The sequence below is a fragment of the Clostridium sp. ZBS15 genome (assembly GCF_023845705.1).
GTDB lineage: Bacteria > Bacillota > Clostridia > Clostridiales > Clostridiaceae > Clostridium > Clostridium aquiflavi.
The window spans coordinates 50,850-108,520 of the sequence record NZ_JAMQHY010000007.1; the positions used below are offsets into that span (position 1 = coordinate 50,850).

At 25.3% G+C, this 57,671-nt stretch carries 38 protein-coding genes, 1 pseudogene, 2 riboswitches and 1 other annotated feature (1 of these 42 only partly in view); of the genes and pseudogenes, 1 reads left to right on the top strand and 38 read right to left on the bottom strand.

Annotated features, from left to right (window positions below; genetic code table 11):
• Positions 1–38: 38 nt before the first annotated feature.
• From NG904_RS03095 to NG904_RS03270, 36 genes and pseudogenes are all read right to left on the bottom strand, one after another.
• A complete protein-coding gene (locus NG904_RS03095; protein WP_252229710.1) occupies positions 39–518 on the bottom strand; it encodes a methylated-DNA--[protein]-cysteine S-methyltransferase in 480 nt (159 codons plus the stop codon).
• A 35-nt stretch (positions 519–553) separates the two neighbouring features.
• Positions 554–1,366 (bottom strand): purine-nucleoside phosphorylase, encoded by an 813-nt coding sequence (locus tag NG904_RS03100; protein WP_252212362.1) that lies wholly within the window; start codon positions 1,364–1,366, stop codon positions 554–556.
• 70 nt (positions 1,367–1,436) lie between these two features.
• On the bottom strand, positions 1,437–2,651 hold the full coding sequence (gene tyrS, locus NG904_RS03105; RefSeq protein ID WP_252229712.1) for a tyrosine--tRNA ligase: 1,215 nt from the start codon (positions 2,649–2,651) through the stop codon (positions 1,437–1,439).
• 173 nt (positions 2,652–2,824) lie between these two features.
• Positions 2,825–3,087, bottom strand: a binding site (T-box leader).
• Positions 3,088–3,324: 237 nt separating this feature from the next.
• A riboswitch (purine riboswitch) is annotated at positions 3,325–3,420 on the bottom strand.
• 231 nt (positions 3,421–3,651) lie between these two features.
• Positions 3,652–4,947, bottom strand: a complete 1,296-nt coding sequence (locus tag NG904_RS03110; protein ID WP_252229714.1) for an amidohydrolase — start codon at positions 4,945–4,947, stop codon at positions 3,652–3,654.
• A 383-nt stretch (positions 4,948–5,330) separates the two neighbouring features.
• On the bottom strand, positions 5,331–8,771 hold the full coding sequence (locus tag NG904_RS03115) for a pyruvate carboxylase (protein ID WP_252229716.1): 3,441 nt from the start codon (positions 8,769–8,771) through the stop codon (positions 5,331–5,333).
• 506 nt (positions 8,772–9,277) lie between these two features.
• Positions 9,278–10,120, bottom strand: a complete 843-nt coding sequence (locus NG904_RS03120) for an Rpn family recombination-promoting nuclease/putative transposase (RefSeq protein ID WP_252229718.1) — start codon at positions 10,118–10,120, stop codon at positions 9,278–9,280.
• A gap of 309 nt (positions 10,121–10,429) precedes the next feature.
• Complete coding sequence (locus NG904_RS03125; RefSeq protein WP_252212366.1) at positions 10,430–11,803, bottom strand: MATE family efflux transporter; 1,374 nt, start codon at positions 11,801–11,803, stop codon at positions 10,430–10,432.
• Between the two features lie 255 nt (positions 11,804–12,058).
• Positions 12,059–12,631, bottom strand: coding sequence for a xanthine phosphoribosyltransferase (locus NG904_RS03130; RefSeq protein ID WP_252225352.1), 573 nt, complete (start codon positions 12,629–12,631; stop codon positions 12,059–12,061).
• A gap of 2 nt (positions 12,632–12,633) precedes the next feature.
• Positions 12,634–13,998: a uracil-xanthine permease family protein gene (locus tag NG904_RS03135; RefSeq protein WP_252229720.1), complete on the bottom strand. Its 1,365-nt coding sequence runs from the start codon at positions 13,996–13,998 to the stop codon at positions 12,634–12,636.
• Between the two features lie 138 nt (positions 13,999–14,136).
• Positions 14,137–14,238, bottom strand: a riboswitch (purine riboswitch).
• Between the two features lie 99 nt (positions 14,239–14,337).
• On the bottom strand, positions 14,338–15,525 hold the full coding sequence (locus NG904_RS03140) for an MFS transporter (protein ID WP_252229722.1): 1,188 nt from the start codon (positions 15,523–15,525) through the stop codon (positions 14,338–14,340).
• 200 nt (positions 15,526–15,725) lie between these two features.
• Positions 15,726–15,896, bottom strand: a pseudogene (locus NG904_RS03145) (MATE family efflux transporter); the annotation flags it as partial.
• 24 nt (positions 15,897–15,920) lie between these two features.
• Positions 15,921–18,845, bottom strand: coding sequence for a helicase C-terminal domain-containing protein (locus NG904_RS03150; protein ID WP_252229726.1), 2,925 nt, complete (start codon positions 18,843–18,845; stop codon positions 15,921–15,923).
• 368 nt (positions 18,846–19,213) lie between these two features.
• Entirely contained in the window at positions 19,214–19,453 is a 240-nt protein-coding gene (locus NG904_RS03155) for a hypothetical protein (RefSeq protein ID WP_252212371.1), read from the bottom strand.
• Positions 19,454–19,546: 93 nt separating this feature from the next.
• A complete protein-coding gene (locus NG904_RS03160; RefSeq protein ID WP_252229728.1) occupies positions 19,547–19,738 on the bottom strand; it encodes a hypothetical protein in 192 nt (63 codons plus the stop codon).
• A gap of 48 nt (positions 19,739–19,786) precedes the next feature.
• Positions 19,787–20,284, bottom strand: a complete 498-nt coding sequence (locus NG904_RS03165) for a hypothetical protein (protein ID WP_252212373.1) — start codon at positions 20,282–20,284, stop codon at positions 19,787–19,789.
• 213 nt (positions 20,285–20,497) lie between these two features.
• Positions 20,498–24,886 (bottom strand): coiled-coil domain-containing protein, encoded by a 4,389-nt coding sequence (locus tag NG904_RS03170; RefSeq protein ID WP_252229730.1) that lies wholly within the window; start codon positions 24,884–24,886, stop codon positions 20,498–20,500.
• A complete protein-coding gene (locus NG904_RS03175; protein ID WP_252229732.1) occupies positions 24,879–25,583 on the bottom strand; it encodes a DUF6063 family protein in 705 nt (234 codons plus the stop codon). Before NG904_RS03175 ends, NG904_RS03170 begins: the two co-directional genes overlap by 8 nt.
• Positions 25,583–27,205: a transcriptional regulator gene (locus tag NG904_RS03180; protein ID WP_252229734.1), complete on the bottom strand. Its 1,623-nt coding sequence runs from the start codon at positions 27,203–27,205 to the stop codon at positions 25,583–25,585. The genes NG904_RS03175 and NG904_RS03180 overlap by 1 nt, the downstream gene beginning before the upstream one ends.
• A gap of 58 nt (positions 27,206–27,263) precedes the next feature.
• The gene (locus tag NG904_RS03185) at positions 27,264–28,271 is read right to left on the bottom strand and encodes a Wadjet anti-phage system protein JetD domain-containing protein (protein WP_252229736.1); all 1,008 of its coding nucleotides are present in this window, start codon (positions 28,269–28,271) and stop codon (positions 27,264–27,266) included.
• A 298-nt stretch (positions 28,272–28,569) separates the two neighbouring features.
• A complete protein-coding gene (locus NG904_RS03190; protein ID WP_252229738.1) occupies positions 28,570–29,679 on the bottom strand; it encodes a HipA domain-containing protein in 1,110 nt (369 codons plus the stop codon).
• A 215-nt stretch (positions 29,680–29,894) separates the two neighbouring features.
• The gene (locus NG904_RS03195; protein ID WP_252229740.1) at positions 29,895–30,275 is read right to left on the bottom strand and encodes a hypothetical protein; all 381 of its coding nucleotides are present in this window, start codon (positions 30,273–30,275) and stop codon (positions 29,895–29,897) included.
• A 55-nt stretch (positions 30,276–30,330) separates the two neighbouring features.
• On the bottom strand, positions 30,331–32,316 hold the full coding sequence (locus NG904_RS03200; RefSeq protein ID WP_085322571.1) for a hypothetical protein: 1,986 nt from the start codon (positions 32,314–32,316) through the stop codon (positions 30,331–30,333).
• A 318-nt stretch (positions 32,317–32,634) separates the two neighbouring features.
• On the bottom strand, positions 32,635–33,138 hold the full coding sequence (locus tag NG904_RS03205; RefSeq protein ID WP_085322570.1) for a mediator of RNA polymerase II transcription subunit 4: 504 nt from the start codon (positions 33,136–33,138) through the stop codon (positions 32,635–32,637).
• An 18-nt stretch (positions 33,139–33,156) separates the two neighbouring features.
• Entirely contained in the window at positions 33,157–33,846 is a 690-nt protein-coding gene (locus NG904_RS03210; protein ID WP_085322569.1) for a hypothetical protein, read from the bottom strand.
• A gap of 5 nt (positions 33,847–33,851) precedes the next feature.
• The gene (locus NG904_RS03215) at positions 33,852–36,905 is read right to left on the bottom strand and encodes an ATP-binding protein (protein ID WP_085322568.1); all 3,054 of its coding nucleotides are present in this window, start codon (positions 36,903–36,905) and stop codon (positions 33,852–33,854) included.
• Between the two features lie 6 nt (positions 36,906–36,911).
• Positions 36,912–39,803 (bottom strand): acetate and sugar kinases/Hsc70/actin family protein, encoded by a 2,892-nt coding sequence (locus NG904_RS03220; RefSeq protein ID WP_085322567.1) that lies wholly within the window; start codon positions 39,801–39,803, stop codon positions 36,912–36,914.
• A 6-nt stretch (positions 39,804–39,809) separates the two neighbouring features.
• Complete coding sequence (locus NG904_RS03225) at positions 39,810–40,685, bottom strand: hypothetical protein (protein ID WP_085322566.1); 876 nt, start codon at positions 40,683–40,685, stop codon at positions 39,810–39,812.
• Between the two features lie 477 nt (positions 40,686–41,162).
• Positions 41,163–45,347: a protein kinase domain-containing protein gene (locus NG904_RS03230; protein ID WP_252229742.1), complete on the bottom strand. Its 4,185-nt coding sequence runs from the start codon at positions 45,345–45,347 to the stop codon at positions 41,163–41,165.
• A gap of 10 nt (positions 45,348–45,357) precedes the next feature.
• Positions 45,358–46,716 (bottom strand): hypothetical protein, encoded by a 1,359-nt coding sequence (locus NG904_RS03235; protein ID WP_252229744.1) that lies wholly within the window; start codon positions 46,714–46,716, stop codon positions 45,358–45,360.
• A 75-nt stretch (positions 46,717–46,791) separates the two neighbouring features.
• Positions 46,792–47,511: a protein phosphatase 2C domain-containing protein gene (locus NG904_RS03240; protein WP_252229746.1), complete on the bottom strand. Its 720-nt coding sequence runs from the start codon at positions 47,509–47,511 to the stop codon at positions 46,792–46,794.
• A gap of 118 nt (positions 47,512–47,629) precedes the next feature.
• Positions 47,630–48,043 (bottom strand): hypothetical protein, encoded by a 414-nt coding sequence (locus NG904_RS03245; RefSeq protein ID WP_252229748.1) that lies wholly within the window; start codon positions 48,041–48,043, stop codon positions 47,630–47,632.
• Positions 48,044–48,306: 263 nt separating this feature from the next.
• Positions 48,307–50,496: a DNA topoisomerase III gene (locus tag NG904_RS03250; protein ID WP_252229750.1), complete on the bottom strand. Its 2,190-nt coding sequence runs from the start codon at positions 50,494–50,496 to the stop codon at positions 48,307–48,309.
• A 273-nt stretch (positions 50,497–50,769) separates the two neighbouring features.
• On the bottom strand, positions 50,770–50,961 hold the full coding sequence (locus NG904_RS03255; protein ID WP_252212375.1) for a YwbE family protein: 192 nt from the start codon (positions 50,959–50,961) through the stop codon (positions 50,770–50,772).
• Positions 50,962–51,161: 200 nt separating this feature from the next.
• Positions 51,162–51,683, bottom strand: a complete 522-nt coding sequence (locus NG904_RS03260) for a metal-dependent hydrolase (RefSeq protein ID WP_252212376.1) — start codon at positions 51,681–51,683, stop codon at positions 51,162–51,164.
• Positions 51,684–51,948: 265 nt separating this feature from the next.
• Positions 51,949–52,179 (bottom strand): hypothetical protein, encoded by a 231-nt coding sequence (locus NG904_RS03265; protein ID WP_012424825.1) that lies wholly within the window; start codon positions 52,177–52,179, stop codon positions 51,949–51,951.
• Between the two features lie 72 nt (positions 52,180–52,251).
• On the bottom strand, positions 52,252–53,139 hold the full coding sequence (locus tag NG904_RS03270) for a radical SAM protein (RefSeq protein ID WP_252212377.1): 888 nt from the start codon (positions 53,137–53,139) through the stop codon (positions 52,252–52,254).
• Positions 53,140–53,518: 379 nt separating this feature from the next.
• On the opposite strand from NG904_RS03270, the gene NG904_RS03275 reads away from it, so the two are divergent.
• A complete protein-coding gene (locus NG904_RS03275; RefSeq protein ID WP_252229752.1) occupies positions 53,519–55,234 on the top strand; it encodes a methyl-accepting chemotaxis protein in 1,716 nt (571 codons plus the stop codon).
• Between the two features lie 91 nt (positions 55,235–55,325).
• Here NG904_RS03275 and NG904_RS03280 read toward each other — a convergent pair whose 3' ends face one another.
• Complete coding sequence (locus NG904_RS03280) at positions 55,326–56,297, bottom strand: alpha/beta hydrolase (RefSeq protein ID WP_252229754.1); 972 nt, start codon at positions 56,295–56,297, stop codon at positions 55,326–55,328.
• A 315-nt stretch (positions 56,298–56,612) separates the two neighbouring features.
• Positions 56,613–57,671, bottom strand: the 3' end of a protein-coding gene (locus NG904_RS03285) for a sensor histidine kinase (RefSeq protein WP_252229756.1). 1,197 nt of this gene lie beyond the right edge of the window; the window shows 1,059 of its 2,256 coding nt (coding positions 1,198–2,256); its start codon lies beyond the right edge, outside the window; it ends in the stop codon at positions 56,613–56,615.

Here is a 57,671-nt window from a genome sequence, read left to right on the forward strand (position 1 = left end):
CTCAGTCCATTTTACTTATGCATATATCAAACATTTTACTAAGACACAGTCTTATTATTTGAACATTCCAAATATAAAAGCTTTTCTTTTATATCTAAACCACCTGAATACCCAACTAGCTTACCATTTTTCCCAATAACTCTATGACATGGTATAAAGATAGGAATTGGATTCTTATTATTAGCAAGACCAACAGCCCTTGATGCCTTAGGATTTTCTATTTTTTCAGCTATATCTCCATAAGTACAAGTTTTTCCGTATGGAATATCTTGCAATTCACTCCATACAGATTTCATAAAATCAGTACCATATGGCTCTAATGGAATTTCAAAATACTTTCTATTTTTGCAAAAATATTCTTCTAGCTCAGTGAAAGCTTTTTTTATAAGATCAGTTTCAATTAAAATCATATCTTCAGCAACACTATCTCTATTAAAATATAAATTTGTGATAGCGCTTCCATTGTCCGCTATTCCTATATTCCCAATAACTGTTTCATAGAAAAATATATTTTTCACTAAATACAAATCCCCTATCTTTTTTTATATTTAAGTTATATAACTTCTATAACTTTTGATACCCATTTACATAAGTTAGCTGATGCTTTTTGAGCTGTTTCTACTACTCTTTCATGTGAATGTTTAACTTTTTGTATTCCTGTTGCCATATTAGTAATACAAGCTATTCCTAATACATCCATTCCTAAATAGTTAGCAACAATTGTTTCTGGTACCGTTGACATACCTACTGCATCAGCGCCATGTTTTCCTATCATTCTAACTTCAGCAGCTGTTTCATAGTATGGTCCCATAAATCCAGCATAAACGCCTTCATCATATTTTATTCCTAACTCATCAGCAACTTTTTTAGCTTTATTCATAAGTTCTATTTTATATGGCTCTGACATATCTGGGAATCTAGTTCCTAATCTTTCATCATTAACTCCAATTAATGGATTTGTTCCAAATAAGTTTATAAAGTCATTTATTATCATTAATGTTCCTGGTTCAAAGTTTGTATTTATTCCACCACAAGCATTTGTTACTATTATTTTTTCTATTCCTAATTGTTTCATTACATATATTGGGTATGTAACTTCTTTCATATTATATCCTTCATAATAGTGAAATCTTCCTTGCATTAATAATACTTCAACACCATTTATTTTTCCAAAAGCTAATTTTCCTTCATGGCCTTTAACTGTAGAAACTGGGAAATTAGGTATTTTTTCATAAGATATACTTTCTATATCTTCTACAACATTAACTAAATCTCCTAATCCAGATCCAAGTATTACTGCAATTTTAGGGTTTCTTTTTACGTTTTCATTAATGTAATTTACTGATTCCATTATTTTATTGTACATAGCATTTCCTCCATTGTTAAATTTATTATATACTACTATATTAACCGCAAATCTTAATATTGTAAAATACTTATAGCTTTTTTATCTTAATAAATTTCTTTTTACCTATTTTTAGGATATCATTATCATTTATTTTAATATTATCAAAATCTAGTACCTTTTCAGTATTTACTTGCACTCCACCTTGTTCTACTAGTCTTCTAAACTCTTTATTTGAGGGAACAACTCCTTCTCCTACCAAAATCTTACTTATTTCTTTTAACTTAAAAATATCTATAGGTACTTTTATTTCTGGCACTTCACTTGGTAAATTTCCATTTTTAAATACTTGCTCATAATATTCAATAGCAGCCTTTGTTTCTTCTTCTGAATGATATAAACTTGTAATAATTTTAGCAAGTTCTAACTTTATATCTCTAGGATTTTTTCCATTTTCAAGATCACTTTTTATCTCATTAATTCTATCTGGATGTTCATCCGTTGCTAATTCAAAGTATTTTATAATAAGACTATCTGGTACTTCCATAATCTTTTTAAACATTACTTCTGCTTTTTCATCTACTCCTATGTAGTTTCCAAGACTTTTACTCATCTTTTCCACTCCATCTAATCCTTCTAAAATCGGCATAAATATTGCTATTTGTTGTTCCATTTCCATGCCTTTTTGTAAAGTTCTTCCCATAAGAATATTAAAAGTTTGATCTGTTCCTCCAAGCTCTATATCAGCTTTTAATACAATTGAATCGTATCCTTGCATCAAAGGGTAAAAAAATTCATGGATACCAATAGGTGCATTAGTACTATAACGATTTTTAAAATCATCTCTTTCAAGCATCCTTGCAACTGTAGTAGTTGCTGCTAGCTTTAATACTTCCTCAAATGTTAACTTAGATAACCATTCACTATTAAATCTAATTTCTGTCTTTTCCTTATCCAAAACTTTTAAAATTTGTTTTTGATATGTCATTGCATTTTCTAAAACTTGTTCTTGTGTTAATGGCTTTCTTGTTTTTGACTTACCTGTTGGATCTCCAATTTTTCCTGTAAAATCTCCAATTAAAATAACAGCTCTATGTCCTAAATCTTGCAGTTGTTTTATTTTTCTTAAAACAACTGCATGCCCTAGATGTATGTCTGGTGCACTTGGATCTAAACCTAATTTAATTGTTAATGGTTTATTTTCCTTTTCAGATTTGATAAGCTTTTCTTTTAATTCTTCTATGCTTATAATATCTGCTGCTCCCTTTGCTATAATTTTAATTTGTTCATCAATTGTCTTTTTCATATATCATAACTCCTTATATTTAAAATTTTTAATATAAGCAAGTTCTATAAGATTTATAAAAGCTAATAAAAATTATTAAGGCTAGTTTTAGTTGTGTATAACTTCTCTCACATTCGCATTTCTAAATATACACGATAAAATATGATAACAAAAAAACTCTCATCCTTTATTTTATAAAGGACGAGAGTATATCTCGTGTTACCACCTTAATTTATTAATTACTCACATAATTAACCTCTTCAAGTACGCCATATTTTATGGATATACTTTAGCACTATAACGTGTGCAAGGATACGTCTCACCTAATTAGATTTTAAATCTGTTCAGTTTGAAGCTCTAAGATGTATTCAAAATTAGAATTCCAAGTTCCTCTCATCATCCGGCAACTTTCTGTTTGGCTTAACTAATTTCTACTTTTTCTTTTCAAAGCTTTTCTTTAAATCTCATACTCCGAAATATATAAAATATAAATCTTCGTTATGCTATGTATATATTAAATTATTTACAATTATAGATAAATATTTTTTATTTGTCAAGTAATATAAATTCTATTTTTTGTAACCACTTTCAATTTTAAAATAAAGTATTTGTACGAGAATTTACTATATTTTATCAATTTATTCTATTTTTATGTACAAAAAAACAACACTCATAAAAATTTGAATATAGCAATCCCGTAAAAGGATTAACTTATAATCAACTATTATGGTAGTTGGTAGAAACGTTCAACCTATTATGAACTTATATAAGTTAAAATATTATTTAATTAATGATTGTTTATTATTCAATTAAAATGCAAATTATAAATTTCGCTACCGTATTATTTAAATCATATAATATCATAGTAAAAATATAAAGTCAACATTATATTAACTTTTTTTAATATATTTAATGTAAATAATTCTTTTTAAAATACACCTATATATAAAGAAAATAGCGAGAAAAACTTACTTTAAATCTAAAATTTTTCTCGCCAAAACTTTATTAATATATAGAATTTCTATTTTAACTTAGAAATTTTTTCATTCTTAATTCTATTAACATTATAATAAACTTTTTCTATATCAATAGTTGTAAATATTCCGTTTTTATATACAACTTTTCCATCTATCATAGATAAACAAATATCACTTGCTTGTGAAGAATAAAATATATTTGCTAAAACATCATGTACTGGTTGCATATGAGGACTATTGAAATCATAAACAACAATATCCGCTCTATTTCCTACTTTAATACAACCACAATCATCTCTTCCTTGTGACATTGCACCATTCAAACATGATATTTTTAGTATTTCTTTTGAACTTAAGAATAATGGATCATTATTAGCACCCTTATGTAATAAAGCTGCAAGATTAACTTCTTCAAGCATATTAAGATTATTATTACTTGCTGCACCATCAGTTCCAATACTCACATTAATTCCATGTTCTAGCATAGTCTTCACTGGCGCTATTCCACTACCAAGTTTTAAATTACTAGTTGGACAATGTGATACTGTAACATTATTTTCTTTAAGAATATTAAAATCATCACCTTCAAGAAAAACACAATGAGCTGCTGTTGTTTTACTATTAAAAGTTCCACATTTACAAAAATATTCAGCTGGAGTTAATCCCCCATGTCTTTCTTTGCAAGCTTGTTGCTCAAGTATTGTTTCTGAAAGATGTATATGCATATTCATTTCTGTAGAATTGCAATACTCAGAAATTTGTTTTACTAACTCTTCTGATGAAGTATATTCAGCGTGTATAGATACATCACCTTTAATAGCTCCATTTTTAGAACTTTTAGCATAATTTCTTATAAATTCTGTTTCTTTATATGAATTATGTTTAAAATAATCATTATTATCATCATTTTTTAAGTATGAACTTGAAATATTTGCTTTTATTCCTGTTTCATCAATAGCTTGTACTAAAGATTCAAGATGAGAATACATATCAGTAAAAGATACTACCCCACTTTTTATCATTTCAGATATTCCAAGTAAAGTACCCCAATAACAGTCTTCATCTGTAAGTAAAGCCTCAAATGGAAAAATTCTTTCAGTTAACCATCTTTGTAAAGGTAAACCTTCGCCATATCCCCTAAGTAAAGTCATTGGTACATGGCAATGTGTGTTGAAAAATCCTGGCATTGCAACCTTATTTTTACCATCATACACTTCACCAACATAGTTTTCCTGAATATTTTCTCCAATATATACTATTTTATTATCCTCTACTAAAATATTAGTTCCTTCAATAGTATTAAAATTTTCATCAATCATTGTAATATTTTTAAATAACATAATAAGCATCCCCATTTCTTTTATTTACGGTAGCTAGTATTATAAATTTGCTTATTATAATTTATGATATATTACCAAAAATAATTATAATATTCAACAACTATTTTTATTTAAAAACTTATTTTTTATATTTCATTATTAATATTTAATAATTTTTTCTATATTATTTTTCCAAATAGATATATTAAACGTTATACATATTTACTAACCGAAAAAAATATTATAAATTTAAAACTAAATGTATAATATAGAAAAATCATCTTTAAAATGTTTAAAAGAATACACTGCTATCTAATATATAAAACAAAATAAAAAACAACTCGATTATTTAATTTAATAATCAAGTTGTTTTTTCGTTATTCATATATTTTAGTTTTACTAATTTATTTTAGTTTTACTAGCAATTCACCAGTTTTTACTTGTTTTCCTTCTTCTGCAAAAATAGATTCTACAACACCATCACAACTAGCAACTATATTTGTTTCCATTTTCATTGCTTCTATCACGACTAAGCTTTCTCCTTCTTTAACCTCTTGACCTTCTTTTACAAGTATATTTATTATATTTCCTGGAATACTTGCACCAATTTCAAGCTTATTTGATGAATCTACCATTTTAGTTGGATTATCTAAACTTAACATGCTTGTAGCTCTTTCAGTTCTATCTTTTATCTTTATCTTTCTTCTATTACCATTTATTTCAAATTCAATAGTTCTATAACCTTCTTTGTCTAATTTCCCAATTTCAATCAACTGAACTATCATAATCTTACCTTCAGCAACTTCTATTTCGCTTGTTTCACCTTCAGATAAGCCGTGGAAGAATACATCACTTCCCATAAGACTTACATCCCCATATTTTAGCACTGACTTTATAAAATCTTCAAATACATCTGGATATAAAGCATAACTTAGTATATCTCTTTTACATGGTTTAAATTTATATTTTCCTTTTAAATATTTTTCAATTTTATCAAAATCTTCTGGTGGTAATAGTTCTCCAGGTCTAACTGTAATAGGTTTCTCTCCCTTTAAAACAAGTTTTTGTAATTCTTCAGGAAATCCCCCTTCTGGTTGACCCATCATTCCTTTAAAATATGAAACTACAGAATCTGGGAAAGCCATATTCTTTGCTTTTTCATATATGTTTTCAGGAGTTAAATTGTTTTGTACCATAAATATAGCCATATCTCCAACCATTTTTGAAGATGGTGTAACCTTTATTATGTCTCCAAGTAAATCATTTACTTTTTTGTACATCTTCTTCACTTCATTAAATCTATGTCCAAGTCCAAAACTTTCAACTTGTGGCTTTAAATTTGAATATTGTCCTCCTGGAATTTCAAATTTATAAATCTCCGCACTACCTGATTTTAAATCAGATTCAAATTGATCATATACAGGTCTTACTGCATCCCAATAATCAGATAATTTTTGAATTCCACGTATATCAATTCCCGTATCTCTTCCAGTATTATTAAGAGCTGCAACTATTGAATTTAAAGCTGGTTGACTTGTAAGTCCTGACATACTATTAAAAGTTGTATCAATAATATCAACTCCAGCATCTGCTGCCATTAATACAGTTGCAACACCATTACCTGTAGTATCATGTGTATGAAGGTGAATTGGAATTGAAACTTCATTTTTTAATGCAGTTATAAGTTTCTTAGCTGCATAAGGTTTAAGCAATGCAGACATATCTTTTATTGCAAGTATATGTGCACCCATTTTTTCAATTTCTTTAGCTTTATCTACATAGTATTTTAGACTATACTTATCTCTATTCTCATCTAAAATATCACCTGTATAACATAGTGCAACTTCTGCTATTTTATTAGCTTTTAGTACTTCTTCTAAAGATACTTCTATTCCTTTTAACCAATTTAGTGAATCAAATATTCTAAATATATCTATTCCACTGTTTGCTGATTCTTTTATAAATTCTCTTATAACATTATCTGGATAGTTTTTATATCCAACCCCATTAGCACCTCTAATAAGCATTTGGAACATAACATTAGGAATTCTTTTTCTTAATGAGTCAAGTCTTCTCCATGGAGATTCTTTTAAAAATCTATATGCAGTATCAAAAGTAGCTCCACCCCACATTTCAAGTGAGAACAAGTCATTTCCATATACAGCTGTTGCCTTAGCTATATTTTTCATATCCTTACTTCTAACACGAGTAGCCATTAATGATTGTTGAGCATCTCTCATTGTAGTGTCCGTAAGCAATAATTTATTTTGATTTTTTATCCATTTGACTACCCCATCAGGACCTTCTGCATCTAATATTTGCTTAGTTCCTGATAAACCATCTAAAGAATTTACTATAGGAATTACAGGAACATCATATTCTTTCTTAATTCCTTTTGTTTCATTTACTAACTTTTCACCAATAAAATTAAGTAATTTATATTCGCTATCGTTTTGTGGTGATATATCAAACAATTGTGGGTTTTCTGATATAAAGTTAGTATCACACTCACCTTTTTTAAATGTTTCATTATTTAATACATTTATTAAAAAGTCTACATTTGTTTTTATGCCTGTAATTGTTGACTCTTTTATTGCACGTATTGATTTTCTAACAGCATCTTCAAAAGTTCTTGAATACGCTGTTGTTTTCACTAATAAACTATCATAATAAGGACTTATGACTGCACCACCAAAGCCATTTCCTCCATCTAGTCTTATACCAAATCCTGAACTAGTTCTATAAACATCTATCTTTCCTGTGTCAGGTGCAAAATTATTTGATGGATCTTCAGTAGTTATTCTACATTGAATAGCGTAACCTCTTGGTTTTATATCTTCTTGAGAATATATCCCAATTTCTTTAGAATTTAATGGATAACCTTGAGCTACCAAAATTTGACTTTGAACCAAGTCTATTCCTGTAGTCATTTCTGTTATTGTATGTTCTACTTGAATTCTTGGATTCATTTCTATAAAATAATGATTTCCGTGCATATCTACTAAAAATTCTAAAGTCCCTGCATTTCTATAATCAACAGCTTTAGCTATTTTTAATGCATCAGCACATATTTCTTCTCTTTTTTCTTGAGTTAAAGATAAAGCTGGACTAATTTCAATAACTTTTTGATGTCTTCTTTGAATAGAGCAATCTCTTTCATAAAGATGAACTACATTTCCATATTTATCTCCTAAAATTTGAATTTCTATATGCTTTGGTCCTTCTATGTATTTTTCAATAAACATATCATCTATACCAAAGGCCTTTTTAGCTTCATTTTTGGCACTTAAAAATGCATCAACGAGCTCATTTTCATGCCTTACTATTCTCATACCTCTTCCACCGCCACCAGCAGCAGCTTTTATCATAACTGGATAACCGCACATACCAGCAATCTCCATTGCCTCTTTTTCACAATTTATTGGTTTTTCTACTCCTGGTATTACAGGAACTCCAACATTTTTAGCAACTATTTTTGATTTTATCTTGTCGCCTAATTGATCCATCATTTCAGATTTTGGACCTATAAATTCTATCCCTACTTCTTCACATCTTCTTGCAAATTCAGGGTTTTCAGATAAGAATCCATACCCTGGATGTATAGCATCTACATTCTTCTTTAATGCGAGCTTTATAATCTCGTCAATATTTAAGTATGCTTCTACCGGCCCCTTATTTTTGCCTATTTGGTATGCTTCATGCGCTTTAGTTCTGAAAAGAGCACGTTTATCTTCTTCTGAGTATATAGCAACAGTTCTTATTCCAAGTTCATGACATGCCCTAAATATTCTTATTGCAATTTCTCCTCTATTGGCAACTAATACTCTTTTAAATTTCTTCCCCAATTAATACACTCCTTTGTTTCTTCTTATATTATAATTACAGTACATTTGATTGATTTAATTAATTTAATTGATAATATTATAAAAATTATAGCACATTTGACTAAAATTATCACTTAATATTCGTTATTATTTTTCTTTTAATTTCAATACCAATAATTTTATTACGAAAAGTGTTTTAATTCTTAAAATTTAGAATTCACCACACTTTTATCATTAACAACATTATCTTTAAATCATTGTTTTTCAAAGATAATCTTTTAATAAAACATTACTTTATTAAAACTTAAAGTTCGCATTATTATAAAAGAACATATTATAAGCATTTCAAATGTTTTAAAGGTTATATTTCAAAATTATATTTTAACATTACTATTATTTTCTTTATTGATTAAAATATTCTTAGTTTATATATTTAAAATAAAACAATTTAGAAGTATTAAGTATAAAAAAAGCATTACTGAAAGTCAAAATTTCCAGTAATACTTCAAAATTTAAAACATTATAATTTATCTTAACTTTTGTATTTCATCTATTGTTAATCCAGTTTTAATAGCTATAGTTTCATTATCTAATACATCTAATAAATTTTTAGCTATATTTATCTTTTCTTTATACTGCCCTTCTTTGATTCCTTGTTCAATACCTTCTTGTCTGGCTTTATTAAGTGCACTTACCTTATCTTTTAATATTTTAGCTCTCATTTCGTAGATTTCTCTTTGCTTGCTATTATTACTCATTTTTATCAATTCATCTTTTGCTTCTCTAATTTCTTTAATACTCATTTCTAAATTTCTAACCTTTTCACTTTCAGGATCCTTAAGAAATTCTGTCCATGCTACTAGCATATCTTTTTCATCGCTATCATCTTGCAATTTAGGAATCTCTATAAAATGCATTTCTATTATATCCGTTAACTCTTCGTTACTTTCAATTTCTTTTAACCTGTATCCTGTATGAAATTTATCAGTCTTTAAGTACTTAAAATTTAAAATATTTATACAAACTGTTCTTTCAAGCTTTGAGTAATCTTCTCCTTCTGCCAATTGTTCCTCGTACATTTTGCTTAAATAATACATACTTCTTTTTATCATGTTATGTTCATTTTTAAGCTGTATTTCTACATTTATTATTTCATTTTTATCAGTTATAGCTTTAATATCTAGTCTTGAATATTTATCTTCTATGAAATGTTTTTCTATGTCAACGCCTTTTATTTCTACCTTACTTATCTTTTCTACTGGTTTTAATGTGGCATTTAAAAATGATATTAAAATTTGTGGGTTCTTTTCTGAACCAAATATATTCTTAAACACAAAATCTACTTTTGGATCTAATAACCCTTTTCCCATATTAATCTCACCTCATATTATTTTTATATTTTCTATAATTATAACTTAAAGTAACGATATTTCAAACTCAGTAATAATTTTTTTTAATTTTTAAACCTTCTATCCTGCATCGTATAAGCAAATTCTTAAATTCTAAGATTCTTAAATTCTAAGATTCTTAAATTCTAAAAATCCAATATTCTTTTCTTATTCATTCGATACTTCTTGCTTTAGCATATTTATCCCTCAAATCATATTCTGTGAACTTATCATATATTAAACTTATTGTATTATCATCTGATAAGGCTATATATTAATTTAGTTTCTGCATTATATTTCAACAATATTTTTTAACCATTTCTTTTTTTTATATCTTTTAAAGCTTAAAACAAATTTATAAATTTCTTCTGCTAATACTAGTACATAAACCCAATAAATAGGTAATGATAAAAATATTCCGCCTAAATAAGCTAAAGGAATTCCTATAAGCCATACTCCAGTAGAATCTAAAATAAGTCCTGCTTTAGTATCTCCTCCACTTCTAAGAACTCCAGTAATATTAACTAAATTAAACATTTTAAAAGGTAAATATAATACAAATACTATTAGACATTTGCTTATATCTACTGCTACTGATTCTGTCACCGTAAACAAATGTATTAATGGCCATCTTGTTAAAAAGCATATAATTCCTATAAATAAAGTAGCTATAAATTGCAATATAAGAAGATATTTTGCATGTATATCTGCTTTTTTAAGTTTATTTGCGCCTAATTCATTTCCCAAAATAACAGCTGTTGCTGCACTAATACCTTGAAATATTACTACTGCTATTTGTTCAACTGTTTGAGTTATAGTGATAGCTGCAACTGCTCCATCACCCATTCTTCCATATACAAGTGAATATATAGTTACTCCGAGTCCCCACATAAACTCATTTGCAATAACTGGAGATACTGTAATAAAGAACATTTTTATAAACTCTTTATTAAAATCAACTAATTCCTTTAATCTTGCAGCAGCTGGTCCATTTTTTAAGTAAACCACACTTAATACACTAATACATTCAACTATCCTAGCAATTAAAGTTCCAATAGCAGCGCCTTGCACCCCTAATGCTTGAAAACCAAAGTGTCCAAATATTAATGTATAATTTAAAACTGCATTAATTAAAATTGAAAATAAACTTATTACAACTGGTGCTTTTACTTCATTTACAGCTCTTAATAAAGAAATATAAGCATTAGTAATTGCTGTTAATGGATAACTTAATGCAACAATTGATAAGTACGCAACTCCTATACCTATTGTTGATTCATTTGGTGTAAAAATTCTCATAACTAAATTAGGGCATATTAAACTTGGAATAACGAATATTATTGCTCCAAGTAAACCTATAATTAAAGATATTCCCAGTACTTTTCTTATATTTTTAATATCTTTTTTACCCCAATATTGAGCTGTTAATATTGATGATCCACTTACAATTCCAAATAATAATAATGTAAATACAAAAAAGACTTTGTTAGCAAGTCCTACAGCTGCAATGGTGGTTTCCCCTAATTGCCCTATCATCATAGTATCTATAAGATTTAATGTTGTATTAAGTAAAGCTTGTATAGTTACTGGAATAGCAATGGCTATTGTTTTACGAAGAAATACTTTATCTTCTACTATGTTTATTAACTGTTTTGTTATTGTCACTATTTCTCCCCCCTTTTGTCTATATAAATAACTACAAATATCTAAAAAACTCCATGTACAATACTAACATAAAATATATAAATTTACCAAGTGTTCTATAATAAAGTAAATTATGCTATGTGTTTTAGTTATACAAAAATTAATTAGTAATAAAATTTTCAAAAGAATAAAGTAATAACAAAAACTAGAATTCATAATTAATACTAATCTAACTACGATTCTAGTTTTAGTTATGCATATATAATTTTAAAAGAATTATTTTTTAATTTTTATGATTCCTTTTTCAAGCTTTTCTATTCTAGCTAAAGAATATAAATCATATCCTTTTTCTTCTAAAAGTTTTGGACCTGGTTGGAATGATTTTTCTATTACAATCCCAATTCCAGCAACTTTAGCTCCAGCACCTTCTACTAATCTTGCCGCTCCAAGTGCTGCTTCTCCATTAGCTAAAAAATCATCTATAATTAATATATTATCATCTTCATTTATATACTTCTTTTGAAGTGTAAGTTCATAATCTGTACCTTTTGTAAATGAATGTACTGTTGTTTGATAAACATCACCATTTAATATTTTAGATGCTTGTTTTTTTAATATTACCATTGGTAAATTCATTTGCATAGCTGTCATGACAGTTGGTGCAATTCCTGAACTTTCAATTGTAAATATTTTAGTTACATTATGATCTTTAAAGTAATTTTTAAAATATGTGCCCATTTCATACATTAAATCAGCATCTACTTGATGATTTAAAAATGAATCTACTTTTAACACTTCATTTGAAAGTGCCTGTCCTTCTTCTAATATACGCTTATGTAAATTTTCCATTTTTATTTTACCTCACTTTTTTCATCTTTTAATATTAAGTTTAAAACTAAAGCTACAATAGTTCCAGTTGAAATACCAGATGAGAATATCATTTTTAATCCTTCTGGTAATTGACTTATAAAATCTGGACGGAATGTAATTCCAACTCCAAGACCTATTGATGTTGCTATTATTAATAAATTTCTATTATTTAACTTTACTCTACTTAAAGTCTTAATTCCAGATGCTGCAACAGTACCAAACATAACTATTCCTACACCGCCTAAAACTGGTGATGGTATTATATTTATTAAAGCTGCAAACTTAGGAAAAAAGCCTAATATAATCAATATAATTCCAGCCATCATTGCAACATATTTACTAGCTACTTTTGTTAATGGAATTAATCCTACATTTTGACTGAAAGAAGTATTAGGAAATGTTCCAACAACTCCTGCTAACATACTTCCAACTCCGTCAGCCAATACCCCTGCTCCAACTCTTTTATCATCCATATCTATTTTAGAAACCTCGCCTATTGCTTTTAAACATCCAACTGTTTCTATTGTAGTAACAAAATATGCGGGAATAAAAGGTATTACTACTTTCCAATCAAAAGTTACACCATATGAAAATATTCTAGGAAATGATAAAAAGGTTGCCTCTCTTACAGTAGTAAAATCCATCATTCCAAGTGGTATACATATTATATACCCCATTACCATACCAATTAAAATTGAAGCACTGCTCACTAATCCTTTTCCATATCTATTTAAAAGCAGTGTAACGATCATTACTAACATAGCTATTGAAATATTCATTATACTGCCATAACTTGATGAACCTACACCACCAGCTGCCCAATCCATAGATACTGGAAGTAATGTAAGACCTATTAAACATACAACTGTTCCTGTAACTAATGGTGGAAATAATTTCATTAGTGGTCTAATTATAAAACTTAAAATTATTTCTACAAATGAGCCCAAAATTGTTGCACCTATAATACCTGGAATTCCAAAAACACTTCCAACAGCTATAGATGGTGAAACAAAGGTAAAATCTGTTCCCATTATACATGCTACTCTTGATCCTACAGGCCCAACTCCTCTAGATTGAATAACTGTAGCTATTCCAGCAGCTAAAATCGTTGCACTCATAAGAGCAGTTGAAGTTGCAGTGTCAAATCCTAATGCACTTGAAATAACTAATGGGACAACTATAATTCCTCCAAATGCTGCAAATATATTTTGAAATGCTAATAATATTTGAGTAGTTAAATTAGGTTTGTCATCAATACCATAAAGTAATTGTATATCTTCTTGATTTTTTAACAAATTATCTTCTTTCATTTTAGGCATTTTCGTTTGCTCTAATTCTAATTGCATGTTATTTATCCCCCTCTTAGTAAAAATAATCATACCTAAAGACGCGTAAATAACTAATATATGTTTAAATAAATCTAACAAAAAAACACCTCAAATTATAAAATTTGAGGTGTTGCATTTCTAGATAATAATTAATCAAGAATTTTAACAATACCTCGTAGTCTGCTAATTTACGGATAGCAGGTAGAAACTTTTCAACCATTATATCGAAAATATACGAGCCTTTCGTATGAATGTTGAAATTATAACATATAAACTTTATTTATTCAAATAAATTATAGTTTATTGAGACGTTCTCAATATAATACAATAGTTTTTAATAAAACTAATCATTTTTTATCAAAAATTCTTGCAATTTGGAAATTCATCGTCTTTAAATTTTTTTGTATAAATTAATATAAAATATGTAATTATTAATATTAATCCAGCTATTATAAAAGGTAACTTACTTCCAATATTAAATATAAATCCTGAAAATAAAGATCCTGCTACCATTCCTAATGCTTTAGACGAATTTTGCATTCCCATTATCATACCATAATTTTTGTTAGCTTCCTTAGATATTATACTTTGTTGTATAGGTATTATTAAAGAAATAAATGCTAAAAAAATTATCACAAAAATTATTGCAATAATTAAATTTTCTATTAATGATGCTATTATAAGAGATATTCCTGAAAAAACTACAACTGCTTTAAAGAGATTCTTTTCATTAAATTTTTGTGCTAAATAAGGATTTACAAAAAAATTCATTATAAGACCTATCATTCCTGATACAAACATCACTATACCAATTACACTAGGTGACAACTTTAAAACTGCTTCAACATAATAATTTATTGTTGAATTATAGCTTGTTGTTGAAAAAGAAGTTAATGCAACTGCTATTATCATAATTCCTAGTACAGATTTTAGATTTATTTTAATTTTTTCACCTTCATATATTTTAAGTTTTTTGTTTATAGTCAAAGATGGTGTCCTTATGCTCTCTCCTATAAAAAAATTTATTAACAAGGTTATTATCAAACATACAACAAATTGAAATAAAAATGTTAATTTATATTTATTGCTTCCTATTACACCTCCCATAAGTGATCCAAAAGAACTTCCTACGTAACCAAAAGCAGAATAATATGACAAATACTTTATCCGATTCTTGTTATTGGTTATATCTGTTATATATGCCATTGAAACTGTTATATAACTTGCTGCAAAGGCACCTGCTAATAATCTAAAGATTAATATGAATATTGTATTTTTTGAAAAACCAAAACCAATTTGACTTATTCCATATCCACAAACACCATATATTAAATATCTTTTTCTTCCATTTTCATCGGATAGCTTTCCCCAAACTGGAGATGAAATAAATGTTGCAATAGACATAAAAGCAAAAAATATACCAAACATAAAAGAAGGTAATGATAATTCTGTAATTAACCTTGGAGTAACGGGATGTGCCATATTAAATGCAAACATAACAATTAAATTCAACATAAGTATATATCTTTTCGAAACTTTTTTCATATTTATTTACACCTAACTTTCTTTCTTAAACATATTTATTTTATCAAATTTTTCATATAACTATTCCTTTTGTAATGTTTATAATTTAATAAAAAGAGTTGACTTATCTAAATTCAAAAATTATATGCTTTATTTATGCAAAAAAAGAATTGAATCACTTATAAATTAGTTGATTCAATCCTTATAAATATTCTTATTTATTACTTTTTAATATTAAATAATTTCTTTGAAAAAATTATAAAACAAATTATAGTTGATACTGCTGCTAGTATATCTGCAACTGGTTCTGCCATTAGTACCCCTCTTAATTTATCTTCAAAAAACATAGGTAATATAAAAATAAGTGGTATTAATAAAATAATTTTTTCAATATTTATTTTCATCTATCTTATTATCTATAATTTAGCCTTTAAATTAAAATCTATGTTACGAAAATAACATTGCTCATCTTTTATACCCAAAAGTTCCCAAAAAATTTTATGCTTTCTCGCTTCATTATTGAATTCAATTTCAATGTTTTTATTTTTCTTTCTCATATCTCTTAACAAAATATTTAAATTATACTTTTTCCAAAACTTATAGTCATAATCAATTTTATCTAATACTCTATCTGAATTAAGAATTTCAATTTCTGGGCCGCTAAGATCTCTTTCTATATTTCTTATTGTATTAGAATTCTTCCCTGGATCTAATATAACAAAATATCCATAGTCTAAATCACTTCTAATCAATCTTCCATATATCTGTTTCATTTTTATACATAGTTGAGGATAATTAACTTCTTGGTATCTCTTACTTTGATATGTTGTTATAGCTTTTAATATTGGGTAATCTATACTATAATTAGGTAATTTATCTAACATCACACATGTAAGTCCCTCTCCAGCTATGTCTATTCCTTCAAAGAATCCTTTTCCCCCTAATACTATAACACTTCTATTTTTATCATTTAGAGATGAAATAGCTTTTCTATTTACATGAACTTCTATCTTTGTTCCACTAGTTAATAATTGCAATTCATCAAAAACTTCTTGTTTTCTATTGTTACTATTAAATAAAACAAGTATATGTCCATTTAACTTTTTAGCAGTATTAAATATAAAATATGCCATATTCTTAGTGTAATTTGGACTATCATAAGAACCTATATCATTTAAAGCAAATATTTTTGTTTTTTGTTTTAAATTAAATGTGGATGGAATTATAAACTCATCAGAATTTTCTTGACCTAAATGTTTCTTTATCTTTTTAAAAGAATTTTCTATTCTTAAAGTTGCTGATAAGAAAGTTGTACTTTTTACTTCTTTAAGCATATGTTCATTTACTAATTCACCAACGTTTAAAGGTATATTTCTAAATGTAAATCCTTTATATTCCATATCTATTTCTAATTCTTTTGCGTAAAATGTACTTTCTTCTAAAAATTTATCTATTATATTAAAGTTATCTTTTAATTTGCCTACATAATCATTCAAACTTCTAAGCTCTTTATCTCCGTTTGTTTCATCTTCTAATGTGATATTTCTTATATAATCATTTAAAACCTTATATATTCCATATATACTTTCTTTTATATTAGATATTGGTAATCTTAAGTCCTTCATTATATCTTTTAATTCATCTTTAGGTAAAAAGAATTCAGTAGTAAAATTATACTTACCATTCGCTAATTCTATACTTCTAAACTCATTTAACAGTATAATTATATTACTATTAATCTCTTCAACTAAAAATCTCAATTTATTTAAATCTATATTTTCTCTATACCCATATTCTGCATTTAATGTCCTAAGTTGAGTATAAATACTTGGATGTCCTTTTTCTATTTGATTTAATAACTCTATTAATTCATTAGAAATAAACTCTTCACAAAAGAAATCATAGCATTTATCCATTAAATTATGAGCCTCATCAATTATTAAGTGGTTTATCTTTTTCTTTTCAGAATATGGATAACATGATAATAATGAATGATTAATAACAGTTATATTTTCACTAGGAAGTTCATTATACCTATTTTTTAAATAACATGGTTTAATGCATCTATCCAAATCACAAGATTCATTATCACAATTTATTGCTTTTAAATATTTATCAATTTCAAAATGAATATATGCCCAATAGCTTATATTTTCTATATCTCCATGTTTACCACCATCACATAATCTTCTTAAAAACAATTGAGTTAAACTACTTTCTTTGCTTTCATTAAGTGCATCACATTTATTTAATCTATCTATGCAAATATAATTTGCTTTTCCTTTCATAGCTCCATAGTTCAATTTTTTGTCTAATCCAAGTTTTTTAAGTATCATTGGTATATCTTTTTCAATAAGTTGATTTTGAAGTTCTTTGGTATTTGTAGATATAAAATAACTTGCATCTTCTATTTTCTTATTCTTTTTGTTTAAATAAGCTTTAGTTGCTGCTATAAGAAGATATGCAAATGTTTTTCCACTTCCAGTTGGTGCTTCTATAAATATTCTTTTTTCATTTTCTATATTTTCTCTTATCTTATTTGAAAAGTTCTTTTGATCTTCCCTATATTGGTAGCCAAAATCACCGCCATTATTCCATATTTCTTCATTAACTAATAACTCTTCATACTTTTCATAATCTATTGGTAGTCTTTTTAGCTTAACATCTTGCCTTTTATTTTCTTCATAACTTACATAAGGATAATCCTCTATATTAAATAATATTGGCTTCAATAAATATTCTTTCCATTCCCAATGTTTTAAAAATTCATAGTCTTTATCTATAATATTATATAGTGATTTATTTTTCTTTTTACTTTCTTCTCTAATCCACTCTCTACATAAAAGTGAGTTTACCACCTTTAAAGTATCAATTGAATCTTCAAGACCTCTATGAAATTCATCTTTATCTAAAATCGTGATACTCTTTATTAAAGAATCTAAATTATACTCTTTTCTCCAAGGTTCAAGTATTGCTGAAAGTTCCATAGAATCAAATATCTCATTTTTTATCTCAGGAATATGATAAGAAAGAAATTTTCTTTCAAAGTGTCCATTATGACAGATGAGTGGTAAATCTTCTAAAAAAACTAATAACTCATTCTTTATATCTTCTAAGTACTTTGAGTTCATAAGCTCTTCCTCTTTTAACCCCTGACAAAGTTTATAAATGCTTACAGGAACATTTCCCTTAGGTCTTATTAGTACCTCATATGTAGTTACACTTGAATTTTTTATTTTAACTGCACCAATTTCGATTATTTCACAGTTGTTTTCGTCTAATCCTGTTGTTTCAATATCTAGATATATAACATTATCTAAAATGCTTTTTAATTGTTCCATAATATACTATTAACTCCTAGTATTTAAATAATTTAAATATGTGTTTTTTAATAAATCTAATAAAATTATATCATAATACAATTCTTCACTAAATCTATTCCTAATCTTAAATATTATTAGCTTTATAAGCTTTAATAATTCTATAATTTCCTGTACAATAAAAAAGTTCCAGACATAATAAATTTATTATATCTGGAACTCTCCAAATAATTTACCAAATCACTTTTTGCATCAAGTATTATAAATAAATATTTATAATTATTATACTTACATATAACTATATTCTTGATATTTAGTGTGATTTAGCTTCATTATTTTTGAAAGGAATTAAGTTTAAAACTTATGTTTGTAATATAGATGTTTTCTTATTACTTTGAACAAGAACACCATTGATTATTTGTAGCAGTTTTTTCATGTTTTTCAAATGGTTCTTTAATATCATAATTTTTAGGTACTGATGACCAGTTATTACAAGTGGCGCTTTTTCCTGATGTATCATTCACTGTTTCTTTAGTCAATGGTGTTTCCTTTTCATGGCATGAACATCCATTACAAGTCTTAAGGTTACTGTTATCATGATGACCACAACTTCCGTTTTCATTACTCATAACAAACACTTCCTTCCTACACATATAGCTTGTGTAAAAATTAAGTTTTTATGCTTTTTTATTCTGGAAATTCACACCATTTACTACTTAATTTTACTTGGTATGTGTATACTTTTCTCCTGTACTATCATTAAATCCTTTAACATGATAATGTTCAGTTAAAGGATTAGACGCTATATTTGACATTTTATTTTCTGTAACCATTCCAAGGTCGTGATATCCTTCCCCATTATAACGATTAACATTTTTTTCTTCTTCACTACAAGATCTTTTAGGTGTATACATCTTAAACACTTCCCTTCTACACTAATATATTGTGTAGAAAAAAAAATTTTATTCACTGCTTGTTCCTAATTCATTTAGTACTTCTAAAAATAAATTATACATTTCTACTTCATCATCTTCTTTGATTAGTACAATAAGTCCATAGAAAGATATCATTAACATATAGCATAGTATTGATATAGTTCCAAGTTTTTTTATATACAGACTAGTATAAGCAAAAACAGCACTTGCCGTTAAATTAGTTAAAAGAGATGCCTCTATTCCGCAGCCTCCACTTAAATAAGAACCTAGCTTTGTTTTAACATATATCTTTTCCATGCTCATGTTTATATTTTCTGCTTCATACCATTTTTTAACCTTGTCATACATTATATATAAAGTCTTATCTCTATTTTTAGTAAGTTTAAGTAAAATTTTAAAAGTCTTCTTATATTTTTTTGCAATTTTAGGAGTATAAATTTTGTATTCATCAGTATATCTATTTTTCAACTCTTTATTAGTATTAGAATGCAAATATCTTATTTTTATATTGCTCTTATCTTCCAATATACTTTCCTCCAGAATTTTTCAAGAAGATTGTTAAACATTATTTCTAATAATATAAAATATTTTTATATACTTAAAATATTGCAAATGTATTTTTAATTATTATAAGTCTTACTTTATAAATATATTATTTCAGCATGTTTATTATTAAAAATTAAACTACTTAATCATTAATTTTTTTATGTCATCTAATTTTCTTGATATGCCTACCATTTAAAATAGTCTTATTTGTTCTTGCTCAATCTTAAGTCTTGATGATACCATAACTTCTTTTTCATCTTCACCTTTTGAATGATTACTTCTTAAATATTTCACACCACTTTTTATTTTAGATTGTACAAGATTTAAAACATATATATTATCGAATCTATTGTATATAGAATCTCCTCCAAGTCCTGTTAAACATATAAGTTGAGTATTACTTTTCTTTGCAATATCTATAAGTGGTTTTAAAAGATGTGCTGAACTTGTTTGAGCAAATGGATTATCCATTATTAAAACTTTTCCTTCTTCTCTTCTATTAAATATATCACTTTCATCTTTTCGCATATAAGACAATAAACTAGATAAAATTACAAAGGCTGAAAGGAATCCTTCTCCTCCTGAATTTGTTGATACTTCATTCCAACTTATTTGTCTTTGCTTATCTTCTTCTATTTTATAAAGTTTAATATTTATAGAAGTTATAGATACAACTTCGTCATAAAGCTTAGTTATATTTATCTTGTTACCTATTATCTCCTCTATATTTTCATTTTTTTCCAATGTTAATATACACTGATTTCTTAACTGATCAACATAATCTTTTAATCTCATTTTATAAATTTCTTTATTTTCTTCCCATTCTGCCACAGTTATATTAAGCATTTTTACTCTTTTATCATTAATTGTTATAGTTGAATTGTTATCAATCTTGGCTATATTTTCATGAATATCATTTATATACTCTAATAAGCTTTCTAATATATTTTCTTCTTCTTTTTCTATTAACTCTATATCATAACCTATCTTTTTCATTAACTTATTATATGAATCTTGTAACATAACTAACTGTTCTATAAGTTCTTTAGGTTTAGATACAAGTGTTATAAGAGTGTTTATTGGATCTTTAAAGAAACTTTCTTGCTTAAATTCTTCTTTGCCTGCAATAGTAAACATTATTCTACCAAGTGCATTTTCTTTAGTTGCTTCATCCCTTTTTAGGGTATTTAAATCTCTTTTTAATTTTCCTATAAATTCATCTAAATTATTAAATTCTATTTTTATCTCTATTTCTTTTGTAACTTCTAAATTACTATGTTCACTTAAATTACTTAAACTACTACTTATCTTCCTATTTAACTTTACTAATTTCTCTTTTTCCTTTAAATTATCTTGAATCTTTAATGTTAATTTAGCTTCTTCCTCTTTATAATTCTTTTCAAATATTAGATCTTTGTCCTTAGGTAACTCTTTATCGAAAGCTTTTTTCATATCTTTATAATATCTGCTCAAATCATTATTTGCAATTTTCAAATCTGATTTTATTTCACCTAAGAATTCTTTTAATTTATCCATTTTTTCTAATTCTTTTGATAAATTTTCTTCTACTTCAGTTTCTTTGTATCTATCATAAGTTATAGTTGTATACTCACATTCTTCTAATTTATACTGATTTACTTTATGATTAAGATCATCCTCAATTTCATTAAATTTTTCAGTCCAACCTTTTATTTTATTCTTTAATTCCTTTTCTGAACTCTCTATATTTTTTCTTAAAGATTTATATTCTGAAATTAAATCTTCTTTATCTTTTTCTATAAAAGAACCTGATTTATAAACTTCAAATTCTATCAAATCCTCAGAGATATTAATACTTTGACTTGCATAGTATCTAATACTCTCTTCACAATCATTTAATTCAATTTCAATATCTTTATTTCTCTTATCATCTTTTTCAATAGAATTATTAGTTAACTTTATTCTTTCTTCTAATTTTTCAAGAGAGTTTTTATTTTTTTTATATTTATCATACTCAAGTTTTAAACTTAAGAAGTCCTGTTCTTTTTTTATATTTTTCTCTATTTTGTTATATAAAGTTTTTATTATTTTTTCAGTTTTTCCCATATTGTCTTCTATAATAGAAATGTCTTTTTCTAATTTTATCTCAATAACTCTTAAATCTTCACTTTTTTCATTTAAAGTTTCTATTTGATTTTTTAATCCCTCATAACATTCAAATGTTAATGATGAACTTTCAATAAAATTTTTCTTTTTTAGATAAAACCCTGTATCTTCTTCTTTGACTTTGATATCATTTATTATTTTGCTTAATTCTAACTTTTTTTCTTCTATTAACTTCAACAGTTCTTTTTCGTTTAAAAGTTTATTATTAAATGAAATAAGGAATTTTAATTTTTCTAAGTTTAAAATACCTTGATTTATTTCACATAGCTTTTCTCCTAAGTCTTCCCTCTTAATTATAGAAATTGGACTAGATGTAAATACATCTAAAGATTCCTTTTCTAAAATCTCTATTTCTCTAGAATCCATTATTATTGAATATGGTATAAAAGGATTATTTTCTATAAATTTTTCATTTTCTTTTGCTGAATATCCATTCTTCTTAATCCATTCCATTCCATAAACTATGTTAATATCTTTTTTCTTAAGACATTCTTCAACTTCCTTTGGTAATTCTAGTATCTTGCCTGTTTCAAGTTTTTCTAATTCAGAAGTTACCTTGTCACTTTTTCTTCTAAGTTTTATCTCTTCGTCCTTTATCAAGTTTATTTTTCTATTAAAGGCTTCAATAAGCTTATCTGATTCAAATAGTTTGTCTTCTTCAAAATCAATATATTTAATTACTTCTATTCTTTTTTCTATTTCTTGATTAAACTTCTCTAAATCTTTATTTCTGTTTTCTAAATCATATTTTGTGATACTTAATTCTTTAGAATTATTAATTTTTTCTCTTTCTTTACTTTTTAAATCTTCTTTAATCTTTAATAAAAGTTCAACATTATTTTTTCTTTCCTTATTTAAATTAATCCCATCTTCTTTTATATCTTTATCTAATTTAATTAACTTTTCTTCATCTAAAAAGCCTGAAATATTTCTAACTACGTTTTCATCATACTCTTTATTAAATTTAATTTCTTCTTTATGAAAACTTTCAATGCTTGCAAGTAAGCTACCTTCTTCTTTATTTAAACTTATAATACTATTTCTATTGAGTTTTAATGAATCTTCGATATTATATTTTTCATTTTTAAGAGATTTTCTCAAAGTAATTTTAATATTCTCTTCTTGATTTATCACTTTAAGCTCTTCAGTTAAAATTTCCCTTAATGTATAACCTAAATCATTTATTCGTGGAGAAAAATCTTCATTTTTCTTATGTAATATTTCAAGTTCATTTTCAAAACTTTGAAGTTCTTCTGATAAAACCTTATATTCTCTATGAAGCTTTGAACAAGTTAATATGTTTTTTCTTCTATTTAGTTTTTCAATATTATTTTTACTTTCTTCTACTAAATCTTCTTGTTTTTCTTTATTTTCATTTAATTTATCTATCTCATTTTGTTTTATATATATGTTAAGAGATTGCTCTTCATATTGTAATTCTTTTACTTGATTTTTCAAATCATCTATTAACTCATCTAACTTATTTTCTTCTACTTCTCCACTATTTAAAGTTTCTTTTAAATATAAAATAACATTACTTATTTTATTCTCTAAAAATTCTCTATTATTAATTGTATTTATAAAATCATTACTTGCAGAAAATATCTCTTTAGAAAGTTCACTAAATAATTCTATTTTTTCTTTTTTATCTATATTGTTTTTATTTTCTTTATACTGTTTAATATAACTATCTAAAAGCTGCCTATAATTTTTAATCCTATCTTCATCTTTTCTAAGCTTATTTTCTATTGCTGGAAGAAACCATTCTTTAACTAAACCTTCACTATTTTTTGCATTTGCAAAAAGCTCTGAAAGTCCAGATTCTTTAAGATTTATCTTTTTAATTATAGTTTCCCATTCCTTATAATTAATTTTATACTCAGCCAATTTACTAAAATATGCACTAATAGTAGCTGAATTATTCATATCATAATAATTAAACTTAATGTCTCTATCTTTCTTTAATTCTTCAAAAAGTTTTTTAGAATTAGTAAAACTTTTAATAGTTCTTCCATGACCTTTTTCATCAATAATAGAAATATTACTTATATCATTTTCATTCTTATCTTTATATTCATGAACAAAGTTTATAATATCTAATTTATCTTTTGAATCTTCATCTGAAACAACTTCTCTTTTTCTAACCATCATTCCAGTTAAAAGGTAGTCTGCCCCATCTTCTAATTTCCATTCAATTAAAATATATGTTGGAGTTGAAGAGGTAAAATAACTTTCAAATGTTCTATCTTTTAAATTTCTATTTCTTCTATTTACAAAAGGGGCCATAATCATTTGAACAAGTACAGATTTTCCACCACCATTTCTAAGATTAAACATGGTATTTTCACCATCTAAATAGAAACTCTCATCATCAATTTTCATTGTGTTATTATTATAATTTAAATTTACTAACCGAATTTTATTTATTTTACTCATTTACTTCCTCTCCTAGAGCTCTTAAAACTCTATTATAATTATTTTTATTTAATAAATTCCAATCCATAAAGCTATCTAATTTTTTTGTTGTTTTTATCATATCATCACTTTGTATGTAATAAATTAATCCTTGATCATCTAAAAATTTAAGAATCGTATTAACAAATCCTTCTTTTGTTGTCTTAGATATGCTTTTCTTGTCGCTACTTTTTAATGCTTCAAATCTTTCAAGAATGTTTTCAAAAGCTATACCATTTTTGTCATCTCCAGCACTTTCTACTCCCTCATTTAATCTATCACTTATTATATTAAGAAATTCCCCAACCTTTATATAATCTCTAGATTTACTAGAAATACCTTGTGAATTATAAAATGTTACAAGAAGTGTTAAAATTACAAATTGAGATAAATAGTAATCTTTATCATTAGCATTTGATTTACAAAGTGCTTTCTTTAATTCTGCTTTTGAGTATCCTAAAAAATCATTTTCTTCTTTTGGTATAAGATATACTACTCCCCCATACTTTTTAACAAAAGACTCTGAAGCTTCTCCTTGTTCTTTTACTAGCTGAGTTATATTCTCATTTTCAGAATATGCCTTATATAATTCACTTTCTCCTTCTTTCAATTCTCTATACTTTAATAGATAATAAAATATCTTGTTACTCATCTTAATTTCATCTATTGAATAGCTCATTATAATTTAAATCCTCCCTCTGTAACAGTAAAAGAAATATCTGAACATAAAAAATTCTTGATTAATCCATTTTCATCTTTTAATCCTTCTAATTTAACATCAATATTTTCTATGATTCTTTCCACTTTAATTTTGGATATTCTTTTAAGACTTCTATTAGTATCAAGTATCTCTAAAATGCTTTTGTTTAATTGAAATTCTATTTCTCCAGTTTCTACTGTATTTTTTCTTTCTTCTCTTATTTCTTCTATATCAATAATCCTATTTTTAAGCATTTCTATTATAACTTCCCTAAAAATTTGAACACTTGGAACTAAACTATTAATTAAAATATCACTTTCCTTAAGCAAATCATTTATTTCATTTAAAGAAATACTTCCTCTTTCATATGCAAGCTCTAATATTATTTCAATTACCCCTTTATATTTTTCAAGTCTTTCAAGCTTTCTTTTATTTTCTTCTTCTAATAAATCTCCTTCGTCAAATGTAATAAACTCATCATTTTCTAACGATTTTTCCTTTATATTCTTTTGATACTCTAAGGCTTTATTAATATTATAAATCTTCCCTGGTGCCATCTTAAAAAGGGGTCTTAAAAACACCTCAATATTTTCTAACTTCTCTGGATTATCTAAAATTTTATTATAAACTTCTGTTTTAAAATTAAATCTTTCTATCAATGCCATTTTTGATATATTTTCAAGCTCTCTTCCATAGATTTCTTTTAAATCAAAATGCTTTTTTAATATTCTTTGATCCTCATCTATAGTTCTACTTAAATAATTTTCAATTATTTTAAGATTGATTAAGCTTTCTTTTTCTTTTTCATCTAATTCTTTAAGATGTATATCTTTTTCTATAAACTCATTTATTTTTTCTTCAATAAATTCTTTATGTAACATGAATTTTATCTTACTATTTTTTAAAAGTTCTAAGTTCCCTTCCATCATATTTCTATAATCTTCAGTAGAATAACTTAATGGATTTTCTTTAATTTTTCTAATTGCATCCTCCATACTTTGAACTCTTACTCTAAGCATATTGAAAATATTTTTAATATCATCTACCGCCTTATCATAAGAAGCCTTGTCTAAATGCAATTTAAATACTATCTCATGAATAGTCATCTTTAAATTTTCTTCAATTTCCAAGGTAGATAAGAGAAGTGAATATCCATCATCCGTTAATGAATATGATACTCTTCTTACTCCTTCTATATATTCCATCTTATTTTTAATAAAGCTTATATTTAGATTTTCATATTCTCCCACTTTAAAATTAAAAGCTTTAAAATACATTGCTTTACCTTCATCACATAAAACCGTATTCACTATAAATTCCGCTAATTCCTTACAATCCTCGTAAGTAATTTCTTTTTTAAAATGAAGGAAATTTAGTTCATCAATAAAACTTCCAATATAATCAATTGTACATATTTCTTCTTTTAATGATTGTTCCATTATGTAAAGTAATACTGAAAAAATCAAATTATCTTGTTCATATCCTTCTTCAAATCCATACTTTTTCCATGTACCTTTAGCTATACTGTTTCTAAACAATAAGGCATATGCGCCTATTTTTTTCATCCTTATATGTTGCACATCTAAAAAACTAAAATCCATTTTCCCTCCTGCATATATCAGAAATATATTCCAAATTATAAATTTACATATAACATTTTTATAAGTCACTAATATTAAGTATTTCTTGTGGAATATATAAACCATTTTCTAATATTTCATTAATCTTTATTCTATAACTATTATCAAATTTATTTAAGAATTCATCCTTTATATTTCTATTTTGACCTTCTTTAGTCTTAGGTAATATTATTTTTTCTTTAATATATTTATCTATCATTTTTTTATAACCGCTTATAAAAGGTGATATTCTATATTTCTCCTTAAGCAAATTATATAAACTTTCATAAATAACTATTCCCTCATAATCTAAATCACCAAAATATAAAAGTTTATTTTCTTTATTTGAAACATATTCTTCTACTGAAATCTCAAAATCTTTAAAGGCCTTATTTACATTTTTTCCGCCACCATATATCAATGTACTTATATTCTCTTCTAGAATTTCATTTCCTCCATTTATCAAATATTTTCTCATAGTATAATATGTGTCTTTGTTTTCTAAGATAAGTATATTTTGAGGAACTTTTTTGGATTTTGAATAATAAGCTAACGGCTCTGATGTTTCATAATAATTTAAATACCCTAAATCCAATCCTAAATTTTTTAATATTAATTTGCCTTCTTCTTTTTGAATAAACTTCTCTCTTCCCCATATTTGAAATGATCTTTCATTCATAGAAACACTTTGCTTTAATAAAGTTTCCTTATTTATAATAAACTCATTTAATTTTAAAATATATTCTCTATGTTCCTTATATTTTTTTAAATGATTTTTATAATAAGATATTTCAAGTTTAGGAGAAAGTTTAAAACTTAATTCATTTAAAAGTTCACTGTAATCTTCTTCCTCTTCTATAACCCTATATCTCTTGTATAATGTAGGATTTTTTCCATTTCCTCCAGTACTTCTTATTGGATTTATTTCTTTATTATTTATAAGAGTATTAACTAACTTATATAATTCTTTGTATGATTTTATTTTAAAGATCTTTTCTATTTCATCCAATTCTATAGTTTTTTTATTTAAATTTTTTAATTTTAACATCTTAAACTCCATATTTTTTATTTAAAAAGAAATATTGTTTTATAGTATAAATTATATACTTAAAACCATATTTTATAAAATATAAATTCTTGAAATCTTATAATAGTAAATATTTTTTATCACAAATAATAGTTTCAACATTATTCACTAAGTAATTGTAAAAAGATACCCCTAGTTTCAAAGAAAAATAGTGGTATCTTTACGGCTTTTCGATTTATTATAGTAACTACACTCTCAATATGCTATGTTAATTTGATGGCTAATGCAATTAATACTTACTATCAAAATATCTACTTTATTAAAACTCTTTTAAAATATGATTATACATATCCATAATCCATTTTATTATATCTCTATAGTCAGTTCCTTTAACTTCTAATATCTCATTTGCATATGGTTTAAATATATCTTCTAAAAACTCCACTGTTAATTTTCCTGCAAAAGGTTTATCCACTAATTCATTTTTTAATTGTCTTACTATATACTTTAATACATCTTCAGAATTACCATATACTGATGAGTACACTAAATTAGGATTAAATCTAACACTTGAAAATAAGCTGAGTCCATTATCATATAATCTATATAATTTAACATATGAATTAATTTTATAAAATCCAAAATTAGTTAAGTTTCTATCCATTTGCCTAGTTAATATATCAAATAAAAACATTCTTAAAAAATCAATACGTACTCTCTTATCAATATCCTTAAAAACTAATTTTTTGTATAAAACTTCTATATTTCTACTATCAGTATCTAAAAACGCTTCTGCATGAATTAAATCTATATTTTCATCAATAAATGATAAACTTAATCCATTACCAAGATACTTAGCTTCTGCACAATTTATCCCTAATGTACGAGCTATTAAATAACATAACTCCTCTGCTATTCCATCAAAAGTATTATGTTGAAGAGAATGTTTTAATATAGCTAGATTGCCATTTACCCTTACTATAGATTTTTCACATGCTCCTATAAGATTTATATTATAATAACTTTTATTTACTATTAAATACTTCTTATATAAATCAACCTCTGGTATATCTTTATCTATAGTTAGCAATAAGTCCCACGGACTATTATCGAATTCATTTTCTGATATCCACAATCTATCTTTAACATTCATTCCTTTAGTTTTTAAAAATAGCTCCCAATACCACATAGAACCACTATCATCTATACCAAGTGATTTTAAAATTCTATTTAACCCAATCTGTGCATTTGGTCTTACTCTATCTTTTATCCAATCTATTAATTCATCCCCAAATAAAATATTTTTTTTATATCTATCAAAAAATAAATCTGGTCTTAATATCTCTAATTGTTTTGGTATATTATTTTCTAGACTTAGTAATCCTACTGTTATATCATAATACTTTAAAAATAATATATTCTCTTTCACTTAATCTACCTCCACCCTATGTTTAGACAATAAATTCATGATATACTATCATTTATTTTCTCCTTTAAATATCTAAATCTATAATCAAATTTTATATAAATATTATAACATAAGGCTTATGAATATATTACATATCATATTTTATAATTTGAAATGGTAATACAAAAGCACCTAGCTAAGTAAGTGCTTTAATTTTTTATAATAATTTTATGTTTTTAATATTTATCTATTTTTTTGTTGTCCTTAATTACACCAACAATTGAAATTATTAATCCTACAATCATTACATACATTCCAGAAGCCGAAAGATTTACTGAAGCTCCAAAAAATTCAGTATCTTTAGTTTTTATAAAAGATAACATAAAAATTAAACCTAATATCAATGAAGCAAGTCCACCTTTCATATTAACAGTTTTATTCTTTAATACTTTTATTATAGGATAAATAAATACTAATAGCATTAAATATCCTTCTTGTTGAAATCCATTTACACTTAATATACCTGCATTGACCCATGGTAAAAAAAGTGAAATAAAGCTTACAATAGCTCCTATTAAAATTAATTTCTTGCCTGATGATAAATTTGAAAATTTCATTTTACCTACCCCTTTGCTATATTTAATTTATACTACAATATCAACATTTAAGTTATTATTTTTCCATTACATTTCCATCTTCATATACTTTAAGCCATCCCATAGTTCCTGTTCCACCTTGAGACGCTGCAGCTATTGAAGTTAATTTAACATTAAAATATGCTTTTCCATTTTCATATTCCTTACTCCCTACACTTAATCTAATTCCAGCATTATCTCCATATTTATTGTCACAATATGTTTTTGCATATTTAGTCGCATTTTCTTGAGTAAATGTGTCATTCTTTTCATATTGATCTTCACTTGATTTTTCTAAAGTTACATAAGGTTTTAAACCTGAATTTGTTTTAGTAAATTTATTACCATCTGCATCAAAATAAACTCCAGTACTTTGATCTCCTTCTTTTGTGTTATAAGCATAGTAAGTTACTCCATCTATTGTTTCTATATTACTAAAAAACACTAAATTAGAACCAAATATTCCTGTAGCTAATGGATATAACTTTTCTACTAAACTTTTTATATTATTATATTCATCACTACTTACAGATTCAAAAGAAGCAACTGTTTTATCACTAAATCTAATATTTAACTTCCCATTTTCATCTTTATTTAATTCTATTTTTTCATCTTCTGAAGTTAAATTTATTACATTTTCATCACTATAATCTATGGTATATTGATGTTTTTCTTCTGGTTTATCAAAAGCTAAGGCATATATGTTTTTTTCATTATCAAACTTTAAATATATTGCTTCATTAGTTTGTTTATTTACAGCCTTCCATTGACCTGTAATATCTGAAACCTCCATTTTGTTTACAAATAATTCATAATTATTAAATTTAATTTTAGAATACTCTTTCGCATCACTTATAACTTTTTCTGATTCCGATCCATTTTTACTTAAATAAACCTCATTAGATTTATTAATAAATGCTATATCACTGCCACTTACAACAAATTTAATTACATCTTCCCCTATTTTTGTATTATCAAATAATAATTCATTTTCTTTATTAAGAGTTACTAAATTATTCTTTGTAACATTATAATCACTTGCATCTTGTACAACTTTCTCTTTTTCATTTTTTTCATTTATCTTATATATATTTTTATCCTTATCTAAAACATACATATTATTTGCATTAGACGTTATCTCTTTTGCATCATCTAAGATTTTTGCTTTATCATCTGAATCATATTTTTTATAATTAAAAGTATTATCATCTGTTATATAATAAACACCTTTAATATCTGCTTGTGCATATTTAACATCTGATGCTATTTTTCTCTTATCTTGTCCAAACTCTTTAATGTATAGCTCTCCTTTACCTTTTTGTAAATTATAATCATCCATATAAAGAATTTTCTTATTATCTATAAAAGTTAAAGAACCATTATTATATTTTTCTGCTACTTTTTCCTTATCATCTTTAGCTAAATCCTTTAAATATAAAGTATTATCTGAAATATAAGCAACAATAGATTCATCATTATTTAACTTTATATCATTAACATTTGAAGCTACCTTAATTTTATCCTGATCTGCTTTTTTTATATAAGAATTCTCATCTTTATCCTTATAAATTATGTTATCCCCATCATTTATTAATTTATATTCAGAAACATTTTCTGCGATTTTCTCTTTTTCTTTATCTTTAGCTTTTTTATATAATCCTCCATCATTTGTTGTAAAATATATGTTTCCATTATTAGATACATTAATATTCTTTGATACATCTGAAGATATTTTATCTTTTTGTCCCTGATTATCAAGTAAATATAAATTATTATCACTATCTAATTCAGCATAAGATTGTAATACATCTATATAAAATATATCTTGAACTTGACTAGCTAATTTTTCTTTTTCTATATTTTCATTTAATGTATACACTTCACCATTCTCTTTACCATATAAGTAAAACATATTCTTTTCTTCTTCCTTTGAATCACCTAAAGGCTTTCCACTACATCCTGAGATGCTAAACATAAAAATTGTAATAAATAAAAACATGCTCAACATTTTAATCTTTTTCATTGCTACATCCTCCATAAAATAAAAATTTAATATTACATCTGCAAAAATTCAAATTACTAAATCTGCCCTCCAATCACTTTCATTTCCTTTATGCTTTTATCTTACATCATTAATTTTTGTATCTGTAATTTTCATTTTTATTGTTATAAGAAGCACTGTTTATCTTAATTTATTCTCATCAAGAGTTAAGTGTAAACATAAAAATTGCCCTGATAAATATAGTTAACAGTATTTTTACTGTATATATTTAACAGAGCTCAATTTAACTTTTAATATGTGTTCTTTTTAATTTTATTTAAACATATAAAAGTTATAAAATTATTTGGTAGATATTTTTTCTAAATAATAATTACGTAAACCATTATTTAAGATTTGATTTTTTGTTTTTTCTTCTTGTTTTTTAAATATATTTCCTATTGATATTATCTCATACTCAATATTCTGGTGTTTTTCAAATAATTGAATTGTTTTTTTTAATGAAAATATTACATTTCCAAGTTTATCTTTTATTATAACATTAGAATTTATTATATTCTCATCATAAAATTTTTTTATTTCATATTCTTTCCAAGATGATTTTTTAACAACATTAAAATCACATGGTAAAATATTTACAGAATTATCTGTTATAATGCAATAATCTATTAAATCCGTTTCTTTAGAATAGGATATTGCACTTTTAAACCAGTTCCAAAACTCATTATCAAATAAAATTTCTTCTTCTCCACCCTTTAACATTACTTCAAATTTATTATCTCTTATTGTATAAAGGTTTATTATATTTTTATTTATATAAAATAAAACTTTATGTGTAACATTCATTTATTATATCATCCTACTCTATCTACTATTATTTCTCATATCATCTATTTTTTGACCAATTTCATTTTCGGACATTTCTGGGTTTAATGTTTTAATTGTATTTTCTATTATATTTCCTACTTTTTCATATTTATTATCATTTAAAGAACCATCTAAATAGCTATTAAAATCTCTAAGATTCAATCCATTTTCCTTAAAACTATCTATATATGCTCTTACTTCATCTACTTCTAAATTTTGTTTTGCTATCTGAGTTATAAATTCCGCAGGAATTTCCATGTTTTTATTTTCTTCTATACCTTTTACCAATATACTTGAACCTAATGCTGTATATTTCAATTTGTCTTCTCTAGATAAATTATCTAGCTTATCTTTATCTATTTCTATATTGTTACGTAAATGATCAATATATTCACTATACGAATCAAAATTCTCAGGTTTTATTCCTTCTTTTTCAGCTTCCTCTGCTTTCATTCCAATTTCTTCTGGTGTCTCTTCTTTAGTTAATCCTAACGCTTCTGCTAATGCTCCTATTGCTGCTCCAATAACTTTTATTGCAATTTCAATTGCTTCTATTGTATGAAAAATAACTGGATCAAATACTTTTGCCACAAACCCACTTAAGCCTCCTCCTATATTAGATGCAACTGAACATATACTACTGCAAATACCCCCAACAAAACTTCCTATTGAACTTATTAAACTCATATTAATTACCTCCATATTCCTAATTTATTTCTGCAAAAATTTAAGTCTATTGTATTATTTATATAATCATCTATAAACTTTTTAATAAATTCTTCTTTTTCTTGTATATCACTATATATTCTTTTGCCATTATAATAACGTGTTAGGATTATTTTAGCAAAGAATTCTTTTCCAAAGACATCTATTGAATTTTTTAAATTTTCCTTAAGTTTTTCTTCATAACCAATTTGTCTATTGTTAAAAAAATGTTCATAAGCTTGTAAAAAAACACTATTATTTATATCCTGTTGAAATTTTTCAAATTCTTCTCTTGAAGGTTGATTGTCAAAACATTCTAAGCCTTGAAATACACCTTTTTTATATATTTTACAATAAAAATCGACTACTTTTGCCCTAATCTTATCTTCTTTTATTATTTCATCACTAGTAGTATCACTAGTTCGTTCAATTTGAACTTGTACCGCCTTTTGATATCCCTGAGTAAACAATACTGCTCTACCTGTTTCAAGATTTGACAAAAATTCTTTTTGTTCATCTGACAATACCATGGTATTACCTATTGCTTCCTTATCATCTTGAGCAAATATCTTATGAACTATCTTTGTATTAGTATTTTTTAATACTTCTGATGTAAGCTTATTAGGAATTTGATCTACAATTATAAGAGATTCTCCATATTTTCTTATTTCAGCAAGCATATCTGTAAAAGTTTCAACCCCTTGCTTCTTATTAGGACTATCCCCTTGAGTAAATTTACTTAATAATCTATGCGCTTCTTCTATTAATGTTATATGTCTAAATGTACCTTTTTTCTTATACTTTGCTTTGATTGCCTCTGCTAAATTCATTAAAATAAATCCCATAATAAGTGACTTTTCGCTTCCACTTCTTATTTCTTCTAATTCTAGTACAACTTTTTTATCAAGTAATTCTTCAAAATCAATAGATCTTTTTGTATTTAACATAAATCCTTTTGAACCAACCATTAAACCTTGTAATCTAGCTTTGATCGAACCTATATAATCATTTTTTAACCTTTCATCAAATCCTTGATTCTTAACTACATCATCTATTTTAATTAATAAGTCTGAAAATGTTGGAAAAGAATAACTTCCATCTTGAAATGGTTCTTTTATTTTTTTATTTTTATTAGTTGCAATGTTCCAACCATAATCTTTATAACATTCATATATAGCGGTTTCAATAAGTTGAGGTATTGCTGCCTCCATATCAAATGCTGCTTCAATACTTGCCTTAATCATATCAACTCTAGACGTAATGCTTTCATGTTCAAAAAATTCAAAAGGATTCAATCTAAATGGTGAAACTGTATCTTTACCAAGAGTAAATATTAAAATGTCTTCATAATTTTTTGTTAATATTCTATACTCAGTTTTTGCTGGTTCAATAACTAAAAACGGTAATTTACTATCCATTAATATTTTTTGACAAGTAGTAGTTTTACCACTTCCTGTTACACCTGTTATAAATAAATGCTTGTCTAAATTATTTTTATCTATACTAACATCTATATTTTTTAATATATCTCCACTATGAACAAGTTTTCCAAGATGAATTTTATCTTCTTCTTTAATATTCTTTGGTATGTTTAATCCAAATTGTACTTCTTCTCTAAGTCCTAAGCCTACAATTTCTTTTTGTGGTAACCCCGCAACTAAGCTTAATTCATTCGTAGATATCCAGTTTCCAATCATTACATTACCTTGATTATCTGAATATTGAGAAATTGCTGATCTTCCAAACGAACAATCGATATCTCCTTTTCTAACAAACTTACCATGTGGCAATTGAAATTTTTTATATATTTCAGTTCTAATATTATTTTTATTTAAACTTATAGATTGAAGAGGTATTCTATTTCCTGTTTCGCCTGCAAATAAAGATTTAATTGTACTTTCTAATTTTTTTAATACTGCTTTTTTATTGCTAAATAAAAAAGCAGATGTATTAAATATTCCTCTACCCTTTCCATAATCTAATCTAGGTACAATAACATCATCTATATATTTAATCCATTCTTGAATTTCTTTGTTTATAAATTCAACTGTTGTAGAACTTGATTTACTCTCACTAGTACTAACTCCTGAAGCCACTGACGAACTTTTTGAATCCGATTTTGAATCCCCTTCACTTTTAGATTCACTACTTCCAGTAGTTTTGCTCCAACTTTTTCCTTTATTAGTTCCTTCTTGACCACTATCAGATACTGAGGAACTTTTATTGGATGAATTATTGCTTTGAGTAGTTTCTGATTTACTCTTTGTTATTGAACTACTGTTTCCACTTGTTTCACCTTTGTTTTCACTTGATGAATATTGAATAGATTTTGAAATATTCTTACCAACAGTACTTGATTCTCCTGTTGTGTTTGTTGTACTACTTCCATATGTTTCTGATGATGTATCCTGCAAGTTTTTCTTGATAAGCGGTGCTATTTGAGTATATAATTGATTTAAATTTTCTTCAATATTAGCTATATCATCACCATTCATGGGCTTGGCTATAATCATAAAACCAAATTCATCACCAATCATAACATCAACTAATCTATCTACCCCTTGAAATTTTTCATTATCTTTATTTACTCCTGCAACACCTTCTAATAAACTAAAATACTTCATATTTTCAATACTGTCACATATTCTATTCTTCTTTTCTGGAATTACTTCTTTTATTTTACTTCCTCTAAAATTTCCTTTTATATTTGGTTCTAATATAAAATCTCCTATATCTTTTATTTCTAGCATCATCTTTTTATCATAATATAAATCTTTTGCTATTCCAAAATAAAAATGAACTCCGTCTTTATCTCCCATTATCAAATATACAAAGTTTATACCTTCTATTCTTACAGAACTTAAAACATTTTCTAAAGCTTCTTTTCTAGGAGCTTTTTCATCAAATGTTATTTCTTCTATATGATATAATGTTAAATCCTTTGGTAAAAATTCACCAATATGATTTATATCTATATCCTTATCATTTCCTAAATAATAGTTTTCTCTTTTAGTTAAAAAATCTACAATCTTATTTTCCATTATTAATTACCCTAATTTTTCTTTCTTTGGAGTATTTAAATACTTTTCTTCACTAATAAAATCATCTTTTGCAACAACATATTCTATCTCTGTAGGTGAAAGAAATCTTATATATACATTAACATCTTCATCTTCAGATGTTATATCAATTCTACACTTTTTACGTTGAGTTTCTCCAATATTTAACTCATTACTTGTTGCCTCTGGAAGAGGTGTATAGTATAATTCAAAATCCTCATAACATGCATCAATAAATTTATTCCACTCTCCATATTTATTACTTCTATCTAAATGAACATTAAATTTTCCTCTTTTTTCATATCCAATATAATATTTAAACATTATCTCATTATCATTCAAATTTTTATCAATTACTTTTATCTTTCCACCTGCTCTACTTTTGATAAGTCCAAATGCAACTCCTGTTTTTCCTGTAGGTCTTGTTATGTCTTCTTTATTTATTTCAATATTAAGTTTTTCTTGAATTAAATAAGCTTCATTTGTCCCAAGCGGTGGATATATAGTAAAATACTCTCCTTGTTCCTTTTTATATTCATTAATTTTATTTGTTTCTTTTTCTATATGTTTTAAAAATAGTTCAGTTACTATATTACTTTTACTTGAATTTCCTGCTAAAAATATTTTTATATTTTCAACACCTTCAGTTTCTTCAAACGCAAATGAAAGTTTTAATGCTTCAAAAAAATTTATAACACCTTTTTCAATTCTATTATATAAAATTTCTTCTAACATTTTAATATCAACCGATAACTCAAAATTAAGCTTCTGCTCTCCTGATTTATCAAACAAATTTAATGATATTATTCCATTTATAAATTCTTCTTCATATTCAATAGTTTTTTCCCATAATGAACGTAGCTTTTCCATAAGTTGCTTCATATTTAATTTTGCTTCTTGAGAATCATTTAATAATATTTCACTTCCTGGGAATCTAATACATTCAGGTGGTAATGTAAATGTTATTCCTTCTTTACGAAGTTTATCTTGATTATCTTTAAATACTTCAAATGCCAATAGCTCTAATAAATTTTCTCCACCTAAAAATTGATCTCCACCAGCTCCAAAATGTTCGATAACGTAATCAAATCTTCTTTGTTCTCTACCTTCTGCTGGTCTCCATAATCCAAAGTCAAAATCTGTAGTACCACCCCCAAAATCAAATACCCCATAAAAAATCTTTTCACCATCTTTAGGTTCAAATTTATATTCTTCAAGAGCACATATAGCATATGCAGCTGGTTCACTTGCACCCGAACTAACTCTAAACCTATTTATAACATTATCATCATTAAGTATAGGTTCTGGTAATGATTTTTTTAATCCATTTGAAAAACTGTTTAATATCTTTTCTCTTATATTTTTTTCATAAGTTACTGGAAATGATAGTATATAATCTAAATAAATACCATTATGCATATTATTTATATATAAACCTATGTAATAAGCATATATTTCAATAGGATCAAATTCCGAATCTTCTTTTAAATCTATATATGAATTTAAAGTTTTTTCTTTTCCACATTTATCCCTAAGTCTTAAATTTCTATTACTATCTCCAGCCCATTGTTTTAAATCACTTAAAAAAGAATAATAATTTTCACTACTACTTGCCATTAAACTATTAAATGCAGTATGAGATACAGTTAAATTCTCCCATAAAGTATTAGGTCGTCCATTTTTTTTATTATAAGATTCTAAGAAATCTTCTAAATCAATAAATTCCATAACAGTAGGATTTTCATAATGCTTTGATTCAATTTTTTTACTATATTTTCCCATACCAACTCTCATTGGTAGGGTATGTTCTCTATCCTCTTGATAAACTACAACTGTACTTTTAGTTCCAAAATCGATACCTATTATTCCATCTTCTTTTATATCCGCAATTGGATTTCTTGCTACAATCCCTTTTTCAAAGTTTACAGTAATATTTTCACTTAATATTTCATCTTCTTTATCCCATAAATCCCAATGACCTCTATTAGGATCCTCTAATATTTTTTTATCATAAGATTCTATATCTGCACGTACTGTTTCACAATTTAAAAGGTTAGCAAATATATCATTTTGGGAAATTTCTTGAATATTTATATTACCTTTCTGTTCTAATTCTTCCCATGCTTTATCATAATTTAAAATTTTTCCATTGATGCAGAAATCTTTTTCATTAAATAAAATATTTTCTTTAATGTTATCTGTTAAAAATTGTATCTTTTCATTATTAAAATCAAAACCTATAAATTTCATTTTATAATAACTTAATAAATCACGATAAGTTATTTCTGATAATTTAGAAAGTCCTTCTGGTATAAGATCATTTTGAAACCATAATCTAATTATTTCACTCAAATTATTTTTATTTAATTTTTTAGAAGTTTTTAAATCATATATTGGAATATGATAAGAATTGAAACCAAAAGCATGAAAATTATTAAAATTAAAAATGTATCCATCTTCTCTTATACACTTATAATTTTCATCTTCCATAAAAGTATAATTTTTTTCATATTTTTCATTGATAGGAATACTATTTTTAATTATTGTTATTTCAAATTCATTTAGAAGTCTGCCATTATATCCATTAAAGTTTAAATTTAAAGTAGTTTTATCAAAAGGCGTATATACAGAGCAAAATCCTAATTGAAATTTATAAAAATTAGGAAATAAACCTGTGAGATCATGATTGTAATAAACATCTTTATTTTTTATATAAACCCATTTATTTTTTATTATTTTTTCTATTTCCTTACATAATAACTCAATATCTTTAATTTTCTTATCAATCTCTTCATTTAACATTATAGATAATTGCCTTTTTACACAATAAGCAATGTCTTCTTCATTTATTATTATTTTATTAATTATTTTTGTATTCATTTTTATTTACACCCTAACTACAGATTTTTTTACTATATTATTTGTATTTAAGTTTATATATCCTTTAATATAAACTTCTTGAATATTACCATTTATTTTACTATTATATCCTCTTATAAACTTGTCCTCATCAAATAATTCACCAATATTAACTTCTTGTATTTTATATAATGGTCTTTCATATATGTTGTTATATGCATTAATTAAATTCTTAAAAATATTATTTAGTTTATCTAAACTTTTGATCTGTCCATTTATTGATAATATTTTCATATATTCCCATAAAGCTTCAATACTTTTATATTGGATGCCACAATATAAAAATTTTTCAATATTTCTCCCTTTAAAAATTCCATCCAGTTGATTTTTTATATTTTCTTCTAATTCTATATATATATGATAAGCTACTCTTATATCTTTAAATTGATTATTTAAATCTAAAAGTTCATTTTGTAATTTACCATTTATTAATAAAATTTCATTTTGCTTACTTTCATATTCTATCAATTTTAATTTATGTTCTTTTTCTAATTCTTGTATTTGATCAGTATATAATTTTTTAGTTTTTTCTAATTCATCTAAAAGTTGATTATTCTCTTCTTTAAAAATCTTATTTTTCTGTTTTACTATTTCTAGTTTCTCTAATAATTTTTTATATTCTAGTTCCAACATTTCATACTTTTCTTTATAATCTTTTTGTAACTCATTATTTACTTCATTTTTATTTTCTTCTGAATTAACAAATTTATCTATATTTTTTATATTATTTAAACTATTTTTTATACTTATTAATATTTTTTCATCTTTAATTGATTCAAGTAACATGCTTTTAAATTCTTTTATTTTATCTTCCAAAACAACTACACCATCCATAACTATCAACAATTATTTATCCTTACATAAAAAAATAAACTATATTAACCCTATATTATCTCTAATTGGTATAAATATATTTTAAATACTCCATATATTTTTTGAAAAATTAATTTTCAACACAATTATATACTATTTTCGTAATTATTTCTATTTTTATGTATAATCATATAAAAAATTGTATTTTCCTCCATATTATAAACCTCCTATTTTCTTGATATACTTATTATACTCTGATTATTTGTCCCCTCTGTAATTTTCATTTTTATTCTTATAAAATCACCTATTTGTCTAGCTTAAAATGTATTTTTATAAACTATCATTTTATTCTTAAATTTGTTAACTTGATTATTTTACCAATATACTTGTATCGATTTTAGAAGTACTATATTTTAAATATTCTTTTTAATTTATTACATAAAAAATAACCCTGATTTATAAAAATTATTTCTTACGTCTATAAATCAGAGTTATTTAAACAAAACTTTATTTATAAAGCTCTATTTCATTTCCTAATATATCTTTAATCTTTTCTTCATATATCTTTACCTGTTCATAATTTTTATTTTTCTTATAAACATCAATAAATTTATTAAATAGTCTTATAGTATTATCAACATTGTCATCATAATTTTCTTCATAATATTTTAAAGCACATAAATATGATTTAATACATTCTTCGTATTCTTCTTTTTCTAAATATAGCTCCCCAATATCAATATATTTTTGTGCACATTCATAAAAAGATGTATTGTAATATCCTTTAGTTTTAAGGCTTTTAATAATAATTTGGAGTGAGTCTTTTTCATATTCTAAAGCTTTTTCATGTTCTTTAATATAAGTATAGCACCTTGCAATATTATCATTTAATCTAACGTAATCATAATATGATAAATCACTTTCTTCAAAATCTCCAATATTATCTTTAACAATATCTAAAGCTTTGTTAAAGCAGTGCACACCCTCTTCATATTTATCAACTCTTAAATAATTATCTCCAGCTTCCTCATATACTTTAAACTTCTTTAGTGGCTTTTTTAAGTATTTTTCTACTTTATGTTCTGCAATAGCTTTATAATTACATTTATTTAAATAAAGATTTCCTTCATCATATTTATCATCAAATTTATAACAATAAATTTCTCCAATTTTATGATAAAACTGTGCAATTACATAATGTTCACTATTATATAATTCAGATGACATTTTAAGACCTTTCAAATAATACTCTAAAGCTTTTTTAATATTTAATTCATTTTCAGAATAAGCATTTCCAATATTTAAATATGTTTCTATGATTTTCTCTTTGTTGTTTTCTAAGTTTTCATTTAAAAAAAACAATATTTTTTTACATATTCTTGTAGCTTGTTCATTTTGATTTTTATCAAAGCTTTTAATTAATTTCTTTGCTTCTATCATATAATAATAAAAAGCTTTATCATAATTATGTTTTTCAAGCTCAATATTTCCAAGACATTCATACAATTCTACAATATCTTCTACCATAGATTTATCCATATCTTTAAGTTTTTTATATAAATCAAAAGCTTCTAAATATATCTTGTCGGCTTTAGTATATTCAAATTTTTCTTCATAGCTTTGACCTAATTTTAAATTGCAACATAATAATTCTTTATAGCAATAATCATCTGAACATGCTTCATCAGAATTTAGGCACTCATTCCATAAAATTTTTGATTTATTAAAACTCTCTATAGCTAAATCATATTGTTTTAATACTTTATATATAGTTCCTAATAAATAATATACTTCTGCTTTTTCAGCGAAAGGTGAAGAAACATATTTAAATAACATTTCAGAGCAATATTTTAATGCTTCATTATATTTTTTATTTTCTTTATATAATTTGACTATTTTTATATATGCACCTGTATGTGTATAAAATACTCCATCTTCATCATCACATTTTAATGCTTGTTTATAATAATCTATAGCTTTTTCAAAATTATTATCAATTTCACTTGATAATCCCATTTCAAAACAATATTCAATTTCTAAAGGTTTTATTTCTTCACCATTTACATAAGCACAAGCTCCAAGATTATATTTATATTTATAAAAATTAGCTTTTTCTTCACTATTCTTAGGATTCATAAGCTCTGAATAAAATTCATATAAAACATTTGCTGCTTTTTTCAATTCATTATTATCATCTGAAAAAACTCTTTCTTTTATAGTGAAATATTTTAAATAATATTCTTCTGTTTTATTTGCTATAATTTCTTCAAAATCACCTTCAAAACATATAATAGATGGCATTAACATACTCTTATATACTTTTCCTATTTTTAAATATGCTTCTGCAATCTTGTTTTCATCCTCTTTAAATAGTTCTTTATTTATTAGAATATATTTTTTAGTATATTCTTGTATCTTCTCCCATATTTCTTCATCACTATTTTCATCATAAAACATATTAAAAGAGCAACTTAAAGTTTTATATGTTACTAACAAATAAAAGTATATATCCAGAGCTTTAATAGAATATTCTCCATGGATATTTATATAAGTATTTAATGCTTTAAAAAGATAATTTAAACATTCATCGGTATCATCTTCTCTTTCGCTTAAAATTTTTCCTATTCCTGCAAAAAAATAAGCAGTTTGTTCACTGCTACCATTTATTTTCTTTGCTACAACTCTACAAAAGCTTAAATAATAATTTTTTTCATAATAACTTTTATAATTATTATTATTAACAATCTCTGCTAAAGAGGATATAAAACCACTACATTTTTCAGCATCGGGCTTTAACTCCTCATATGCAATATCAGATATAATATGATGTAATGAAAGCATATCATTTTTTATATCAAGTTCAATCCAACCACTTTCTACAAGAGAATTAATATCATCAAAATCTTCTAAATTACACCAATCTCCAAATTTTGAAGCATCAATCTTGATTCTTGATATCACAGATAAATTCATCATTATAAATTTTTCATTTTTTTTTAAGCTTGATAAATCAAATATAGTAGCCAAATGTTCATACATTAATTTGTTATTATCCATATCATCAGAAATATCAGAAGTATGTCTTATTTTACCTTTTACTGTTGATAACTCACACTTTTCAAGTTTTTCTAACATAACTTCTGGTTTAATACGTTGTTTCTTACAATTTAACGCTATAAGCTTTATAAGTAGTGTATTATAAGAAATCACTTTTAATATATTCTTTATAGTAATAACATTATCTTCTCTATGCTTTTTCATATTACCATAAAATTTATAATACAATTCTAAGCATGTATCTTCATTCATAGTATTTAATTCAAAATATTTATCTTCAAAATCTTCATTAAAATTTCTAGTTGTAAATATAACTTTATATCCATTATTTTTAGATGTTATAATACTATCAATATCTTTATCAAAACTTACATTAAAGTTATCTATAATAATTAATGTCTTTTCATCAAAATCTTCAAATAGCTTTATTTTCCCCTTAAATATAGATTCCTCATGATTTTCTCCATTTATAATATAATCATTTTCATTTAAATTAGAAAATAAAAGATTATTTACAATGGTATTTTTAAGATTATTATCAAAAGTAACAAACTGAATAATATCATATTTATCTTTATATTTTTCAGCATACATTTTAGCAAGCTCTGACTTTCCTATTCCTCCCATTGCTCTTATAAAAACAGTATTGTCTTCTTTAAGTCTTTTATGAATTTCTGTAAGTTCATTTTCTCTTCCAATAGAATTTGGTGAAACAGACCACCTTAAATCAGCCAAAAATGGTATTTTCCCACTTACTGCATCTAAAATTTCTAATAAAAATTCTTCTAATTTATCTACTGTTTTATATCTTCTTGAAACATCAATTTGAAGTGTATTTCTAAATAATGTTGTAATCATATTAAAAATTTTAGGAGAGATATTTTTAAATATATCATCCACTTTATTAAACTCAAATTTAGAAAATCTTTGTTTTTCCTTATCTAAAGGCATTCTACCCATTATTTTAGAAAAAATAATAGTTCCAATAGAATATATATCAGTAGCTTCACAAATTTTATAGTTCTTCTCCCTATACAACAATTCTGGTGCAGCCCAATCTATTGAATATGATAATCTACAATTTAGTAATTCACTCTTTTTATGTACACTATCAAAATCAAATAACTTAACAAGTTCTCTAGTTTCAGGTAAGATGAATATATTGCTTGGCTTAATATCTAAGTGTAAATAATTTGCATCATGATATACTTTAACTGCCCTACATATAGCAATTGCAGTTTTTATAATATCTTGAATTTTTTCCTCTTTTATATTGTTATAGCTTATACCATCATTATATGACATTAAAATATACTTAGTATTAGTTCCTGAATATATTCCTTCTGTGTTTGATGTGATATTCTTTGCATTTTCAATCTCAGCTGAAAATTTAGATTGAAGTTTATATCCTTCTAAAAATTTATCAATACTTATATTATCTGAAATAGGATTAAATTCTTTTAAAACCCCACAATGACTATAACTATCATCTTCTTTATATTTTACTAAATAAGTTATACAGCTTGCCCCTTCGCCAAGTATACCTTGAACAATAAATTTTCTTTCTATATAAGTTTTATCTTCATAATGCCTAAGTAATATCTCATCCCCTACTAAAAATTTTTTTCTCTCCATATATAAACTCCTATAAACAATCTTTTCCTACCTTTTCAATTGGAAAAGATTGTTCAATTATATTTGAAAAATATTCATACGAATATTTTTTACATAAGCTCAATAAAATTAAATTATCGAATTTATTTGGTATATATAATTCCCCCATACCATTTTTAAGAAGCATTTCATCTGTTATTTCTCTAAAATAAAGCATATTTTGAATTGGATTATCATTCTGATCTTCTGAAAGAGCTAATGACTCTTCTCCAAATTTATCATTTTCTATAATTTGCTTATACCCTGCAGTTAATAAAGAAAATTTAAAGAAACTTAATAAAATTAAATCTTTTCTTATAGGTTCTGATTGACCTATTAATTTTTTATCTATTTTGTCTCTCTTTAATATATTATCTAATAATTCTTTAATGTTAGACTTTTTTATTGATACAAATTCACTAGCACCTTTAGGTTCAATGTTATCATCAATAGTTTCATTATATTTTACTTTTCCTTTGCTTTCTCTAGGTATACCTTCAAGTAAAATTCTTTCTAAAACATCATGATTAAGATCTATATTTGGATATATAAGAGAAAGTAATGTTTTAATATCTTCTATTAATTCTTTGAATTGTTCTTGTATTGTTCTACTTATATTGCTAAAATTAGTTTTATTATCTTTTAAATATTCTAAAAGTTCTTCTTCGTCTTTAATAGCTTTAACTTCATTGGCAAATATGCTTGTATGCTTATATTCATTACACTCATTATCATTGCTTATTATAGAATCATATTTTTCAATTAAATCTTGTGCCTTATTAATTTTCAATTTATATTTATGGCAAAAATAATAAATTATCTCATAAGGATTTCTAAAATTATACCCTTTTTCAGCTAATTCTTTATTTAAAAATGCTGATACATCCTCTGTTTCCATTTCTAAAATAAAGCTTAACTTTTCAAAAATTGTTTCCCTTTTACAATCTTTAGCATTAAGCCACCTTTTTACATCCTGTCTTGTTACAGTTATTCCATTTTTCTCTCCAAGAACTTTCATTAACTCTATATATTCATCTATTGAGCAATCCTTCTCTTGAAAACCATCTAATTTAAAGTTTTTTATATCATCATTATCAAGCCTAATTTCACATACATATTTATATTTATTCTTTTCCTTATACATATCACTTGAAAAACATTCACATATATATCGCTTTAATCCTAGACCTAATATCATAGTATTTTTCTTTTCGTTCAAATACTCAATTATTTTCTCACTGTCACTTTTTCTACTATCAATTTCTCTCTCTATTTCTAATGAAACTTTATCCCAAAAATCATTTTCAGCTTGTTGTGTAAATTTTTTTTGCGGTCTATTACTTTCTGACATCATTTACTCCTTTTACAATATTATAGTCAATTTCATAATATTATTTATAGTATATTATGTCAATAAAAGTCTTAATTAATTATTTTTATCTCTATATGCAATAACATAGCTACAATCATCTGATAAGGATGAATTTATTATTTTTTTATTTATTTTTTCATCTATATCTACATAGTCTTTTTTTATAACTTCATTTAAATTTATACACACTTTATTCTTATCTTGATCATAAAAACAGTCAACTACCCCATCACATAAAATAAAAAATAACTCAACATCATTGCAATATCCTTTATCTATTTCAGTTACTTCATAACAATAACTTGTTGTTGTTAAATACTTGTGTTTATTATTCTTATTACTATCAAAATAAAACAGACAGTTTAAGTTGCCATTTTGAATTTTTCCTATCATTCCATCCCCTAAAAATATAGATATATATTTATTGCCTTTAATTGCAGTTAAAGATAATGTTGATGATAAGTCTTTTATATAATAATTTTTAAGTATACTCTCTTTTCTAAGTGCTCTTGTTACTGCACACAAAACTTCATATTTAATTTTTTCTTCTGACAACTTAAATAAATCATCAAAATTATTTATCATATATTCACATGATGTTTTCACTGCAATTTCAGCACCTATATCTCCATATATAGATGAACCTGAGCCATCTGCTAAGGCAATACATATACTCTCTTTATCTTTAATTGAATATACTTTGTCCTGACAGTTATTATTTAAATCTTTTCTAAATCTACTACCAATACTATTTTCTTTTATAATCCATTCCAATGTTATTAACCTCCTATTTATTTATAAACTTTATATTAACAGCTTTTAAAACTTCTATTAGATAAGTTCTACATATGAATACCCTCTAAAATTATATAAATTTCAAAAAATCATTATATTATTCTTCACTATAATATAAAGTTTCCTCATCAAAATTGACTTTTTCAAGAATAGATTTAAATAATTTTTTAACTTCAATCCATTCTTTTTCTGTTGTAAAAGTTAATATTAATTCATTCTGTTTTTTTATATCCTGTTGCTCTAATGCAAATTTCAATATATTTTCACATTGTTTCTTATCAACAATAAAGTCAGATAAAGTTCTACATTCTTCCCTGTTAAATCTATTTAGCGCTACTGTTACAGCCTTATTATTTTTAAAATCAATTTCAGTTATCTGTATTTTATTATCTTTATTTAAATCTTTAAAATACTTTTTATCATTTGTGAATTCAATTAAGTCCTTATTTTCTAGTAAGGTATATAATTCATAATTTGATTTAATCCTAGTTTTTGCTCTAAATAATTTCATTTTACTCTCCTTAAATGTACATAATTAAAATCTATCTTTTAATTATAAAATTGAAATTTTTAGAGCTGTAATTTTCATTTTTATGTTCTTTTCTCTAAAAACATTCCTTGTATAGTCCAAATTTGCCAAACAAAAAAGAGCCTATTATATTCAACATATAATAGACTATTTTTCATACTTAAAGTTCTATTTTAAATATGTGTTGATATATACAATAGGTAAAGTGGCATTGTATATATCAACACTCTACTAAAACAGAGCATTTATTTAAAATCTTTTAAAAGTGCAGCAAATGGATTATCATTAAATTCTTCTGCTTCCTTCTTCATTTTTTTCATATAATTATTAACTTCTCTTTTATCTACTTTGCCTTTTTTATCAAATCTCTTTTTGAATTGTGATGCTTTTTCTCTAAAATTACAATTTGTGTTTGGACAAACATATATTTGACCTTCACCATGTCCTCTAAGTTCTAATTTCTTCTTACATTCAGGACATCTAGCATTTGTTATTTTAGATACACCTTCTCTGTGACCGCATTCTCTATCTTGACATACATTCATTACGCCATTTTTGCCCTTAACTTCTAGCATGTATTTTCCACATACAGGACATTTTTTACCAGTCATATTATCGTGAATGTATTTATCATTACTGAATTTAACATCTTGAACTAAAGCTGTTGCATAGTTTCTCATGTTAGAAATAAAATTATGAACATCTTCTTTCCCCTTACTTATATCATCTAGTGTCTTTTCCCACTTAGCTGTAAGAAGAGGTGATTTTAAATCTTTTGGTACTAAATCAATAAGTTGCTTTCCTTTTGATGTTGGATATAAATCTTTACCTCTTTTTTCTATTACGAAAGAATTAAATAACTTTTCTATTATGTCTGCTCTTGTAGCAACAGTACCCAATCCTCCAGTTTGACCTAAAGTCTTTGCTGACTCCTTATCTAGCTGAATATATTTTTGAGGATTTTCCATAGCTGATAAAAGTGTACCTTCATTAAATCTTGCTGGTGGTTTAGTTTGATGATTCTTTATTTCTATAGAATTTATCTTTAACTTATCACCTTTTGATAAATTAGGAAGTACTTGTTCTTTTAATACACCGTCTTCACTTGTTTCTTCAAGATCATCATTTTTATCATAAACCATCTTCCAACCTTTAGATTTTATGACTTTACCTTTAGCTTTAAAACTTTCATTTCCAATCTTAACTTTAATTGAAGTCTGAATATATTCAAAAGGTGGTAATAACACACTTAAAAATCTCTTTATAACTAAATCATAAATATTTTTTTCTTCCTTGCTAAGCATTCCAAGTGATACCTTTTGTTCTGTTGGAATTATAGCATGGTGATCACTTACCTTTGAATCATCAACAAAGCTTTTACTACCATGTATAGTTCCTTTTAATATTTGATTAGCAGATGATGAATAATTTCCAACAGATATAGCTTTTAATCTTTCTTTAAGCGTTGGAACTATATCTCTTGTTATATATCTTGAATCTGTTCTTGGATAAGTTAATATTTTATAGTTTTCATAAAGTCTTTGCATTATAGATAAAGTTTGTTTAGCTGAATATCCAAATATTCTATTTGCATCTCTTTGAAGTTCAGTTAAATCATATAAAGCAGGTGAATATTGTTTTTTATTGCTTTCGCTTATTTCTGAAACTTCGCCTTCTTTACCCTTTAATCCTGATATTAATTTCTTTGCTATCTCATTGTCATATATTCTATTATTATTATCATTAGATGACCACTCCATAGCTAAGTTATTATTTTTAGCTATTATAGTGTAATAGTCCTTAGGCTTAAAGTTTTTGATGTCCTCTTCCCTTTGAACTATCATAGCAAGTGTTGGTGATTGAACTCTTCCAGCTGATAATTGAGCATTATATTTGCAAGTTAAAGCTCTAGTAACATTAAGTCCTACAATCCAATCTGCTTCTGCTCTTCCTTGGGCTGCTCTATATAAATTTTCATAAGCAGAACCTGGTTTTAAATTTCTAAAACCATCTAAAATTGCTTTATCCGTTTGAGATGAAATCCATAGTCTTTTTATTGGCTTTTTAACTCCAACCTTGTCTATAATCCATCTAGCAACTAATTCTCCTTCTCTTCCTGAATCTGTTGCAATTACTATCTCAGTTATATCATTTCTAAGCATTTGTTTTTTCACTTCATAAAATTGCTTAGAAGTTTTCTTTATAACACATAACTTCATATTTTTAGGAAGCATTGGAAGAGTTTCCATACTCCATTTTTTATATTTATCTCCATATCCTTCTGGATCTAGTAATGTAACTAAATGACCTAATGCCCAAGTTACTACATAATTATTTCCTTCTATATAAGAACCTTTATTTTGATTACATTTTAATACCTTAGCTAAATCTCTTCCTACTGATGGTTTTTCAGCTAATACAAGAATTTTACTCATTATTTTCTTCCTCTCTCAAAAGAACTCTATTAAAATCTAATTTATAATATAAATTTTAATAGAGCTCTATTTTTACGTCGTATAATTTAATTATATCATAAAGTTATATGTGATATTATGATCTATAAACTTTAGTATATATCTTTCATAATGTTTCTTTATAAAATTTATAAATTATTATTTTATCTTATTCACTATCCAATAGATAATACAGATTTTTATAAACCACGAGCTCATGTGATAATATTCTTACTCACTTAAACCTACTTAAATTTAAAGAATCTTTTGAACTCTTCCGACTACATTATCTTCAAGCATAACTTTAATTCCTCTATGATGATTAGAAGAATTAGTAAGAATTCTCTTAACTATTCCTTCAGTTAACTTTCCTGTACGTTGATCCTCTTTCTTGACAACTAATACCTTAGAACCTATTTTTATATCACATCTATTTGTTCCATTCATAACAGCATTCTCCTCTAAAATTCTTAATGTCTATTGCAAATTCTAACAGTCTTTTACTATCTGCTATCAACTCAATAAACACTTTATTTAATTGTTTATTTATCAATCTATTTTATTTCTCATTATTTTTACACAAGATATTACACTTAACTTGACAATTCATCATATATAAATTTCACAAATAAATATACTACCTCAACTTAATGTTGTGTAAATGTAAATATTGATGTTATTCTTAATAAATCTAATAATATTACTATATTAATAAATATTATTATTCCACAAAAAGTAAATTCCAATTGACTATTAGTTTTTATTTTACCTAATGATATTTTCTTTTTACTTAAGGGATAAAACCAAGGTAATCCCCCAATTGTACAACTATCTAAAATCAAATGAGAAACTATTCCTAAGAATAACCCATTAATAAAAATCAATTGAAGTGTATCTTTAACTGGATATGTCACTATTAAATATAATATTAAATATAATAACGGTGAATGAAAAAGCTTTCTATGACCTGCTAATTTATTTATAACTCTAGATACCGGCTTTGCTTTGTTTCCAATATAACTACTTTTATGATCAATATCCGGTAAAAGACTTCCTAATATAGAACCGCCAACAAATATAGTTACTGGTAATAATTCAATATTGTGCATTTGTGAAGTTATATAAAAACTCGCTAGAATACCTCCATTTATATGAGTTTTATAATTCATTTTTATTCTCCTAATTTTTCTTTGGTTTCTATTAGTATATTGGCTATTATACTACATATTCGCCATATTTCCAAAAAATTAGATATAAAATTGATATTTATTTGCAAACCAAATTAGAATTTACTAAAAAATACACTAAAAAAGCATCTAAACATATAAATTATTTTAGATGCTTCTTAGCTTAATATTTAATTTTTGAAAATTATAATTGAATAAATTCTAATCAGCTTAAATTTAGTTAAATATTTTTGTTACTATGACCTTATTAATTTTCTATCATTGATAATAAATCTTGAACCGCTTTTTTTACCTTGCTAGGTAATTTGTCTAATGCTTTTTCTCTTTTTCTTTCATCTTGTATTTGAGCAATTCTAAGTACTTCTTGTTGAAGTCCAGGTACTCCCTTAAGATCTCCAACTGTTTTATAAAATCTTTGAGCAAATACTGGATCCTGCATTTTTTGTTGAACTTTCATTATCAGCTGATAACCATTCATTTAAAATCCTCCTACTTAAGTTATCATTTCATACTCTTATAGTATTCAGATTTAATATAAATGGTACGAATATTATAAACTTCTTAAATTTCTGTTAAATTCAAATTTTAATCTCATTTCATCATAATTTTCAAGTATTATATCTAATCTTTTAATAAATTCTTCTTTATCTCTTGGTAATTTTCCAGACATTTGTATAAAATTTGATTCATGTTTTGAACTAAACAATGTATTTTCATTAACATTTAAGTTTTTTATCAAAGTTCTTAATTCTACTAATCTTTCCAATTCTGTTGCTTCTTTGAATTTTCCAAGCAAGCAATCTGAATTTAACTTTGTTCCTGACATTAATATTAAAGATAATGGAAAAATCCCCTTACTATTTACTTTATTTAATAATTTTGCTGTATCAGTAGCATTTCTTATTCCTTTACCTGCTCCAGCAACACCAGTCATAACCATACAATAATATCCTATTCCTGCTTCATCTAATTTTCTTAATTGCTCTAAAGCGTCTTTTGAAGCATTTCCTTTATTAATATTTAAAAGAACCTCATCATTTCCACTTTCTAAACCAATATATAAATCATTGATTCCAAGCTTGCGTAATTCTTTTAATTCATCTATAGTCTTTAATTTAATGCTTTTTATTGAAGCATACATAGCTATTGTCTTACATTTAGGTAAATACTTTCTTATTAAAATAGCTATGTTTTTTAATTCTTCTGTATTTAAAATAAATGGATCTCCGTTTAATAAATAAATTCTTGAATCATCTTTATGTAATCTACTTGCTTCTTTTAAGTCCTCTTCTATTTGATTCAAGTCCTCTTTTTGAAATTTTATATTTTTATACATGTTACAATATGCACAGCTATTATGCGAACATCCTGATGTTACTTGTAATAATAAAGTATTTGATTCTATTGGTGGTCTATAAATAATTTTATCGTAATTCATAAAAAACACCTCTACTATTATAATATTATTCTAATTTACACTAGATAAACATTATTTGTAATCATAATGTTTAATCGATTATTAAACATTTTATCCATAATTTATCTAATTTAAACACTTTGTAACTATTCCGTTTTTAAATAAATTTAAGTCATGGAACAATGGTTAATTTTAATAACAAATGCCATAATGCTCTAGAATTTATTGAAAGCAATATAAAGAATTTTCTTTAACTAATAAGTTAGTTAAATCTTTGCACATATCTTTTAATAAATTATCACTAAATTTATACAAATTTAATTTTTTGTAATATATATGCAAAACCTTGTATGTGTTGTATAATTATGTCGAAAATATAAAAAAGGGGGTTCAGAATATAATGAATAATCTTAAGATAAGATTTAAACTAATAATTCTATCATTAATAGCATTAATATTAATTAGTATTATGAGTGGAATCGGATATTATTATATTGCGAAGTCAAATAAAAGCATGGCAGAAATGTATAAACAAAACTTATTAAGTATTGAATGGTTAAATGATAACAGAAATCAAGCTAGAGCTATAGAATCAGATTTATATTACATACTATTAAATATAGAAGACAAAGATACGCAGAACGAAAAATTAAAGGACATTCAAACTAGACAAGAAACTTTTAACACAAATTGGACAAACTTTAAACAAATAGCTAATGAACAATATGCACTAGATAGAATTCCTATTGTTGAAAGTAATCTTAAAAATTTCACAAAAGGAATGAATTCTGCAGTTAAACTAGCAATGGATGGAAAACAGAATGAAGCTCTTGAGGAATTTAAAACTGTTGAAAGTAATCAATCTGAATTTCAAACAAACTTAAAAGAAATTGCTATATATAATTCTCAATTAGCAAATAGTCTAAATAATCAAAATAATGAAGATTTTAATCTTTCTAAAAAATTATTTGGAGTAATATTTTTTATTATCGTATGCCTTGGTTATGTAGTAACTTTTACAATTTCAAGATCTATCTCAGTTCCATTAACTACTGCTGTAAATCATTTAAAACGTGTATCCACAGGGGATTTCACAATTACTCTTCCTGAGAAGTTCATGAGAAGAAAAGATGAAATAGGTGAAATTTCAAATGCAATAACTGGTATGCAAAACTCATTAAAACTTTTGATTGGAAATGTAAAAGGTGAATCTGACAGTATTAAAACTATAGTAAACACTATTTCAGAAAATATAAATAATTTAAATGAAAATATAGAAGATGTATCCTCAACTACAGAAGAATTATCAGCAGGAATGGAAGAAACTGCTGCATCAACACAAGAAATTAATGCAACAGCAGATGAGATAGAAAAAGCTGTTGACTCTATATCAAAAAAAGCTCAAGAAGGTGCTATAGAAGCTTCTGAAATAAATAAAAGGGCAATAACTACTAAACTCAATGTTAATAATTCACAAGAAAAAAGTATAAATATTTTTTCACAAACTAAATATAAATTACAAACAGCAATAGAAAATTCACAAGTAGTACAACAAATTACTGTATTATCAGAATCAATAATGCAGATATCAACTCAAACAAATCTTTTAGCATTAAACGCTGCAATTGAAGCTGCACGTGCTGGAGAAGCTGGACGTGGTTTTGCAGTGGTTGCAGATGAGATAAGAACACTTGCAGAAGAATGTAAAAATACAGTTATTGAAATACAAAATATAACTCAAAAAGTTGTAGTATCAGTTGATGATTTATCATCTAGTTCTAATGAATTATTAAATTTTGTTTCTGAAGATGTACAAAGTGATTATAATACAATGTTAAATATAGCAGATCAATATAGTACAGATGCAGAATTTGTAAGTAATCTTGTACTAGAATTCAGCTCTACTTCTGAGGAACTTTTAGCTTCACTCCAACAAGTAACAGAAACAATTGGACATGTATCTATGGCTTCAAATGAAGGAGCAGACGGAACTTCAAATATTGCTGAAAAAGTATCAAATATAAATGAAAAGTCTAATACAATTATGGAAGAAGTACTAAAATCCAAAGAAAGTGTAGAAGAATTAAATAACCAAATATCTAAATTTAAAATTTAATATAAAAGTTGTTAATGAGATAAAAGTGATATCTAGTATTATAAAAATCTAGATATCACTTTTATAAATGCTAATTTTATTTTTATATAGTTTACACAGAGTTAATATACTTATCAACAAATTTCTTTATAGTATTCCAATATAAATCTGGATTAACTTTATGAGCCTTACAATGCCCTGCTTCTTTTACTATTAATATTTCTTTTTCACATTTCGCTGCATTATATACCTTATCTAGCATAAAATATGGTACAAATTTATCTTCCTCTCCATGAATAAATAATATGGGGGTCTTTGATTTACTAACTTGTTTTATAGCTGAAGCTTCTTTTAAAAAATATCCTGATTTCATTTTAGTAATAACGCTTGCTGCATACATTATTGGAAATTTAGGTAATTTAAACATACTTTTTAATTGATATGAAAATTCATCCCAAGCTGATGTGTAACCACAATCTTCTATGATAGCCTTAACATTACTTGGAAGATTTTCACCTGATGTCATCATAACAGTACTTGCACCCATAGAAATACCATATAATAAAATTTCAGATTCTTTATCTTTATTTACTATATAATTAATCCATTCAATAATATCTTTTCTATCGTGCCATCCCATACCAATATAATTCCCCTCACTTTTACCATGACCTCTCAAATCTGGTATTACTATATTATATCCCATTTCATAAAATGCCTTTGCTCTACTTCCCATTCTCATACCTTCACCAGTATATCCATGAACCATAACAACCCATTTTTGTGAATTATTAGTATATAAGATTTGATATCCATGAAGATTTAAATCATCAAATGACTTTATATATATATCATTATACTTTGATGTATTTAAAATCCATTCTCTATCTTCTTCTCCATCCTCTCCGCTAGTTTCATCTTTCTTTACTACTTCACTTCCAAAGTTTTTGTTGCTATCAAATACTTTATCTTTTGATATATTGGGATTAAGTGAAAAATTATAAAAATAGTTTCCTGCAAATATAAGTAAAATTATAATTATTAATAATGCAATACATATTGTTAGTATTATCTTATCTTCCATTATTATCTTTATCTCCTATTATTTAATTTATATACACCATACTCTTAAAACAATCATTTATTTCTTACTTTTTCATCATATAGTTATATATTATCATATTTTCAACAGACTGTCTGAAAATAAAGATTATAAAAATCAAAGTCTAATTCCACCTTATACTACAATATCAATATTCCATTAATATGTAATACAAGAAAAAAAGACTATCTTAAATATACAAATATATTTTTTGAGATAGTCTTTTTATATATCAAATTCCTAAATCTACAAACCTATATAAAATTAATATTTTAAATAATACTAATCTTATAAGTTTTAAGCTTTTTTCAAATTAACTGCTACCTTAAATAAATCTCCATCAATACTAATAGTAAACTGTCCGCCTTGTAATTCAACTAAACTTTTTGCTATTGATAATCCAAGTCCTGATCCTTCTGTTGTTCTCGAACTGTCACCTCTTTTAAACCTCTCTAGTATTTCTTCTTCAGTAAAATCAACTTGATATTCTGATATATTTTTAAATACTATTGATATATATTCATCTTCTTCACATACTTCAATATATACCCTAGAGTTCTTCATAGAATACTTAAGTATATTAGATATTAAATTTTGAAATACCCTAAAAGTCTTTTTCCCATCAGCATATATAGATAATTTTTTTTCAGGTATGTTTTTTATAAATTGTAAATTAGATTTTTCTATTTCATTTTCAAATTCCCCTATAGTTTGTCTAATAAGGGCTACTAAATCTAAATTTTCCATTTCTAATTCTAAATTTCCAGATGCTGCTTTTGAAGCTTCAAATAAATCTTCAATTAAAACCTTTAGTCTTAATGATCTTTCCTTAAGAATTTCAAAATACCTTTTTTTATCTTCTTCTGAAAGATTGTCTCTATCTAATAAATCTATATAATTAATTATAGAAGTTAGGGGAGTCTTTAAATCATGGGATACATTCGTAATTAATTCTCCCTTCATTTTTTCACTCTTAACTGCCTTATCTATAGCCTTGTCTAACCCATCTTCTATATTCATAACATTATTCGCTATCTCTTTAAGAATTATTGCTCCTTTTACATCAATTTTATTATTATAATTTCCTTTTAAAATGTTATCTGTGCCAATTTTTATTCTATTGATATCTCTTGCAGTATAGAATAAATATATTATTACAAATACTGTGCCTAAAATAGCTGGCATTAATGCAAAGATATTATAAGGCCATTCAAAATTATCTCCCACAGCATAACCTTCTATAAATATTAAAATTATATATATAATAAATCCTATTATTGATATTACTAATCTTGAAAATGTTGATTTTATTAAAAAACTTTCTTTTATTAACTCTTTTATCTTGCAAAGTTTTTT

Excerpts from the sequence above, each read along its gene's own strand:
- NG904_RS03250 (WP_252229750.1), bottom strand. The coding sequence starts at position 50,496 with ATGAGTAAAATTCTTGTATTAGCTGAAAAACCATCAGTAGGAAGAGAT.
- NG904_RS03280 (WP_252229754.1), bottom strand. The coding sequence starts at position 56,297 with ATGGAAGATAAGATAATACTAACAATATGTATTGCATTATTAATAATT.
- NG904_RS03120 (WP_252229718.1), bottom strand. The coding sequence starts at position 10,120 with ATGGGAAAAGGGTTATTAGATCCAAAAGTAGATTTTGTGTTTAAGAAT.
- NG904_RS03235 (WP_252229744.1), bottom strand. The coding sequence starts at position 46,716 with ATGTCAGAAAGTAATAGACCGCAAAAAAAATTTACACAACAAGCTGAA.
- NG904_RS03245 (WP_252229748.1), bottom strand. The coding sequence starts at position 48,043 with ATGAAATTATTTAGAGCAAAAACTAGGATTAAATCAAATTATGAATTA.
- NG904_RS03160 (WP_252229728.1), bottom strand. The coding sequence starts at position 19,738 with ATGTATACACCTAAAAGATCTTGTAGTGAAGAAGAAAAAAATGTTAAT.
- NG904_RS03185 (WP_252229736.1), bottom strand. The coding sequence starts at position 28,271 with ATGTTAAAATTAAAAAATTTAAATAAAAAAACTATAGAATTGGATGAA.
- tyrS (WP_252229712.1), bottom strand. The coding sequence starts at position 2,651 with ATGAAAAAGACAATTGATGAACAAATTAAAATTATAGCAAAGGGAGCA.
- NG904_RS03135 (WP_252229720.1), bottom strand. The coding sequence starts at position 13,998 with ATGCAATTAGAATTAGAGCAAACGAAAATGCCTAAAATGAAAGAAGAT.
- NG904_RS03275 (WP_252229752.1), top strand. The coding sequence starts at position 53,519 with ATGAATAATCTTAAGATAAGATTTAAACTAATAATTCTATCATTAATA.
- NG904_RS03220 (WP_085322567.1), bottom strand. The coding sequence starts at position 39,803 with ATGAATACAAAAATAATTAATAAAATAATAATAAATGAAGAAGACATT.
- NG904_RS03180 (WP_252229734.1), bottom strand. The coding sequence starts at position 27,205 with ATGGATTTTAGTTTTTTAGATGTGCAACATATAAGGATGAAAAAAATA.
- NG904_RS03170 (WP_252229730.1), bottom strand. The coding sequence starts at position 24,886 with ATGAGTAAAATAAATAAAATTCGGTTAGTAAATTTAAATTATAATAAT.
- NG904_RS03205 (WP_085322570.1), bottom strand. The coding sequence starts at position 33,138 with ATGAATGTTACACATAAAGTTTTATTTTATATAAATAAAAATATAATA.
- NG904_RS03255 (WP_252212375.1), bottom strand. The coding sequence starts at position 50,961 with ATGAATGGAACAAATAGATGTGATATAAAAATAGGTTCTAAGGTATTA.
- NG904_RS03100 (WP_252212362.1), bottom strand. The coding sequence starts at position 1,366 with ATGTACAATAAAATAATGGAATCAGTAAATTACATTAATGAAAACGTA.
- NG904_RS03230 (WP_252229742.1), bottom strand. The coding sequence starts at position 45,347 with ATGGAGAGAAAAAAATTTTTAGTAGGGGATGAGATATTACTTAGGCAT.
- NG904_RS03130 (WP_252225352.1), bottom strand. The coding sequence starts at position 12,631 with ATGGAAAATTTACATAAGCGTATATTAGAAGAAGGACAGGCACTTTCA.
- NG904_RS03215 (WP_085322568.1), bottom strand. The coding sequence starts at position 36,905 with ATGGAAAATAAGATTGTAGATTTTTTAACTAAAAGAGAAAACTATTAT.
- NG904_RS03150 (WP_252229726.1), bottom strand. The coding sequence starts at position 18,845 with ATGGAACAATTAAAAAGCATTTTAGATAATGTTATATATCTAGATATT.
- NG904_RS03110 (WP_252229714.1), bottom strand. The coding sequence starts at position 4,947 with ATGTTATTTAAAAATATTACAATGATTGATGAAAATTTTAATACTATT.
- NG904_RS03195 (WP_252229740.1), bottom strand. The coding sequence starts at position 30,275 with ATGAAATTTTCAAATTTATCATCAGGCAAGAAATTAATTTTAATAGGA.
- NG904_RS03265 (WP_012424825.1), bottom strand. The coding sequence starts at position 52,179 with ATGAATGGTTATCAGCTGATAATGAAAGTTCAACAAAAAATGCAGGAT.
- NG904_RS03140 (WP_252229722.1), bottom strand. The coding sequence starts at position 15,525 with ATGAAAAAAGTTTCGAAAAGATATATACTTATGTTGAATTTAATTGTT.
- NG904_RS03270 (WP_252212377.1), bottom strand. The coding sequence starts at position 53,139 with ATGAATTACGATAAAATTATTTATAGACCACCAATAGAATCAAATACT.
- NG904_RS03210 (WP_085322569.1), bottom strand. The coding sequence starts at position 33,846 with ATGAGTTTAATAAGTTCAATAGGAAGTTTTGTTGGGGGTATTTGCAGT.
- NG904_RS03260 (WP_252212376.1), bottom strand. The coding sequence starts at position 51,683 with ATGAATTATAAAACTCATATAAATGGAGGTATTCTAGCGAGTTTTTAT.
- NG904_RS03175 (WP_252229732.1), bottom strand. The coding sequence starts at position 25,583 with ATGAGCTATTCAATAGATGAAATTAAGATGAGTAACAAGATATTTTAT.
- NG904_RS03155 (WP_252212371.1), bottom strand. The coding sequence starts at position 19,453 with ATGAGTAATGAAAACGGAAGTTGTGGTCATCATGATAACAGTAACCTT.
- NG904_RS03200 (WP_085322571.1), bottom strand. The coding sequence starts at position 32,316 with ATGAAAAAGATTAAAATGTTGAGCATGTTTTTATTTATTACAATTTTT.